The sequence below is a fragment of the Bradyrhizobium sp. NBAIM03 genome, from assembly GCF_020194055.1.
GTDB classification, from domain to species: Bacteria; Pseudomonadota; Alphaproteobacteria; order Rhizobiales; family Xanthobacteraceae; genus Bradyrhizobium; species Bradyrhizobium yuanmingense.
The window spans coordinates 1-56,950 of sequence record NZ_JADYVS010000003.1 but is presented as its reverse complement, the minus strand read 5'-3'; the positions used below and the strand labels follow the sequence as shown (position 1 = coordinate 56,950).

At 62.2% G+C, this 56,950-nt stretch carries 50 protein-coding genes, 1 tRNA gene and 4 pseudogenes (1 of these 55 cut by a window edge); 22 read left to right on the top strand and 33 right to left on the bottom strand.

Annotated features, from left to right (window positions below):
• From I6F21_RS05160 to I6F21_RS05150, 3 genes are all read right to left on the bottom strand, one after another.
• Positions 1–185 carry the 5' end (the start) of a molybdopterin guanine dinucleotide-containing S/N-oxide reductase gene (locus I6F21_RS05160; RefSeq protein ID WP_225182834.1) on the bottom strand. The gene continues 2,137 nt to the left of window position 1, outside the view, so 185 of the gene's 2,322 nt are visible here — the first part of the coding sequence; its start codon is at positions 183–185; the stop codon falls past the left edge of the window.
• 181 nt (positions 186–366) lie between these two features.
• The gene (locus I6F21_RS05155; RefSeq protein WP_225182833.1) at positions 367–540 is read right to left on the bottom strand and encodes a hypothetical protein; all 174 of its coding nucleotides are present in this window, start codon (positions 538–540) and stop codon (positions 367–369) included.
• Between the two features lie 131 nt (positions 541–671).
• Positions 672–866: a hypothetical protein gene (locus tag I6F21_RS05150; RefSeq protein WP_225182832.1), complete on the bottom strand. Its 195-nt coding sequence runs from the start codon at positions 864–866 to the stop codon at positions 672–674.
• Between the two features lie 87 nt (positions 867–953).
• Here I6F21_RS05150 and I6F21_RS05145 point away from each other — a divergent pair, with 87 nt between their 5' ends.
• Positions 954–1,469, top strand: a complete 516-nt coding sequence (locus I6F21_RS05145) for a ferritin-like domain-containing protein (protein WP_225182831.1) — start codon at positions 954–956, stop codon at positions 1,467–1,469.
• 95 nt (positions 1,470–1,564) lie between these two features.
• Here the strand turns inward: I6F21_RS05145 and I6F21_RS05140 are convergent, their stop codons facing one another.
• Positions 1,565–2,422: an SDR family oxidoreductase gene (locus I6F21_RS05140; RefSeq protein ID WP_225182830.1), complete on the bottom strand. Its 858-nt coding sequence runs from the start codon at positions 2,420–2,422 to the stop codon at positions 1,565–1,567.
• A 192-nt stretch (positions 2,423–2,614) separates the two neighbouring features.
• On the opposite strand from I6F21_RS05140, the gene I6F21_RS05135 reads away from it, so the two are divergent.
• Entirely contained in the window at positions 2,615–3,169 is a 555-nt protein-coding gene (locus I6F21_RS05135) for a DMT family transporter (RefSeq protein ID WP_225182829.1), read from the top strand.
• Positions 3,170–3,323: 154 nt separating this feature from the next.
• Here the strand turns inward: I6F21_RS05135 and I6F21_RS05130 are convergent, their stop codons facing one another.
• From I6F21_RS05130 to I6F21_RS05105, 6 genes are read right to left on the bottom strand one after another with little or no spacing between them, the layout of a single operon-like run.
• Positions 3,324–3,959, bottom strand: a complete 636-nt coding sequence (locus I6F21_RS05130) for a pyridoxamine 5'-phosphate oxidase family protein (RefSeq protein WP_036029306.1) — start codon at positions 3,957–3,959, stop codon at positions 3,324–3,326.
• Between the two features lie 40 nt (positions 3,960–3,999).
• Entirely contained in the window at positions 4,000–5,295 is a 1,296-nt protein-coding gene (locus I6F21_RS05125; protein ID WP_109142916.1) for an ArgE/DapE family deacylase, read from the bottom strand.
• On the bottom strand, positions 5,292–6,980 hold the full coding sequence (locus tag I6F21_RS05120; RefSeq protein ID WP_225182828.1) for an ABC transporter ATP-binding protein: 1,689 nt from the start codon (positions 6,978–6,980) through the stop codon (positions 5,292–5,294). Before I6F21_RS05120 ends, I6F21_RS05125 begins: the two co-directional genes overlap by 4 nt.
• Entirely contained in the window at positions 6,977–7,810 is an 834-nt protein-coding gene (locus tag I6F21_RS05115) for an ABC transporter permease (protein WP_036008084.1), read from the bottom strand. The genes I6F21_RS05120 and I6F21_RS05115 overlap by 4 nt, the downstream gene beginning before the upstream one ends.
• On the bottom strand, positions 7,810–8,811 hold the full coding sequence (locus I6F21_RS05110) for an ABC transporter permease (protein ID WP_225114620.1): 1,002 nt from the start codon (positions 8,809–8,811) through the stop codon (positions 7,810–7,812). Before I6F21_RS05110 ends, I6F21_RS05115 begins: the two co-directional genes overlap by 1 nt.
• Positions 8,808–10,385 (bottom strand): ABC transporter substrate-binding protein, encoded by a 1,578-nt coding sequence (locus I6F21_RS05105; RefSeq protein WP_225182827.1) that lies wholly within the window; start codon positions 10,383–10,385, stop codon positions 8,808–8,810. The genes I6F21_RS05110 and I6F21_RS05105 overlap by 4 nt, the downstream gene beginning before the upstream one ends.
• Positions 10,386–10,596: 211 nt before the next feature.
• On the opposite strand from I6F21_RS05105, the gene I6F21_RS05100 reads away from it, so the two are divergent.
• The 3 genes and pseudogenes from I6F21_RS05100 (at position 10,597) to I6F21_RS05090 (ending at position 13,111) form a co-directional block, all read left to right on the top strand.
• Positions 10,597–11,457, top strand: coding sequence for a helix-turn-helix transcriptional regulator (locus tag I6F21_RS05100; protein ID WP_225182826.1), 861 nt, complete (start codon positions 10,597–10,599; stop codon positions 11,455–11,457).
• A 426-nt stretch (positions 11,458–11,883) separates the two neighbouring features.
• Positions 11,884–11,967 (top strand): annotated as a pseudogene (locus I6F21_RS05095) (nitroreductase); the annotation flags it as partial.
• 40 nt (positions 11,968–12,007) lie between these two features.
• The gene (locus I6F21_RS05090; RefSeq protein ID WP_036029291.1) at positions 12,008–13,111 is read left to right on the top strand and encodes a murein L,D-transpeptidase family protein; all 1,104 of its coding nucleotides are present in this window, start codon (positions 12,008–12,010) and stop codon (positions 13,109–13,111) included.
• Positions 13,112–13,125: 14 nt separating this feature from the next.
• On the opposite strand, the pseudogene I6F21_RS05085 reads toward I6F21_RS05090, so the two are convergent.
• A pseudogene (locus I6F21_RS05085) lies at positions 13,126–13,318 on the bottom strand (type III glutamate--ammonia ligase); the annotation flags it as partial.
• 114 nt (positions 13,319–13,432) lie between these two features.
• Positions 13,433–13,588: a hypothetical protein gene (locus I6F21_RS05080; protein WP_157786037.1), complete on the bottom strand. Its 156-nt coding sequence runs from the start codon at positions 13,586–13,588 to the stop codon at positions 13,433–13,435.
• Between the two features lie 532 nt (positions 13,589–14,120).
• Here I6F21_RS05080 and I6F21_RS05075 point away from each other — a divergent pair.
• A complete protein-coding gene (locus tag I6F21_RS05075; RefSeq protein WP_081493015.1) occupies positions 14,121–14,981 on the top strand; it encodes a catalase in 861 nt (286 codons plus the stop codon).
• 27 nt (positions 14,982–15,008) lie between these two features.
• Here I6F21_RS05075 and I6F21_RS05070 read toward each other — a convergent pair whose 3' ends face one another.
• Complete coding sequence (locus tag I6F21_RS05070; RefSeq protein ID WP_225182825.1) at positions 15,009–15,941, bottom strand: AraC family transcriptional regulator; 933 nt, start codon at positions 15,939–15,941, stop codon at positions 15,009–15,011.
• 492 nt (positions 15,942–16,433) lie between these two features.
• On the opposite strand from I6F21_RS05070, the gene I6F21_RS05065 reads away from it, so the two are divergent.
• The 9 genes and pseudogenes from I6F21_RS05065 (at position 16,434) to I6F21_RS05025 (ending at position 27,344) form a co-directional block, all read left to right on the top strand.
• The gene (locus I6F21_RS05065; protein WP_225182988.1) at positions 16,434–17,279 is read left to right on the top strand and encodes an AraC family transcriptional regulator; all 846 of its coding nucleotides are present in this window, start codon (positions 16,434–16,436) and stop codon (positions 17,277–17,279) included.
• Positions 17,280–18,437: 1,158 nt separating this feature from the next.
• Positions 18,438–19,655, top strand: coding sequence for an NAD(P)/FAD-dependent oxidoreductase (locus I6F21_RS05060; protein ID WP_074448228.1), 1,218 nt, complete (start codon positions 18,438–18,440; stop codon positions 19,653–19,655).
• 96 nt (positions 19,656–19,751) lie between these two features.
• Positions 19,752–20,680, top strand: a pseudogene (locus tag I6F21_RS05055) (MBL fold metallo-hydrolase).
• A 317-nt stretch (positions 20,681–20,997) separates the two neighbouring features.
• Positions 20,998–21,645: an NAD(P)-binding oxidoreductase gene (locus tag I6F21_RS05050; RefSeq protein WP_036041924.1), complete on the top strand. Its 648-nt coding sequence runs from the start codon at positions 20,998–21,000 to the stop codon at positions 21,643–21,645.
• A gap of 105 nt (positions 21,646–21,750) precedes the next feature.
• Positions 21,751–22,779 carry an HlyD family secretion protein gene (locus tag I6F21_RS05045; protein WP_141697701.1) on the top strand — a complete coding sequence of 343 codons (1,029 nt, stop codon included), beginning with the start codon at positions 21,751–21,753 and terminating at the stop codon, positions 22,777–22,779.
• Positions 22,776–24,353: pseudogene (locus I6F21_RS05040) on the top strand (DHA2 family efflux MFS transporter permease subunit); the annotation flags it as partial. The gene I6F21_RS05045 and the pseudogene I6F21_RS05040, both read left to right, overlap by 4 nt.
• 30 nt (positions 24,354–24,383) lie before the next feature.
• Positions 24,384–25,040, top strand: coding sequence for a TetR/AcrR family transcriptional regulator C-terminal domain-containing protein (locus I6F21_RS38770; protein ID WP_225182987.1), 657 nt, complete (start codon positions 24,384–24,386; stop codon positions 25,038–25,040).
• A complete protein-coding gene (locus I6F21_RS05030) occupies positions 25,037–26,050 on the top strand; it encodes a TetR/AcrR family transcriptional regulator C-terminal domain-containing protein (RefSeq protein WP_083235141.1) in 1,014 nt (337 codons plus the stop codon). The genes I6F21_RS38770 and I6F21_RS05030 overlap by 4 nt, the downstream gene beginning before the upstream one ends.
• 532 nt (positions 26,051–26,582) lie before the next feature.
• A complete protein-coding gene (locus tag I6F21_RS05025; protein WP_225182824.1) occupies positions 26,583–27,344 on the top strand; it encodes a hypothetical protein in 762 nt (253 codons plus the stop codon).
• 37 nt (positions 27,345–27,381) lie between these two features.
• Here the strand turns inward: I6F21_RS05025 and I6F21_RS05020 are convergent, their stop codons facing one another.
• The 15 genes from I6F21_RS05020 to I6F21_RS04950 form a co-directional block, all read right to left on the bottom strand.
• On the bottom strand, positions 27,382–27,918 hold the full coding sequence (locus I6F21_RS05020; RefSeq protein ID WP_225182823.1) for a tetratricopeptide repeat protein: 537 nt from the start codon (positions 27,916–27,918) through the stop codon (positions 27,382–27,384).
• Between the two features lie 82 nt (positions 27,919–28,000).
• The gene (locus tag I6F21_RS05015; RefSeq protein ID WP_036008116.1) at positions 28,001–28,405 is read right to left on the bottom strand and encodes a hypothetical protein; all 405 of its coding nucleotides are present in this window, start codon (positions 28,403–28,405) and stop codon (positions 28,001–28,003) included.
• A 14-nt stretch (positions 28,406–28,419) separates the two neighbouring features.
• Positions 28,420–30,075 (bottom strand): type II and III secretion system protein family protein, encoded by a 1,656-nt coding sequence (locus I6F21_RS05010; RefSeq protein WP_225127706.1) that lies wholly within the window; start codon positions 30,073–30,075, stop codon positions 28,420–28,422.
• A 453-nt stretch (positions 30,076–30,528) separates the two neighbouring features.
• Positions 30,529–30,945, bottom strand: a complete 417-nt coding sequence (locus I6F21_RS05005; protein WP_225182822.1) for a TadE family protein — start codon at positions 30,943–30,945, stop codon at positions 30,529–30,531.
• Positions 30,945–32,318: a pilus assembly protein TadG-related protein gene (locus I6F21_RS05000; RefSeq protein ID WP_225148547.1), complete on the bottom strand. Its 1,374-nt coding sequence runs from the start codon at positions 32,316–32,318 to the stop codon at positions 30,945–30,947. Before I6F21_RS05000 ends, I6F21_RS05005 begins: the two co-directional genes overlap by 1 nt.
• Positions 32,319–32,326: 8 nt before the next feature.
• Complete coding sequence (locus tag I6F21_RS04995; protein ID WP_225114733.1) at positions 32,327–32,821, bottom strand: hypothetical protein; 495 nt, start codon at positions 32,819–32,821, stop codon at positions 32,327–32,329.
• Between the two features lie 30 nt (positions 32,822–32,851).
• Entirely contained in the window at positions 32,852–33,499 is a 648-nt protein-coding gene (locus I6F21_RS04990) for a methyltransferase (RefSeq protein ID WP_057026672.1), read from the bottom strand.
• Between the two features lie 2 nt (positions 33,500–33,501).
• Positions 33,502–34,410, bottom strand: coding sequence for a type II secretion system F family protein (locus tag I6F21_RS04985; RefSeq protein ID WP_225182821.1), 909 nt, complete (start codon positions 34,408–34,410; stop codon positions 33,502–33,504).
• Positions 34,407–35,339 (bottom strand): type II secretion system F family protein, encoded by a 933-nt coding sequence (locus tag I6F21_RS04980; RefSeq protein WP_192893117.1) that lies wholly within the window; start codon positions 35,337–35,339, stop codon positions 34,407–34,409. Before I6F21_RS04980 ends, I6F21_RS04985 begins: the two co-directional genes overlap by 4 nt.
• Entirely contained in the window at positions 35,336–36,718 is a 1,383-nt protein-coding gene (locus I6F21_RS04975; RefSeq protein WP_036008135.1) for a CpaF family protein, read from the bottom strand. The genes I6F21_RS04980 and I6F21_RS04975 overlap by 4 nt, the downstream gene beginning before the upstream one ends.
• Positions 36,715–37,917 (bottom strand): AAA family ATPase, encoded by a 1,203-nt coding sequence (locus I6F21_RS04970; RefSeq protein ID WP_036008138.1) that lies wholly within the window; start codon positions 37,915–37,917, stop codon positions 36,715–36,717. The genes I6F21_RS04975 and I6F21_RS04970 overlap by 4 nt, the downstream gene beginning before the upstream one ends.
• A complete protein-coding gene (cpaB, locus tag I6F21_RS04965) occupies positions 37,917–38,885 on the bottom strand; it encodes a Flp pilus assembly protein CpaB (protein WP_192893116.1) in 969 nt (322 codons plus the stop codon). The genes I6F21_RS04970 and cpaB overlap by 1 nt, the downstream gene beginning before the upstream one ends.
• Position 38,886: 1 nt before the next feature.
• Positions 38,887–39,393 (bottom strand): prepilin peptidase, encoded by a 507-nt coding sequence (locus tag I6F21_RS04960; protein ID WP_050996277.1) that lies wholly within the window; start codon positions 39,391–39,393, stop codon positions 38,887–38,889.
• A 104-nt stretch (positions 39,394–39,497) separates the two neighbouring features.
• The gene (locus I6F21_RS04955) at positions 39,498–39,707 is read right to left on the bottom strand and encodes a hypothetical protein (protein WP_036008144.1); all 210 of its coding nucleotides are present in this window, start codon (positions 39,705–39,707) and stop codon (positions 39,498–39,500) included.
• Between the two features lie 1,718 nt (positions 39,708–41,425).
• Positions 41,426–42,145, bottom strand: a complete 720-nt coding sequence (locus tag I6F21_RS04950; RefSeq protein WP_225152286.1) for a hypothetical protein — start codon at positions 42,143–42,145, stop codon at positions 41,426–41,428.
• Positions 42,146–42,617: 472 nt separating this feature from the next.
• On the opposite strand from I6F21_RS04950, the gene I6F21_RS04945 reads away from it, so the two are divergent.
• Complete coding sequence (locus tag I6F21_RS04945; protein WP_074448231.1) at positions 42,618–42,959, top strand: H-NS family nucleoid-associated regulatory protein; 342 nt, start codon at positions 42,618–42,620, stop codon at positions 42,957–42,959.
• Positions 42,960–43,942: 983 nt separating this feature from the next.
• Positions 43,943–44,179: a hypothetical protein gene (locus I6F21_RS04940; RefSeq protein WP_225152284.1), complete on the top strand. Its 237-nt coding sequence runs from the start codon at positions 43,943–43,945 to the stop codon at positions 44,177–44,179.
• A gap of 387 nt (positions 44,180–44,566) precedes the next feature.
• Here I6F21_RS04940 and I6F21_RS04935 read toward each other — a convergent pair.
• The 5 genes from I6F21_RS04935 to I6F21_RS04915 all read right to left on the bottom strand — a co-directional run bounded on the left by I6F21_RS04935 (position 44,567) and on the right by I6F21_RS04915 (position 48,961).
• Positions 44,567–44,642, bottom strand: a tRNA-Lys gene (locus I6F21_RS04935).
• A gap of 166 nt (positions 44,643–44,808) precedes the next feature.
• Positions 44,809–45,405 (bottom strand): Spy/CpxP family protein refolding chaperone, encoded by a 597-nt coding sequence (locus I6F21_RS04930; RefSeq protein WP_085968961.1) that lies wholly within the window; start codon positions 45,403–45,405, stop codon positions 44,809–44,811.
• A gap of 197 nt (positions 45,406–45,602) precedes the next feature.
• Positions 45,603–46,607 carry a TRAP transporter substrate-binding protein gene (locus tag I6F21_RS04925; protein ID WP_036006877.1) on the bottom strand — a complete coding sequence of 335 codons (1,005 nt, stop codon included), beginning with the start codon at positions 46,605–46,607 and terminating at the stop codon, positions 45,603–45,605.
• Positions 46,608–46,725: 118 nt separating this feature from the next.
• The gene (locus I6F21_RS04920; protein ID WP_225182820.1) at positions 46,726–48,285 is read right to left on the bottom strand and encodes a 2-isopropylmalate synthase; all 1,560 of its coding nucleotides are present in this window, start codon (positions 48,283–48,285) and stop codon (positions 46,726–46,728) included.
• A gap of 412 nt (positions 48,286–48,697) precedes the next feature.
• A complete protein-coding gene (locus tag I6F21_RS04915; protein ID WP_225182986.1) occupies positions 48,698–48,961 on the bottom strand; it encodes a hypothetical protein in 264 nt (87 codons plus the stop codon).
• Positions 48,962–49,142: 181 nt separating this feature from the next.
• On the opposite strand from I6F21_RS04915, the gene I6F21_RS04910 reads away from it, so the two are divergent.
• The 5 genes from I6F21_RS04910 to I6F21_RS04890 all read left to right on the top strand — a co-directional run bounded on the left by I6F21_RS04910 (position 49,143) and on the right by I6F21_RS04890 (position 56,822).
• Positions 49,143–50,375 (top strand): SMP-30/gluconolactonase/LRE family protein, encoded by a 1,233-nt coding sequence (locus I6F21_RS04910; protein WP_225182819.1) that lies wholly within the window; start codon positions 49,143–49,145, stop codon positions 50,373–50,375.
• 136 nt (positions 50,376–50,511) lie between these two features.
• Positions 50,512–51,633: a D-alanine--D-alanine ligase family protein gene (locus tag I6F21_RS04905; RefSeq protein ID WP_225131849.1), complete on the top strand. Its 1,122-nt coding sequence runs from the start codon at positions 50,512–50,514 to the stop codon at positions 51,631–51,633.
• 58 nt (positions 51,634–51,691) lie between these two features.
• Positions 51,692–52,786, top strand: a complete 1,095-nt coding sequence (locus I6F21_RS04900; protein ID WP_225131850.1) for an FAD-dependent oxidoreductase — start codon at positions 51,692–51,694, stop codon at positions 52,784–52,786.
• Positions 52,787–52,865: 79 nt separating this feature from the next.
• Complete coding sequence (uvrA, locus tag I6F21_RS04895) at positions 52,866–55,373, top strand: excinuclease ABC subunit UvrA (protein WP_225182818.1); 2,508 nt, start codon at positions 52,866–52,868, stop codon at positions 55,371–55,373.
• 138 nt (positions 55,374–55,511) lie between these two features.
• A complete protein-coding gene (locus tag I6F21_RS04890) occupies positions 55,512–56,822 on the top strand; it encodes an ABC transporter substrate-binding protein (protein ID WP_225182817.1) in 1,311 nt (436 codons plus the stop codon).
• Positions 56,823–56,950 lie beyond the last annotated feature (128 nt).

The following is a 56,950-nucleotide window of genomic DNA, read 5'->3' as shown; positions in this document are numbered from 1 at the left end:
TGGTGGCGGAGCGCGCCGGGAAAATTGTCGATGATGCCGTTCGGATCGGGATCGCCCGCATAGGCTCTGACCTCCAGCCCGGCCGCGCCCTGACGCGCGGAGAACACGCCCCAATGCGAGGTGTGCGGCTTGAAGCCATCCGACAGGTCAAGACCGGGGTCGGGGAAGCCAATCGTATCGTCCATCTCTGATCCTTGTTCCGGCGGCGTCGGCATGGGTGGTAATATACCGATCCGCTGCGGACGTCGTCGAGATCAGAGTTGACGGGAACGCTGACCTGCCCCGCGCAAAGCCAGCCTCAGGGCTGTTGACACTCCCGAGCGTCGTCGAGATCGTCATAGCGCTCGTTTTGGCGCCGCCGCTGCATCATCCACGTGCGCAGCAATCGACCAGCAGATTCCAGATCCGCTGCGTCTCTTCTCTCTTATTCGCTTCCGACACCTTCTCGGCGCTCGACTGATCGAACGCGGCGATGGTGTGGTGTGGGCGAGGCACGATCCACCGCTCAGAAATCGGGTCGTACCATTTGCCGATATTCATCTCAGTCACGTCGGTCGACTCACAAATTGACAGGCTCGGGCGATGCGCCCCGCGCGGTCCTCATCGGAGCCCGTGTGGCGCCACCCGATTCACCAATCAGGAGATCGCATGATGGTTCCCGACCCGCTGCGTCAGCCTGGCCGGACCGGATGCAGCGTGCGCGGATGCCGCTCATGCAGCAGTCGCGCCAACTCCTCACGCTCGGTGTCGCGGCCCTTCATCGCGGTCTCGAACAGCGCCTCCTGGATGTCGCGAGGCATGTCGCCCCACACCTCCATCGCCGCACGTCCGAGCAGGCCCGCAAAATGATCCACTCCATCGTTCATTCGGCTCTCCCGATCTGCCTACGAAAATGGAACAGCGGCGGCCGCTCCGCGTTCCACTGCCATCATTGTGAAAAGGAGACGTCTTTTATGGGATTCTTCACCAAGGACATCCAGTCGATGGAAGACCTGCTGCTGCACGGGCTGCAGGACATCTATTACGCGGAACAGCAGATCCTGAAGGCGCTGCCGAAGATGATCGACAAGGCCACCAACAGGGATCTCGTCGCCGGGCTGAAGGCGCATCTGGAAGAGACCAACAAGCAGGTCGAGCGCCTCGACAAGGTCTTCGCCAAGCTCGGCAAGGAGCCGAGCGGCACGCATTGCCCGGCCATCGACGGCCTGATCAAGGAAGCCGACGAGACCGCCGGCGAGATCGAGGACAAGGCCGTGCTGGACGCCGCGATCGTCGCCAACGCACAGGCTGTCGAGCACTATGAAATGTGCCGATACGGCACGCTGATCGCCTGGGCGGAAGAGCTCGGCCACGACGACATCGTGCGCTTCCTCACCACCAATCTGAACGAAGAGAAGGCCGCCAACACCAAGCTGAATACGGTGGCCCTGCGGAAGGGCGTCAACGCCAAGGCGTCCGACGCCGCGTGATTGCCGCAGACTGATCAAGACGATGGCGGCGCCCACGGCGCGCCATCGTCCCTGCATGGCGACGGCTCATCTCCGCCGCGAACAGATCCATCAGGTCAAATGAACGGCTTGCCGCCGGTGACGGGCAACGTCGCCCCCGACGTGTAGCTCGACAGCGGATCGGCCAGCATGACATAGGCCGTCGCGAGCTCGGCCGGTTGGCCGGCGCGCTGCATCGGCACCTGCTTGCCGAAGTTCTTGACCCTGTCCTCCGACATGGTCGAGGGAATCAACGGCGTCCAGATCGGCCCCGGGGCCACCGCATTGACCCGGATGCCCTTCTCGGCCAGCATCTGCGCAAGCCCGCCGGTGAAATTCTGGATGGCGCCCTTGGTCGTGGCGTAGGCCAGCAGGCTCGGGTTCGGCATGTCGGAATTCACCGAGGCCGTGTTGATGATCGCGGAGCCCGGCCGCATGTGGGGGACGGCGGCCTTGGCCAGATAGAACATGGCGTGGATGTTGGTCTCGAACGTCCGCTGCCATTCCTCGTCGCTGATATCGGCGATGTCCTTGAACGTCGCCTGATGGGCGGCGTTGTTGACGAGGATGTCGATGCCGCCGAGCTCCTCGACAGTGCGAAGCACGATGGCGCGGCAATGCTCGGGATTGCTGATATCGCCCGGGATCAGGACGGCCTTGCGTCCCTCCCGCTCGACCAGCGCCTTGACCTCGGCCGCATCCTCGTCCTCGTTCAGATAGGAGATGACGATATCCGCGCCTTCACGCGCATAGGCAATCGCGACCGCGCGGCCGATGCCGCTGTCGCCGCCCGTGATGATGGCCTTCTTTCCGGCAAGACGGCCGGAGCCCTTGTAACTCTCCTCGCCATGATCCGGGCGCGGCCGCATGGCCCGCGTCGAGCCCGGCATCGGCTGCTGCTGCGCAGGATAAGGCGGCTTTGGATAATTGGTCATGGACAACTCCCGGCGTTTGCTGCGCTAACGGAGCGCTGCCGGAAGTGTTCCTCGCGTTGATTTCGTCATCGCACAGCGTGGCCGCACCCCAGAGATCCGATTACAGCGGCTTTGCGGAACTCTCGGCTAGAAAAACTCCCTGGGATCGCTCACCATGGCGTCACCTTTGAGGGCCATCTTGCGGAGAGCATCTTGAAACTCGCGGGTGTTTTAACTGCGCCAAGATATCTCCAGCAATCGGACACGGGCTTGACACCTGTAGCCAAATCGAACGAGCGGATTTTCGGACTCCTGAGCGCAGCCGGCGTGTTCTGCATCTGGTCCGGCTTTCTCGTCTTCTCGAGGGCCGGCATGCAATCCGGCCTGACACCCTTCGATTTGACCGCGCTTCGGTTCCTGGTCACCGGCGCCCTGGTTCTTCCGTTCGCCAAGGCCTGGTGGCCGCGCCACCTGCCGCTGCACGCAATCCTGTCGATGTCAATTTGTGGGCCCGGCGTAGTATACAGCATTTTGATGTACTTTGGATTGAAGGGGGCGTCGGCAGCATACGGGGGAGCGTTCGCCAACGGCTCGCTGCCGATCTTCACCATTCTGCTGGGATTGCTTTTCGCACGGCGCGTGCCGTCCTGGCGGCAACTCATTGCAGTTCTCATCCTGCTCGTCGGGGCGGTGCTCGTTGCCATTCCGGGCATGCGCGCCGGCGGCAACAGCGTGGCATCGGCCATTGGGTTCTTCCTCGCAGCGTGACGATGCCGCTTCCGTTCGGATTCGTCGCGTCTGTGCGCTCAGTGCTGCCGCTCGCTACCTACCTCGCAGACATTTCACGGGCGCCAGGCTGCGAGCATGTAGCGTATCGTCGAAACCTTCTGCAGGGCGGACCGCTAGATCAGATTGGTCATTCTCAGTAGAGCCTCGTACGGTATCCTTCTTCCATCGTCTTCTCGGCCTCTTCGACCGCGATGGCGACAGTCTGCTCGGCGATGATCCGGCCGAGCGTCGGGAAACTGTTGCGCTCGACCTGAGCAGCCGGATTCCAGAGCTTCGAGCGCATCAGCGCCTTGCCACAATGAAAATAGGTCTCCTCGACATGGATCTTCAGCCCGATAATTGGGACCACGTTCTGCACCGCGAGCGGCGTCAACAGCTCGGCATCCTGCGAGATCTCGGCGCGGCCATTGACGCGCAGGGTCTCGTTGATCCCCGGCACCAGGAAGATCAGGCCGATGCCAGGGGAAGCGATGATATTGCCGAAGGTGTCGACGCGGTTGTTGCCACGCCGGTCCGGGATCAGCAGCGTCTTGTCGTCGAGCACGGCGACGAAGCCCGGCGCGTCGCCGCGCGGGCTTGCATCGGCATGACCGTTGCCATCGCTGGTGGCAAGGACGAGGAACGGGGAAAGCGCGATGAAGTCGCGACAGAACCTGTCGAGATGGCTGAGAACCTTCTTCTCGGCGAGCGGGCTGAGCTGCCCGAAATGCGCGCGCAGATCCTCTTGCGTCTTGACCGGCGGCTTGCCGCCTGCACCCTGGCTGCCCATTCGCGAACCTCCCTTTTTGCGGTGAGTTTCCTTCTTTCGGCTAATTGGCCTCGATGCCGCACCAGCTCGCGGTGAACAGCGCAAGCGCCTTGGTGACGCGCTTGACCGAGGCGAGATCGACGCGCTCGTTGAAGCCGTGCGCGCCTTCCATCGTGGCGCCGAAGCAAAACGCAGGCACGCCAAAATCGAGACCATAGAAGCGCGCATCGGTCAGTGCGGTTGACGAGAAGCTGGTCAGCTTGCGGCCGAACACATGCTCGTAGACCGGAGCGAGAACCGCCTCGCTTTCCTGAATCTCCGTCGCCTCGTAGCCCGGCGACAGGAAGCCGGACCAGACGATCTCCGGCGGATTGTTGGCGAGGAATGGATGCGAGCGCGCCGCCTTGGCGACGAAATCCACGATCTCGGCCTGGGCGTCGGCGATCTTCCAGCCGGGCAGCACACCAATGCGGCAATCGACATCGCACCAGGCGGGCACACTGGAGGCCCAGTCACCGCCCTTGATGATTCCAGGATTGAAGTTGAGCGGATGCTCGACCGATTTGAACGAGGGGTGCGTCTTCGCGCGCTCGTTCCATTCGGCCTCGAGACCTTCGAGCTTCTGGATCAGGTGGATTGCAGCCTTGATCGCATTTGAGCCGGTGCCGGCGCGTGCGACATGGACTGGTATCCCGCGCACTTTCAGGCGGAACCAGATCACGCCGACCTGGGCACGCATCAGCTTCTCGTCGGTCGGTTCGGGCAGGATGCAGACATCGGCACGATAGCCGCGCTGAAGTGTGGAGAGCGCGCCGAGTCCGGTGCTCTCCTCCTCGATCACCGATTGCAGGTGGATGCGGCCCTTGGGCCTGTAGCCCGCGGCCTTGATCGCATCGAGCGCGTAGAGCGCCGAGATTGTACCGGACTTCATGTCGCCGGCGCCGCGACCATAGAGCCAACCGTTCTCGACCACCGGCTGAAACGGTGGCCGCTCCCACATGTCGAGCGGACCTGCCGGCACGACGTCGCAATGGCCCTGAAGGATCAGTGAGCGGCCCTCTTCCCTGGCCGGCCGGAAGGTGCCGACAACGGAGCGGGCACGCGAGAAGTCGGTCTCGACCGGCCCGTAGCCCGGCAGCGCCTTCAGATCGTCCTGGTTGATGACCCAATCATCGACCTCGTAGCCGCGATCGCGCAACAGCTTTGCGAACATGTCCTGACAGGGCGCCTCCGCCGCGCGCGTGCTCGGGATCGCCGTGAACGCGATCGTGGTGTCGATCTGCTCGTCGAAGGCGGCATCCACAGCGGCCTCGATGCGCTCGCGCGCGCCGGCTGGAAGGGGACGGCTGTCGGTCATGAACTCATCCTTGCTGTCGCTAGTGTGCCGGTCACGCTGGCAAAGCCCGGCTGGTCGAAGAAATCGCGGCCCGGGATCGCATCGAGCAGCTCGCGTGTGTAGGCGGCTTGAGGGGCCGTGAAAACGTCCGCGGTCGCGCCCTCTTCAACGATGCGCCCTTTCTGGAGCACGATGACGCGGTCGGCGATCTCGGCGGCGATCCGCAGGTCGTGGGTGATGAAGATCATGGCGAGCTTCATCTCCTGCCGGAGCTCGGCAAGCAGCGCCAGCACCTGAGCCTGGACGGAAACGTCAAGCGCCGACACGGCTTCGTCGGCGATGAGCACGCGCGGCTTGAGTGCCAGTGCGCGCGCAATACAGATGCGCTGGCGCTGGCCCCCAGAGAATTCGTGGGGATAACGATCGGCGGCGACGGCGTTGAGGCCAACTCGCACCAGCAGCTTTCTCGCCTGCTCCATCGCTTCCGTGCGCGACGTGCCAAAGGCCATTGGTCCGCGCGCAATGGCATCGCCGACCTTCTGGCGCGGATCGAGGCTCGCAAACGGATCCTGGAACACGATCTGGAGCTGTTTTCGCGCCTGGCGGAGCGCCTCGCCGCGGAGCTGGCGCAGATCCTGGCCGTTGAAGCGGATGGCACCGCCATCCGGCTCGGTCAGACGCACGATCATGCGCCCGAGCGTCGACTTGCCGGACCCGGATTCGCCGACGACGGCGAGCGTCTCGCCCTCGTACAAGGTCAGCGAGATGCCGTCGGCTGCGACGACCTCGCGCGGCGGCTGCAACAGGCCGCGCTTGACCCGGAATGTCTTCTCAAGACCGATGACTTCGAGCAGCGGTGTAGGATGGACCGCGGTGCGGCGGATCTCGTCGAGCCGCGCCTTCGGCACGGCATCGATCAACTCGCGGGTGTAGTCAGCCTTAGGACTGCGCAGGACTTCCTCGACCGTCCCCTGCTCCACCACCTTGCCGTGACGAAGCACCACGACGCGGTCGGCGACATCGGCAACGACGCCAAAATCATGGGTGATCAACAGCACGCCCATGCCGCGGTCGCGCCGGAGATCGTCGATCAGGCGCAGGATCTGACGCTGGGTGGTGACGTCGAGCGCTGTGGTCGGCTCGTCAGCGACCAGGAGCGCCGGACGGTTGGCCATCGCCATCGCGATCATGACGCGCTGGCGCTGGCCGCCGGACAGCTCGAATGGATAGCTCTTCTCAAGCAGCTTTGGATTTGGCAGGCCGACCTGCGTCAGGAGCTGCTGCACGCGTTCGTGCACCTCAATTGCCGACGGCATTGGCTTCTGATGGGTGAGGATCATCTCCTCGATCTGCCTGCCAACCCGCTTGAGCGGGTTCAGCGAGGACAACGGCTCCTGAAAGATCATCGCGGCTTCGCCGCCGCGCAGGCGGCGCAGCGCCTGCCGGTCGAGCTTTGCCGGATCTTGTCCTGCGACAGTCACGGCGCCCGCGGCAATATTGACGCTCTTCGGCAGCAGCGACAGCACCGCATGGGCGATCATCGACTTGCCCGAGCCGGACTCGCCGACGAGACAGACAACCTCGTTGGGCTTGACCTCGAAGGAGACGTTCTCGACCGCGAACGGGCGATCGCCGCCTTCGGGCAGCGCGATCGAGAGCCCCTCTACCGACAGAACGGGTGCCTTGGCTTGCACGGCCTCGCTCATGACCGACGCCTCGATACACGCGGATTGAGCACATCGGAGAGACCTTCGCCGAACAGGTTGATGGCAAGCACGGTGATGAGGATCGCGAGCCCCGGAAACACGCTCATCCACCAGGCATTCCGGATGACGGTGCGGCCGGCTCCGATCATGAAACCCCAGGACATCAGATTGGGATCGCCGAGGCCCATGAAGGACAACGCGCTTTCGAGCAGGATGGCGGTGGCGACCGTCAGGGAGGTCACGACCAGGATCGGCGAAATCGCATTGGGCAGGATATGGCCGAGCACGATCTGCAAGGTGCCCTCGCCCTGGCACAGCGCGGCTTCGACGAATTCACGATTGCGCAGGCGCAGGAACTCGGCGCGGGTGAGGCGCGCCAGCGGCGGCCAGCTCACGGCGCCGATGGTCAGGATGATCGTCAGCAGCGACGGGTTGAAGGTCGCGACCAAGAGGATCGCAAGCACGAAAGCGGGGATGGTCTGGAACAGCTCGGTCACCCGCATCAGCACGAGATCGACCTTGCCGCCGAAATAGCCGGAAATTGCGCCGATCGTAACGCCGATCACCATAGCCGCCATGGCCGAGGCGATGCCGATGACGAGCGACACGCGGGCACCATAGGCGACGCCGGCCGCAACGTCGCGGCCGAGCGTGTCGCCGCCGAGCAGCAGGCCGTCCTCGCCGGGCGGCGTGAACGGCGCGCTGACCATTTCCCAGGGCGAGACCGGAAAGACGGTGGGCGCGATGAGCGCGATGACGACCACGACAAGCAGCACGACGAGGCCGACCATGCCGCTAGGATGACGCAGGAAGGCGCGAACCGCATCCATCACGCAGCTCCTGTCGTCATGCGGGGATCGATCAGCCTGTAGATCAGGTCGGTCAGCAGATTGAGCACGATGACCACGATCGACAGAATGAGAAAAATGCCGAGCAGCACGGGATAATCACGCTGGAGCAGCGCATCGAAGGTCAGCCGGCCGAGGCCCGGCCAGGCGAACACCGTCTCGATGACCACGGCGCCGCCGACCAGCGCGCCGGCCTGCATGCCGGCCACGGTGACGACGGGCACCAGCGCGTTGCGCAGCATGTGGCCGACCACAATGCTGGGCCCGGAGAGGCCCTTGGCGCGCGCGGTCTTGATGAAGTCCTGCTGGGCGACCTCGATGATCGAGGACCGCATCAGCCGGGCATAGATCGCGAGATAGATCGCCGCCAGCGAGGTCACCGGCATGATCATGTGCTTGGCGATGTCGAGCGCATGCTCCAGCGGCGAGAGCTTGACGTTGATGGTCTCGTAACCGAACGGCGGCAGCCAGCCGAGTGTCACGGAGAAGACCAGCACCAGCATCAGCCCCAGCCAGAACACCGGCGTCGCATAAAGCACCAGCGACAGCACGGTGAAGACCGTATCGAGCACGCTGCCCGCCGCCAGCCCCGCGAGCGCGCCAAGGGTCGTGCCGATCAGCAGCGCGAGGCAGAAGGCCGTCACCGTCAACAGCAGCGTCGCCGGCAGCCGTTCCAGGATGAGATCGACCACCGCGCGGCGCTGGCGGTAGGAATAGCCGAGGTCGAGCCTGACGACGCGGCCGAGATAGCTTGCGAGCTGCACGGCGTAGGGCTTGTCGAGCCCATATTCCTTGCGCAGATCTTCCAGCAACTTCGGATCGGACGCGCCGGATTGGCCGGCCATGACCTGGGCGGGATCGCCAGGGGCGGCCCGCACCAGCACGAAGTTGAAAGTGGCGATGACGAGGATGACGGCGACGAGCTGGGCAATCCGGCTCAGTGCCATCAGCCCGATCGTCGCCGCGCTGCCGAGACGGATCACGATTTGTAGACCGACCCGAAGGTTTCGTGCGAGCCGATGCCGGTCGACACGATGTTCTTGAACGCCTTGTCGTAGATGATGGGATATTCGAGCTCCAGCGTCCAGGCGACCGGCACGTCCTCGATCAGGATCTGCTGCACCTTGGAATAAAGCTCCTGTCGCTTGGCCTCGTCGAGCGTGACGGCGGCCTCGTCGAACAGTCTGTCGACCTCAGGGTTGGAATAGCCTTCGGTATTCGAGAACAGGATGCCTTTCTTGATGTTCGACGACACGTAAGTGCGGGAGACGCCGAGCGCGGGATCGCCGAGCTGGTAGAGCAGGTTTTGGGTCATCTCATAGTCCCAGTTGCCGACCTTCTCGGCCCAGCCGGCCATGTCGGTGCCGACGAGGACGAGATCGATGCCGACGCGGGCAAAACTCTGGCGGAAGAACTCGCCGGCGCGCTGATAGGATTCGCCGTAAGGCGGCACGATGTATTTGATCTCAGCGCGCTTGCCGTTGGTGTCGGGCTTCAGCCCCATCTCGTCGAGCAGCGCCTTGGCCTTGTCGATCGAATAGTCGTAGCGCTTGACCTTGCCGTCGTAGAATTTCGTCTTGGACGAGATCGGGCCGGTCGCGACCTTGGCGCTGCCGAAATAGACCCGCTTGGCGAGCGCATCGCGGTCGATCAGGTGCATCACCGCCTGCCGGAAGCGCTTGTCGTTCATCGGCGCGATACGGTTGTTCATCTCGAGCCACTGGTGCGGCGCGAAATACTCATAGCCCTTGGTGGTGACTTCGAGGTTTTTCTGCGCCTTGAAGCGCTGCACGTCGAAGAACTCGACGTCGGTCCATTGCGCGAGTTGCACCGTGCCGTTCTCCAGCGCCAGCGCGCGCGATGCCGAATCCGGGATGATGCGGTAGATGATCTCATCCAGGTGCGGCTGGTCCTTCAGATAGTATCCTTCATGGCGCACCAGATGGACATGCGAGCCGCGCACCCATTCCTTCAGCTTGAATGGGCCGGTGCCGATCGCCTTGTCGTTCAGCGGGTTCTTGCGGTAGTCGGTGCCTTCATAGATGTGCTTTGGCACGATCGGCGCCGAGGTGCAGTCAAAGCAGCCGAGGAACGGCGCGAAGGGCTGCTTCAGCTTGAACACGACGGTGAGCGGATCTGGCGCCTCGGCCGAAGCGACGCGCGCAAAGTTCTGCCGCGCGCGCGGATGCGTCTCGGTCAACACCTTCATGCAGCTGAACACGACGTCCTCGGACGTCATCGGCTTGCCGTCGTGGAAGGTGATGTTGGGAAACAGCTTGAACGTATAGGTCAGCCCGTCCGGCGAAATCTCCCAGGACTGCGCCATCCCCGGCATCGGCTTGAGGTCAGCGCCATATTTGAGAAGGCTCTCGTAGATCTTGCCGCCGAGCGTCAGCGTCGGCTGCTGCTGGTTGAAGGCGGTGACCAGCAGCGGCGGCTCGGGCTGGATGATGGTGTTGAGCGTTCCACCGCGGGTCTGGCCGGCCGCGCGCGTGATGCCGAAGGGGATAGCGGCGCCGGCGGCCAGCATGGCCTGGGTGAATTCGCGTCTGTTCATCGAGCTCTCCGTGTCGCATATCGGCGTGAGAAGGACCTTGCCAGACGCCGTATTCGGGTTTGACGAATCTGACTGGCGCGAGCATTGTTGCCAAACGCCCTGTCCCGCGCTACCTGATCGGGGACAAGAACCATCGCGATCGGGCCATATCTGGCCCGGAAGATGCATAAGAGCCTTGCAGAAAAGGACTTGGATCGGGAGTTCACGACACGTGAAAGTCGTTACGCGGCGAGATGTGACTGGCGAATTGCGCACCTGCAGCAAACAGGAGGGCCCCGCAGCGGCCGCCCACTATGCCGGACAACTTCAGACGATCGCGCGGCCGGTCGCCGCGATGACCGCAACTTATCCGAACGAGAGCACCAGCACGCGGCACGCGCATCGGCGCGACCAGTTCATCCTGCAGATCACCGGCGTCACGGCGATGATGACCGAGCGCGGTCATTTCGTGGTTCCACCCGGGCATGGATTATGGATTCCGGCTGGCGTTGTACATCAGTCGCGCGCCTGGGGTGAAGTCGAGGCCCAGACGATCTATGTCACGCCTGATCGCGGACGAGGAACGTCGGAGACGTGCCGCCTGATTCGTGCATCCTCGCTCGTCGAAGCCCTGATGGACGAGGCGGTGCGGATGCCGCAGACCTACGACCAGGACGGACGCGACGGCAAGCTTCTCGAACTCCTGCTCGCCGAGATCTCACACATGCCGGAGGTGACGCTTCACGTGCAGGTGCCACCGGACCCCCGCCTTGCAACGATCTGCAAGGCAGTGCTTGGCGACCCCTCCTCGGACCTCACGCTCGACGACTGGGCAGACAAATGCAGCCTCAGCCGGCGAACGCTGACGAGGCTGTTCCGCCGCGAGACCGGTCAGAGCTTTTCAGTGTGGCGACAACGCGTGCGGCTCCTGGAAGCTTTGGCACGCCTGGGCGCAGGCGAACCCGTCACATGCGTAGCGCTGGACGTGGGCTATGACAGCCCGAGCGCATTCGCCGCCATGTTTAAGCGCGAGCTAGGCGCTGCACCGCGGCATTATCTTCGCTGGACAGATCAAGAAGTCGTGCTGCGCTAGTCGCTAGCGACGACGCCGGTTCGTCGAGATGAAAACCGCGCTGAGACAGCCATCTTGTAGTAATGGTGGTCGCGCCAGCGCGTGCCTTCGCCCGGAGCGGGGACCATCTTGCAGCAGAACCATGATGTGTCATCGCGCGCTGAAGCGTACAGGCGCCGTGATGGATCGCCTGGCGCCTGCCGGAGGTACCGGCGAGGCACGGTGCACCAGCGCGATCACCTCTCGTCGAGTTCAGCCGAGCCTGCCGAACCGGCGAGGCTTGCGGAGAGCACATTGCCTCGAGGTCGTTCACTCCGTAGACGATGTCGTCCGATTGATCCATAGTCTTGCAATCGAACGACTTGTGTTGCGCCTTCGCGTGCTTGCCGGCGCGGCGTCGAACTGCTGAAGCAGCGTCCGGTGGTTCGGCGACATCGGGGGTAGAATGACGAGACTTTTCCGGCGAATGCGATGGTGTCAGAGCGGAAGTCGGTCGAGGAGGCTACGATGTTCGTCGGATTTGAGAAATAGCGGCGCGCGACGGGCTGGAGGTACAGCAGTGATATGCGCCATGGTCCGACACGCAATTGTGCTGGCGGCGGCTTTTGCCGCTGCCTTAGCACCTGCCACATGCTTTGGCGAAAGCAGCAAGCCGTTGCCCGCCAAGGCGACGCAGGAATTGCCGGCCGAGCTGCTCGCGCTGCTCGAACAGAAGAAGATGCCGAAATATTCCCCTATCCTTGTGCGTCTTTTCAAGGACGAGGCAGAGCTCGAAGTCTGGAAGCAGGACACGGCCGGCCGTTTCCAATTGCTGAAGACCTATCCGATCTGCCGGTGGTCGGGCGATCTCGGGCCGAAATTGTACGAGGGCGACCGACAGGCTCCGGAAGGGTTTTATACAGTTACGCCTGAGTTGATGAACCCCAACTCCAATTTCTATCTCTCGATCAACCTCGGCTATCCGAACAGCTTCGACAGGGCAAACAAGCGAAACGGCAGCTTCCTCATGATCCACGGCGACTGCTGGTCGAGCGGTTGCTATGCCATGACGGACGAACAGATCAGCGAGATCTATTCGCTGGCGCGTGACTCATTCCGCGGCGGCCGAACATCGTTCCAGGTCCAAGCCTATCCGTTCCGCCTGACACCGGTGAATCTGGCGCGCCATCGAAACAATCCCAACCTGCCCTTCTGGGAAATGCTCAAGGTCGGCAACGATCATTTCGAGACGACACAGCTCGAACCCAAAGTGGATGTGTGTAACCGCCGCTATGTGTTCGATGCGCAACCTTCCCCGAATTCGCCGCACCCTCTCGTGTTCAATCCGATCGAGAAATGCCCTCCCTTTGTCGTCAATCCGGAAATCGCGCGAAGGGCGCTGGAAAAGCGGCGCGCCGACGAGCGCGCGTACGCGCAATTGCTTGAAGACAACGTGCCAGTTGCCCCGATCTACAGCGGATTCGACGGCGGAATGAACAAGGCTTTTCTCGCACGGTACCCGGGCAGGGTGACGCTTGCGAAAGTGATGCCATATGCATCCTACCTGCCGCAATTGCCACCGATCCCCTGGACCGACAATGATGGTTCGTTGACGAGCAAATGGTTTGGTACCTGGTCCTCCAGATCGTCTGTGTGTGATACGGCGCGTGCCGGCTTCCCATCGCGCCAGTGCTGAACACCTGTTGCAACTCAACAGTCCAGAGTGTTGTCTCGCTCCCATTGGGTCAGATGGCGTGCGTAGTCGTTCCACTCCTCATGCTTCAGCTTGAGATAGGCGGGTACGAACTCCCCGAGATGATCCCGCAGCACGCTTGAAATGTTCGAGCGCTCGCAAGGCATCGAGCAGATTCATCGGGAGCCGCTTGGCCGAGGTCACGGTGTGCCTGAAGGTCTCGCGGAACCTGCGGAGGCACGACCGATTGGCCGGGCGCATGAATTAGCAGCAATCGCTCTGTAGGTACGGCAATCGCTCTGGCGCAGCAGCAGACCTGATCCGCTAAATCATCGGGCGACATCCAAGCGGATGGAGAGAAACGATGATCTGGAAAAACATTGTCAGTCCTCGTGTGATCGCACCGGCTTCTGCGCGCTGGTCCGCAAAGTCTGTTTTTTTCTCGAAGGCGGCTGTGACCGTGTCCGACATCGCCAGCATTCTTCAGAACCTGTTTTTGGACCTACGCGATAGCTACCGGCCCGAGCTGCACTACATGCGTGGTCCTGGCCCGAAATGGCGGGCCAAGCATCAGCCTCGGCCAAAATTCGCTTCTGAAGGTGTATTGGCGGTGGTGCAGCACCGGACTGGGCAGCCCCAACGCAGTGGTCGAGCTGACGCCCTAGGTGAGAGTGGCCGATCGTCTTTTGAAGGTTCTCTGTCCAGAGAGAGCTCCGCGATTGCTAAGCGTCAGAACGTAAGCGGCTGCTCGTCCGCTCCCCTCAAGGCGGGCTTCGCCAGCTGCAGCGTTCGCGTCAGCTCCGGACCAGAAGCGAACTGAGGTCCTGCGAACGGTACGCATCAGGGATGCTGCCGTCGGCAAGCTTTGTCGCAGAAACAGACAAGGCGGGAAGGATTCGGGAAAGACGCCCAAGTTGTCCTGCCCAAGAACTTTACCAACTCTAGATCACGAGGTCCCGTCCTGCCCAAGTTCCCCCGCGGCCTTGCCGGCTCCGCATCCATAGTCGCCGCCATGAAGACGGTTGCCGGCCTTCCGCCAAAGTCACGTGCGAGCTTTGCCAATGGCCGATGCGTTCGCGGCACCTATACCCCATCGGACCAGGCGAAGGAGATCACGAAATCCTGTAGCTTCACCAAGCCTTCGCGCCTCCTGGCGCGCTTCTCGGTGGCGGAAGGCCCAGACACCAACTACCTGTTATTGCGCGGATTCAGCTTCCGGCTTGGCAGCGATGGCGAGCGCTCGGATATTTTAACCCAGAGTGCCCCGGTTCATTTCGCGAGGACCCCCGACCAGATGCTGGCTTTCCTTCGAGCACGTATTCCAGGACCCGACGGCAAGCCGGATCTGGAAATGGTCGAGACATTTTCAGTTGCCAATCCCGAGACGCTGCATCAGGCGAGCTACATCGCCGCGCATCCGCCTGCCGTAAGCTTTGCCTCAACAACCTATTGGGGCGTGCACGCGTTTCCCGCGACCAATTCAAGAGGCGAGACAAGGTTCATCAAGTTCAAGGTCACGCCAGTCGGCGAACAGGCGGCGAGGCGCAGGGCCGCAGCCAACGCAAAACCCACCGAGCTGCTGCACGACCTCGAATCCCGGATCGCGGCTCGCGATATGAGGTTCAGTGTGATGGCGCTGCTGGACCGTCCGGGCGACCCGGTCATGGACGTGACCGTCCGATGGCCCGATGAGGACGGACGCGAAGCGGTACGGCTGGGAACGATCGTGATCACTGGTGTCGAAGAAAATGATGCCTGCGACGAACCCATGTTCAATCCGGCAACTCTGGCCGAAGGAATCGGTCATCCGTTGGACGAGACGTTTGCGGTGCGTCGCGCCGCTTACGCTATCTCGCAGGCAACGCGTCGCTGAGCGAAAAGGCTTCTGCCGGGGCTCCGATCACTTCTTGCTTTCCAGTGCACCCCGCGCCTCGCGGCGCCACGTTCCCGGGCTGACGCCGACCACAGACGAAAACACCCTCGTGAAGTGGCTTTGATTGGCGAACCCGGCCGATATTGCAATTTCCGACAGCGACAGGTCGCGAACCGTCATCAGTTGCTTGGCCGCCTTCACACGCTGGCGCAGCAGCCACTGGTGCGGCGGCAGGCCGGTGGAGATACGAAACGCGCGCGAAAAGTGGCTGATCGAAAGATCGAACTCGGCCGCGATTTCCTGCAACGAAAGCTTTCCGCCGAGATCGGATTCCAGCCTTTCGCAGACGCGCTTGACCTGCCACGGCGCAAGACCGCCGCGGTTCGGTTCAGTGCAGGGACGTAGCCCGCCGTAGGCCTGGGCGACGTGTGCGGTGAGCGCGAGCATCATGTGATCGATGAAAAGCTGGTTCGTCTCGTCTGGCCGACGCAGCGCTTGTTGCAATGACGCGCCGATATGACGGACGACCGTGTCGTCATGGCCTACGCCGAGTTCACAGGCAAGCTGACCGACGCGCGGCATGCGGGGCTGCTCAGTGAGAGCGTCGAGCGCCGAGCGCGGCAAATAGAAAAACAGGGAGTGGAACGGCTTGTCGATCACGTAGCGCGGATCGCGCTTGAGATCGTACAGATAGGTCGCTCCCGCGGGAACATCCGCTTTCATCACGCACTTGCCATTTTCCCAGAGTTCGCAGTCGGGATAATCGTGAAGTTTGAGGCTGACGACGAAAGCATCCTCCGCGGTAAAGGAACCGGAAAGACCCGGCACTGGATTGTCATCCCGGGTTTCGGTGACCGCGAGCTCCACCCCGCGCAGCGAACTCGTTATCAGCGAGGGCGGCGCATCCTTCAGGTGCAAAAACCGCCCGAGCTTCCGGCCGAAGGCGCTCGCCTGGGTCATAGGATAACTCTCTCAGCGAAGTTGGACTGACAAGCGCCCGCACGTGATTTCGTGAACCATTATCTGACGCTAGCGCACGGTCGTCCAGTTTCGTCGTGGCAGTTTCGTGACACAAAGCTCGATGTCTGCTCGAGAACGTCAGCGATTTTGTCCATTCGCTGCCGCTTACGACGGCTCCCGGCGTCGATTGCCTATTTCGACAGCAGTTAACCGCCACCGTCCGCCGCGCTGATTGCGACTTTAATCGCGGCGCGGGCGCCTAGCATCAGCTTACAGCAGGATCAGGCAAAGCACGGGAGTTTTGAGAAAGACGCTGGGCCTGTACCCGCTTAGAACGCGCGCCGAACGCTCAACGATGCTCCTCGAAGCTAGGACAGGTTCATGAGCCAGCCAATCTTGCGCGATCATTCGCACCAACAAAACCAGTCAGACGCTTCCGGCGCGCAGCAGCGTTATTTGCAGGTTTCCGACCGCCGTCCTGCCGATGTTGAGATGGCACGCGTGCTTCACACCAAACCACTCAGCATGGCTTTGGACCCCTCTGGGAGCGCGATCGCTCACTGGAAACATGAGCCATTGCACGACGTCGTCGAGCCTATGAGCCATCACGTCATCATGGCTTACAACGGCTCGATGCAGCGCATGGAGCGTCGGACAGGCAGATCGGTTGCGATCGGAACGTTTCGGCCTGGTGTATTGATAATCATTCCGGAAGGATCAAGCTCACGATGGGATATTCCGAAACCTGTTGATGTCGTTCAGCTCTATCTTCCTCACGCAGTGCTCAAGCGCGTCGCTGACGAAGCCAACACCGCCACACCGATCGACCTCGTGGAGCGAACGGCGCATCACGACCCCATTACGTCCCGATTGATCTTGAGCGCGACGGATGTCCTGCAGAGCAATGAGGCGCTGGATACGCTGTTCAGGCACCAATTAATAGACCTCCTGGCCACGCGTCTTCTGGCTGCGCACACCGGCTCGCCAACGACGATCCAGCCAACAATGGGCGGGCTTTCGCCGAAGGTCCTGCTCCGTGCCACCGACCGCTTGCGCTCGGACAGCGATTCGGACGTCTCGCTCGCGGCGCTGGCTTCGGATGCCGGTCTATCGCGCTTTCATTTCTGCCGTGCCTTCAAGGAAAGCACCGGGCTTTCGCCTCATGCCTGGCTGCGCCAGTACCGGCTTGAGCAGGCCATGAGCATGCTGCGCGATAGCGATGAATCCGTCGTCTCGATCGCGGCGGCCCTCGGCTACTCCTCCCAGACCGCCTTCGCCGCGGCATTCAAGAAACTGACCGGCGAAACGCCAAGCGACTGGAGACGTCACAAGCGTTGACGGCATTCGTTCTACCGTAACAAGCTTTTCCCCACAGCGGGAAATGTCCACGACGCAGTCGCACTTATGGCCGACAGCGTCCATGGCTCTCCCCCACGGCATCACTGCGGTTCTAGCGGTGAGTGGGATATCGGCGGTGTTTGGAGCGGCGCGTTCTCGCACGATGACACTCATCGACCGGGCTCAACCTCGCGATGGGTATTCCCGGGTTCTTGAAACATGATGCTGTAATCCGCAGACAACAGTCGAGCGCGTTGTGCGGCACGGCATCCCTGCGATCTCTTGGACCGCGATCCAGCCGGTCATTGACGCGTTGTCGCCGATGGCAATGCCGCCGCACCGGCGAACACTTGCGCGGACATCGATACCGATGTCTCACTCGCGAGGCGGGCCTGTCGAGCTTCCACTTCTGCCGAGCCTTCGAGGAAAGCACCGGGATCTCGCCGCCCGTTCGGCTGCGCCACAGTACCGCTCGATCACCATGAACATGCTGCAAGTCGCCGACGCATGGTTTTTTGTCGATGGCGGCGGAGCTCGGCTACGCGGTCTCGTACGCCCTCGCCGTGGCGTTCAGCGATCGCCTGGGCGAAAGCCCTAGCGCAACGCCGCGTGCGTTAGCAGCAATTGCTCTGCAGGTACAGCAATCGCTCTGGCGCAGTCGCATCTTCGGTCCGCTAGATCATGAGGGTGCCCCACGCCCCAGCAGACGGAGACAACATGCTCAGGAAGAACTTGGTCGACCGGCTTGCAATCACTTCACGCCGAAAAGGCTTCGTGACCGCACTCGTGTACGGACTTTCTTTGGGAGTTCGCTTCACTTCAGCAGCGGGGGAGGAGGTGGAAATTCCAGCGCAGGCCGTGCAACGGACCAGTCCCGTGATTTCCATCATGTCCAAAGTAGGCGCCCAGCTCCCCTACCAGAACTGGGGCCCGAGCCCAGCTTTGCCCGTGACCCTTAACCGTGGCTGGGCATCCCCTTTCGGAGGCTGCCGCGCGGCTTGTGAAAACCCCATGCCGATGTCTTCGGAACCGAACTGCCTACCATAGGTCCGCCGGTCTTCTGTCCGCCTGTTCGCGTCGACGTCGATCGGAGGATGCTTGCCGCCAAAGAGAAGCGGCGGTGCACTACCGAGAAAATCAAGCCAAGGAGTAGATCACATGCGACTTGTTATCATAGGAGCCGGCTTCGCTGGCATGTACGCCGCACTTTCCGCAGCCCGCCTGCGCGATATCCAGGGCGTTTCGCCCGAGGAGCTCGAGATCGCGCTGGTCGCGCCAGAGCCAACGCTGGTGGTCCGGCCGCGGCTGTACGAACCGAAGCCCGAGACCCTGACGGCGCCGCTGCTGGATGTGCTCAAGGCCGTCGATGTTACTTACGTGCAAGGCAGCGCCGAAACCATCGACGCCAAATCCCGCACGGTGGGCATCGTCGCCACCAAGGGTGCGAAGAAGACCCTTTCCTACGACCGGCTGGTGGTGGCGACCGGCAGCCGGCTATTCCGTCCGAACATTCCGGGCCTCAGCGAGCACGGATTTAGCGTCGACTCGCTCGATGATGCAATTGCCCTCGACAAGCATTTGCACGGCCTGGCGAAACGGCCGGCGGCGAACGGGCGTGACACGGTTGTCGTTGCCGGCGGCGGTTTCACCGGCATCGAGGCGGCCACCGAGATGCCCTCGCGACTGCGCGGAATCCTCGGCAAGGACGCCAAGACGCGCGTCATCATCGTCGACCGCAACAAGGCGATCGCGCCTGATATGGGCGAAGGCCCCCGTCCTGTCATCGAAGAGGCCCTGCGCAAGCTCGGCGTGGAGACCCGGCTTGGCGCCGGCATTACATCGCTGGACGAATCCGGCGTCACGCTTTCCGACGGCGAGCACATCGAGGCCGAGACCGTGATCTGGGCGGCAGGTATTCGCGCGGCACCGTTGACCCAGCAGATCCCGGCCGAGCGCGACAATTTCGGCCGCCTACTGGTCGACCGGGATTTGCGCGTGCCATCAGTGCCAGGTGTCTTCGCTACCGGCGATGCCGCCAGGGCCGCAAGCGACGATATCGGCAATTACGCGCTGATGTCGTGTCAGCACGCCACGCGAATGGGCGCTTTTGCCGGCAACAACGCCGCCGCCGAACTGCTGGGCGTTCCGACCAAGCCCTATCACCAGAAGGGCTATGTCACCTGCCTCGACCTCGGCGAAGCCGGTGCGCTGTTCACCGTTGGCTGGGAACGCAAGGTGGCGATGGTCGGCGAGGTCGCCAAGAAGACCAAGCAGGAGATCAACACCGTCTGGATCTCTCCGCCGCAGCCCGAGCGTGCCGCCGCGCTGGCCGCTGCCGATCCGGAGCGTGTGACTGACGTGAGTGGCTTCTTCTAGATGCTTCACGCGAAACGGGGCCGCGCTTCTCGCTGGCTGCGCGGCCAACTCAACCGAGATCAGCCAGTACCTTGAACATGAAACAGGAGATCGAGCATGGACGTCGACACGAGCTTAGCCAACACCTCACACCGCAGTGGACCGGGGTCCAACGAATTGGTTCCGTCGCGCTACGCGGTGCAGGTCGGCGACATTGACGTGCTGGTCGTCAGCGACGGCGTGCTACCGCTCCCAACCGCAATGTTGGCACACAACATCGACCCGGCCGTCCGGGCGACCTGGCTGAAAGACATGTTCCTGCCGCCCGACGCCTACGATTGGGCGCTGAATGTGGTCGTGGTGCGTAGCGGCGACCGGACCATACTCGTCGATGCTGGGCTTGGGCTCGACCCGGACTTGCACTTGCCGCGCGCCGGGCAATTGATCAAGCGACTGGAGGCCGCCGGCATCGATCTTGCGTCCGTGACCGACGTGGTGCTGACCCACATGCACATGGACCACATCGGTGGGCTGCTCGTCGAAGGGGTCAAGGAACAGCTACGTCCGGACCTGCGGATCCACGTGGCGGCCGCCGAGGTCAAGTTCTGGGAGGCGCCCGATTTCTCCCACGTCGCCATGCCGCCGGGTTTCCCGGACGCGCTTCGATCGACCGCCAAGCGGTTCGTGAAAGAGTACCGCAGCCAGCTACGGCCGTTCGAGGAGCAGTACGAGGTGGCACCGGGATGATCGTCACTCGCACCGGCGGCCACACCCCCGGGCACAGCGTGGTCCGCGTGGCGTCCGGCGGCGACCGGCTGACGTTCGCCGGCGACCTCGTGTTCGCGGTCGGGTTCGAGCACCCCGACTGGTACAACGGCTTCGAACACGATCCCGAGGAGTCGGCCCGCGTTCGTATCAGTCTGTTGCGGGAACTGGCTGAGACCGGTGGACTGCTGGTGGCCACTCACCTGCCGTTCCCGTCCGTCGGACATGTGGCAGTCGACGGCGACGCCTTTCGCTGGGTGCCGGTCTTCTGGGACTACTGATCGTACAGTTCGATCGAGAGACGCCTCGTAAGCGCTTCATTCGATACGGGCCGCGCTACCAGCGCCGGAGCGCGGCCCGCTCACTCAAAATCCTTTTGGAGCTCGACCTCGATGAAACGCGAGACCGTGCGTGCTTCGCAGCTCAACGGCTGCGCCTTCTGCATGAACATGCATGTCGAGGAAGTCCCACACCACAGTGAGTGCGCGCTCCCGTTGATGACCCTGGCGCAACCTGAGTGTCCGCGCAAAGATGCTGCTGGCTTCACGGACCCTCCGCACGGCGATCGCGCCTCGCAGCCGCGCGATGGGAGAGTGTGATGAACGTCGTTGTCTTTGGTTCAACGGGGTCGACAGGACGGCTCGTCGTTGAGTCCGCCTTGTCCGCGGGTCACGTCGTCACCGCCTTTGTCCGTGACCCAAAGCGCATGCCCTTGACGCATCCGAATCTCAGAATCGTCAAGGGCGATGCAATGGATGCAGCCTCGGTGGCATCTGCGGTCCAAGGTGCGGATGCGGTGATCTGCACGTTGGGGATGGTACCTCAGGCGAAGGAGGATCTGGGTCGACGCCAGCCCGGTGTCCCGGTTTGCTCGGTGGGAACCAAGAACATTCTGGCCGCCATGCCTCCAGGCCAGGGCCGACTCATCGTTGAGAGCTCGGTGAGTGTCGGTGAGAGCTACCGCACCGGGAGTTTTGGCGCAGGCTTCATGGTCAAGCTCGCACTCAAGGAGGTGATGGCAGACAAGGAGGCGCAGGAGGCAGCTGTCCGGGAGAGTGACTGCGATTGGACGATCGTTCGACCGGCGACGCTGACATTCAAGCGTGCTCGCGGAAACCTGAAGGCCGGGACCGATCTGCGCTGGAATATCACCTCAACAGCCACCCGCGCGGACGTGGCCGAGTATTTGGTCAAGATCCTCGATGATCCCGCGACATACAAGAAGGCCATAACGGTGCGCAACTAGGTTTGGCGACGAATTGCGGTGAAACCGCGATCTCCGCCGGTGGCGGCCGGAAAGCGAGTGAATTGGCAGAGCTGTCAGCGACAACAACCGTTGCAGGAGGGTATCGTGGTGCATGTTAACAAGAAGGCGGTCGGCTTGGTGCTGTGCCTCGGCGCTGTCGTGCTTGTGGCTGGTGGCTGGGCGTATGCCCATTCGAACGAGACATTCACCGACAACGCCTATATTCGCGGCGAAATGACCTCGCTCGCGCCGAAGGCTGCAGGCTACGTCACGGCCGTGGAGGTTCAGGATAACCAGACCGTTCGTGCAGGCGACGTCCTATTCCGGATCGACGATCGCGACTACCGCGCACGCCTGGCGCAAGCCGAGGCCAATGTCGAAGCCGCCCAAGCCCGCCTCACCAATGTCGATGCGGAGATCCAACTCCAGCATGCCCTGATACGGCAGGCCGAAGCTCAAAGACTTGCGAGCGTGGCCGAGATGAATCTGGCGCGCAAGGCCTCCGATCGCCGCCGCGAACTGATCCGCACCAACGCGATCAGCCAGGCGCAGGTCGATGAAAGCGATGCGGCGTTATCGAGAACCGAGGCGGGCGTGTCGGCGGCGGCGGCAACGGTGGAGGCCCAGCGGGCACGCATCGCCGTCCTTGCCAGCCAGCGCGAAGCTGCACTTGCTGCAGTGGCGCAAGCGCACGCCGCACGCGATCTCGCCCAGATCGATCTCGACCACACCGTGGTGCATGCGCCGGTCGACGGCGTCGTCGGCAACCGCCAGGTTCGCGTCGGCCGGCTTGTCACGCCGGGCACCTCCTTGCTCGATATCGTTCCGGTCAAGAACGTGTGGGTGGTGGCGAACTTCAAGGAAAGCCAGATCGAACATATCCGGCCCGGTCAGCGCGCCCGCATCAAGGTGGACGGCTATCCGAACCAGACGATTGAAGGTGTGGTGGACAGCTTTGCGCCCGGCAGCGGTTCTGCGTTCACCCTGCTCCCCGCTGACAATGCGACGGGGAACTTCATTCGTGTCGTTCAACGGGTGCCTGTGAAAATCCGCTTCGACAGAAATCCATTGCCCGGCCGCGTCGTGCCTGGCCTGTCGGCGCGTGTTGAAATAGATCGAGGAAGCGGCACATGACCGCGATCGCCGACGCCACGCCAGGCTACGACAGGCGCGCGGCAGGAAGCATTCTTGTCGCAGGCATCGTGCTCGCCACTCTGACGGAGGCGATCGCAAGCACCGTCCTGTCGCTCGGACGCAACGACATCATTGGCGACACCCATGCGACTCCCGACGAGTTCGCCTGGCTGGACATCGGATACACCGCAACAAAGCTAGTCGGGTTCATGGCCGCCTCCTGGCTCATGACACGCACCAGTCCGCGCCGCCTGATGATCGGTTCGACGCTGGTCATGGGCACGGCCTGCGGAATCGCCGCCATCACGTATCGGTTAGATCTGCTGGTCGCACTCCGCATCATACAGGGCTTCTCCGGCGGCACCTTGCTTGTCGCGGGACAGTCGATCATTTTCCTCGCCTATCCGCGATCCTACCAGCCGATCCTTCAGGCTCTGTTTGCGATGGGGTCCGTGGTCGCTCCTGCGACCATCGCTCCGGCGCTCCAGGGATGGTTGATCGACAGCCAGTCGTGGGCATGGATCTTCTTCGGCGTTATTCCGGTAGCCCTCGCCGCTATCGGACTTCTGCTGATCGCAGACGGCCCCAGGCCCGTTGCGGCTGCGCGCCTTCCGTTCGACTGGGTCGGCTTCTTGCTGATCTCAGTCACATTCTTCTGCTTCACCTATGTTATCAACCAAGGCAGCCGATGGCGCTGGTTCGAGGAGCCTCGCATCGCGTGGCTGACCGTGATCGGCGCAGCCGCCTTGCTGGCGTTTCTCGGCCAACAGGCGATGGCCAAAAGCCAAGGCCTGTTCGATTTCACCTTGTTCCGGTCGAACGATTTTTCCTTCGCCTTTATCGTCAGTTTCGTCGCCGGTGCCGCCTTGTTCGGCAGCGCGTATCTGATCCCATCGTTTGCCGTGTCCGTTCTCGCGTTCACGCCAAGTGAGGCCGGCCAGCTCCTATTGCCGAGCGGCGCGCTTTTCGTCGGCGCGCTCCTCATTGCTGCCTTTCTCATGCAGGTCAGGGGCGCTCCCCCTATCGCCACGGTGCCGTTCGGAATCCTGATGATCATGGCCGCGATGTGGATGCTGTCCGGCTCGACCAGCGAAAGTGGCGCCGACGACATGATGGCCGCCATCCTGCTTCGCGGCTTTGGACTTGGCTTCCTCTTCCTGTCGATCACCCTTATCGCTTTCAGCGACCTCAACAACCGCAATCGAGCGTCCGGCATCGGTCTTTTCAACGCCGGGCGCCAGCTCGGTGGCCTCATGGGGGTAGCCGGGCTCCAGACCATGATCGACCACAATGTCACCACCAATGCCACGGTGCTTGGCGCGAGTGTCACCGCAGGCCTTTCCGCGGTCAGCGAGCGGCTGGGAACGACGAGTGCCATGCTCGCAGCACGAGGAATGGACAGCGTGGCCGCCGGCCGGACTGCGATGGGTCTGTTGGGTCGAGCCCTCACCGGTCAATCCACGGTGATCGCTTTCGACACCGCGTTCGCTGCCATCGCTCTTCTTTTCGTCATCGCTGCGCCGGTTCTGGTCACCATCAAGATCGCGTTTGCCCTGCACGCGAAGAAGCGCGCGGCGCAGTTAGCCCGAACCGAGGAGCCGTACATGACATACCCCGCGTCGAAACCCTCCCGCCAAGCCAATGCCGTGTCGAGGCCAGACCCTCGCGCCGAGATCGTGCTGGCGGTCAGCGAGGCCCTCGCCCATCCGAGCGGCGCGCCCGCTGACCTCGACAATATCTTGGATCGAAGCGGATACTCGACGGAAGACATTCTATCGGCATTCGAGAGCGTCGACGATCTCATTGTCGCGATCGCCGAACACAAAGCCTCCCTCATATCGCAGCCATTGGTGAGGAGAGCGCGCCCCGGCACCGTAGATGATGCACGCGAAACACTCATCGCGTTCGGACGCGTTGCCTGGAAGGAATACTCGACCACCCTGGTCGGATTCGTTCGGATGATGATGACCGAGGGTGCACGCAATCCTGCGCTGAAGAAGCGGGTGCACGAGGCGGGACAAGCGATTGTCACACTCAAGCTACGGGAGTTTCTGTCCGCAGCAAATGAGCGGGGGATCCTGTCGATATCGGACGCTCAGCTATACGCCGAGCAATTGCTGGGACTACTGAGAGAACCGCTCTACCAGGCGCTGATGCTGACTCCGGCAATCAGCCTCGAAGCCCCAGCCGCCGACCGCGTCAGAGCCAGTATCGAAAGCTTCATTCATGGATGTGGGAGCACGAGGAGCATGAAGCGATGAGCGCAGCCAATGATATTGGCCGGTCAAGATGGTCTGGCCCGAGCGAGAGCCCTTCAAGACTGAAGGTCGTCGGCGACGTCCCGGCGGACCTGGCGAACAGCATCGACGATAATGGGTCCCTGGTGACAGTCGACCCCGCCGACTGGATCGTCTGTTTCGTGCCCGGCCTTCGACGGCAATGGTGGCATCGCTTCGTCCATCACAGGCATAAGCATGTCTTTGCCATGCGGCCCACGAGCACGGGGAGTTGGCTGCTCGTTGAGCCGTGGTGGACGCGCATGATGGTGACGATCCTGCCACCGGCCGATGCCGTCAGATTTCTTCGGTGGGGTGCGACGGGCGATATCCTGCGGGTCCGCGAAGCGGTCCCGGGCAAGGCGAGCCAGCTTCGCGGTTGGTCGAACTGCGCGGTTCTCTCGGCGTTCTTGCTCGGCCGACCGAGCTGGACATGGACACCGCACGGTCTCTACCGGCAGCTACTGCGCGAAAGGTCAACGCGGCGCGAGAACGTGCAGCAACTTCTCGTCGACCAGTTCACCAAAGTCGTCAGCCATTACTCGTCCAACGCGCTGAGCGTCAGTGCCGACCAGCTTTCCTTGCCACTCAGGGAACTACTCATCATCATTGGGCGCAATCTCCTCGAAACGATGATGACGCCGTCGTTGCTGGAGGTCTGTTATACAGCCATACTTGAAGCGGACCGCTACCCCGATGCGACACGGGCCTACGCGCAACACGGACCTACGCCGGCCATCGCGGTCCTTACGAAAATTCTGGCAAAAGCGAAGCAGGCCGGAGAAATCGATCTAGCACATTGCGAAGCCGGCGCCCGTCAGTTTCTTGGGATGCTCCATGGAAACGTCCATCTGGAGGCCGTGCTTCAGCTCGGCGACGTACCAACGCTTTCCGACATCGATTTGCGCGCTCGCACCGCGGTGAAAGTCTTTCTCGACGGCGCCGAGCCTGACGAGAGGACAGGAATCGTTGCGCGAGCGGCATTGACGGCATGACTGGTGCCACTCGCAGCGACAATCCTACTGTGAGGTGGGGTTGCCATGGCCAGGACGCCTCCGCCTCGGCGGGTAAAGTAGATCACAATGCCGAGAATGGCCCCGCCGATTGGTCGCCAAAATCACCGTTTGAAAAACCGTTTCAGTTCGGTCGTCTCAAACGGTTCGCGAGGGCAAGTCCTTGAAGAACTTGGTGGGCGCACCAGGGCTCGAACCTGGGACCCGCTGATTAAGAGTCAGCCTTGGGTTGATGACTTGCTGGTCGCACGACCGGGCTTATCCGACTGAAAGTGGGCGTTCGTCGCACGATCAAAGTGCTGCATTTCACCGGCTAACATCCGCGCGGTCGGAGCATCCGCGGGGTAGACTATGGCATCTGGTTGGCGCCGTGTCTCTTGCAAGCTACCGTTAGAGCGGCTCACGCGGTGGATTGGAGCCTTTTCCGTTCCGATTGATCGAATCCTCGGGTACCCTCATTCTGCCGCGTCGGCGGAACTAGCGAGTTTGATAGATAGCTGCATGGAGAGCGGAGATGGGCCGGCTCGATAAGCAGATGGATCCGTTCCACCCTGCCGCGCATCTGACGACGGCGGATCGCGTCCCCGACAATCTTGGGCTTGAGCAAGTCGACACGTCGTCGTCCGTTGAACCGGCCCGAGAGAAAGCCGCCTCGTCACCCGCGCATTTTGGGTCGGGCCGGGCGGAAACGGGCCCTACCTATTGGATCGACCGAGCACGTCGCATCTGGCGGCGCCATCTCCAGCGCGATCAACTCCCCCGAACGACCGGGGGGTCTACGGGAAATTTCGAGCGCTGGTTGATCGCACTGCTGAGCGTCGGCTTGTTCGTGGGTTGCGTTTGCGCGATCATTGTCTTCATGCAGGTCAACGCGCGCAAATTGGAGATCGCAACACTGCAACGTGATATCATCGCACTCAAGCTACGCGTAGCCAGGCTCGATCAGATCGCAAGCACGAACGAGATGCGCGAAAAGGCAAGCAGTGGAATACCCAAACCGCCGTCGGAGATCCAACCCGACCAGGCTCCGCTCATCCTGTCACGTGAAGAGATTCAGCTTGTCCGAGACTATATCAAGCCTGCACCAGTTGCTGGCCCCGCGACTGAGACGACAAAGGTCGGCGATCCCGTCGTGGGAGAAACCGTTCCCTTTTCCTCTCCGATCACGGACAAGGTGCGGAAGCTGCTCGGCGCGAGATTTACCGTTCGCAATGGCGTTGTTGTCATCGTCCGCAGCGGCAGCCGTCACGCTGATGCTGTAATTGGGCCCAATTGACGAGAACTGGCCGCGATCGCAGTAGTCGATCGCCCTCTTAAGGCTGGTTGTTCGGTGTTCTTTCAATGAACCGCCGGCTGCCATTGAGAAGTTCGAGGTTATTGGCGATAACCGGGTTGCCTGGATCGAGCGAATAGGCCTTCTCGAACTTTCGGCGCGCCGCACTCAGATTGCCGCGCAGCATGTACGAATATCCCTGGTCATTCAGGACCTGCACGGTTTCGCCGCCCAGCCGGATCGCTTGGGCATAGGCCTGATCGGCGAGATCAAAGCGACGTATCCGATCATAGCTCGCCGCGAGTCCAACCCAGGCCGTCACGTCCTTCGGCGATTTCTCGACCGCATCCCTGAAATAGCGATTGGCTAACCCGTAGCTGCCGCGGTTGAAATGCTCCAAGCCCAGCCGTACCGGCTCGTCCGAGGGATAATATTTGACGTCCGTCGGCTCCTGCACGGGGTCCCCCCCAGGCGGCTCGACGGGAGCGACGACGGCAGCCTGCCTCAGCGTATGATCACACCCCGCAAGGCCGATCCCCAACCAGCAACAGGTCAGCATGAAGATGATACGTCGCATAACCCCTTGGTCCCCCGCACGTCGCAGCAACTTCACTGCGCCGTTCGCAAACAAAATCGCCAAAACCACGCACTAAAAATCGTTACCTGCCGCCTACGCCTACTCCACCAACCGGCACTGATACTCCAGCAGTCGATCCAGCCCCCAATCCTTCTATGTTGACGTTCTGGGTTGGGGCAGTCCGCACGCCCATTTGTTTCGTCGCATCGCCGATGTCGGGAAGCTGATCCACCGGCTGTTTCGTGTTGCCATAGCGAGTCACGGCGGCGCCCACGCGCCGCGCGTCGTACGTGATCCTGCGATCACCGACGTTTCGCGGCCATGGATGGATTGTGTGGGTGACCGCGTTGACCTCCTTGGCATTGCCGGCACTCATCGTGATGGTGTCTGAACGCTGGAAATAGCGGTCCACCTCGTCATGACCGGCCACCCCGTAACATCCCCCGAGCAGCAGCGGTGCGAACAGAGCCAGATACCTGATGGTCATCTCCCGCTTCCTTCTCAGTTGAGCGTCTTTACGACCGGCTGGTTCGCAACGGCCGGTGCCGGAATGGTCGCAGTGAGCTCGGGAGCGATGATGTGACCATAGGGTCCTTTAACGTCGCCGCCGGAGTTGACGTAGTCATTGTAACGCTTGCGCACTTCCATCTGGCCATTGAGGAAGAAATCGACGTCGTTGGCCGGAAGGCGGGAGTCGAGCGGCGACGCCAATTGCTGACCGGGTGCGGCCGGCGCGACCAGGCGCGGCGTCACGATGATGACGAGATCGGTTTCCTCCTGCTGGTACGACTTGCTGCTGAACAAGGCTCCAAGCACGGGCACCGAACCGATCCAGGGCAATTGCGAAACGTCCTGACGGTTGCGGGTTTGCAGCAAGCCGGCGATCGCAAAGCTCTGGCCGTCCCGCAGCTCCACCGTGGTCCGTGCATCGCGGCGGGTCAACGCCGGAACTGTCGTCCCCTGAATCGTCACTGCATTGGCGAAATCAAGCTCGCTGACCGACGGCTCCACCCGAAGGTTGATGACCCCCCGCGAGAGCACGGTGGGGACAAAGGCCAGTTCGACACCGAACTTCTTGTAGTCGATGGTGATGGTCGGAAAGCCGGCTGCGGTCGTGTTCGGAATCGGCACTGGAAACTCACCACCGGCCAGGAAGCGCGCTGCATCTCCGGAAAGCGTGGTCAAGTTCGGCTCGGCCAACCTGCGAGCCAATCCTTTGGTTTCCAGCGCAGAGATCAACAAGTCCACCGAACCGCCATTGCTGGTTCGGACGATGCTGGTCAACAAGCTTCCGAACGGGATCGGAGCTATGCCGCCCGCTGTGCCAAGAAGCGTACCAGCTGTTCCGAGTAACGGCAGGCTGCCGGTTGGGGGGGCACCGACAGCGCCGCCGCCAACGCCCAGGGGGCTATTGGCGGTGTTGATACCACCAATCGGTCGCCGGCCCGCCGTAGTGCTCAAATTGCCACGTCCCGTATTCGCGACGTTGGTCCCGTTGGCATTCGCTGCGTACAGGTTCACACCGAGGTCGCGGCCGGCATCCCGGGTGACCTCGAGAAAACGCACCTCCAGCATCACCTGCTGCGGCGCCGCGACACTCATCGCGTTGACGACAGTGCCCCCCTTCGCGACTGTGCTGGTGGCGATCGCCATGGCCCGCTCGGCCGTAACCGCATCGGCGGCCGTTCCGCTGAGCACCACCTGGCCCTCGGAAGCCGAGACGCGGATCCCGTGCCCGCCAGTGCTGCTGCGGATGTTCTGCTGGAGATTGCCGGTATCGATCACGACCTCGACGTCGAGGATGCCGATCTGCTTCATCGAGGAGTCGAGCAGGATGACGTTGGTGGTGCCGGTCTGCTTGCCCTGGACGTAGATCAGGTGATCGCTGAGCGACTTCACGTCCACAATGTCGGGCGAGCCGGCCACGATAGTTGCGAAAGCCGTATCGACCTTGAAGGTGCGTGACTTGTTGACCACCACCTTGACCCGTTGGACGTCGTTCATTTCGCTGACGAAGACGCCGCCGCCGGAGGAGCCCCGCCGGTCTGCCGCCATCGCGCGGTCAGCGGACGCAAAGGAGGCGAGCGCCGCGCCAAGACCCATCACGCTGAAGGCGAGAAGCTCCCTTATCTTACCTGAAATGCGATCGCCACCCATTCGAGTCCCCCAACTGCGATCCGCGGCTCCCCCGCAAATCTACGTGCTCGACATCCCCAACAGTTCCCCTCTGCGCACCACGCCGCAGAGCTTACAAGATGTCCGACTACAATTCGTTACTTCGCGTTTCCAAGATCATCGTCCTTGATGCTGCCTGCTTGCAAGAAGAGACGCTTCCCGCACAGCCTCAAGTGGCAAAGAAAACTTTCCAATGTTGCGGGCGCGCATCATGTCTCTCTGCAGCTCCGTTCAGAACTGCTGCAGCACGACCACGTTTGCGCGAGATTCCGTCGTGGCTCACGATCGAACGGCGTCGGCTCGTCGTCTCCAAACGGCACGTGGCCAGGCTCAGATTGCTTTGGCGCAGTTCGATTCCGAGGGGGTTTGTCCAGCTCGAGCGCCGACCCGAGGCGATGTCGGCCAAGATGGGTAAGGCACGTTGCCATATTTTGCCTAGAAGGGAATTTGCGTTGACGCGCTCGGTGCATTGAGCGTCGTACCCCATATCGGCATCAGCATGGTGAAGCCGGCTTGAGAAGCGGTCACTGTCAAATTGGTGCCGCTGGATGCCACGCTCAGCGTCGGCGTGAGACCGCCGCGATACAGGAACGGCGCGGCAGTCTGCTTTGCGGTTGTGGACATGGGATCGCCCCCGCAGATTGACGGCGACTGAGGCGGGCTTTGAAGCAAGGCGGGCGTGTAGCAGCTGATCATGACCGCTCGGGCCCCGGCGCTCGCGAGCGTCCGCAAGGACTGCATCGTGATCGCATAGCGTCCGAGATCGAAGATGGCGAAGATCAACATAAAAAGGGACACAAAGGCGAGGATGAACTCGAACGATGCGATGCCCCGCTGATCGAGCTTTCTCATCACTGCACCAAGCGGACAACTTGGGTGTAAGGGACGGTGACCGGATTACATCCATCCGTGCTCAGGAAGCCGCCACCGCCCATGGTGAGTGTCTGGGCGATCACTTGTGAACAGGTCGTATTGGTACTTTGTGTCGCTCCGTTCCAGGTCACGTCGACATGCGGGAAATACATCGCACCACCCAGCCTTACCGTACCGCCGGTGATGTTGACTTTATTACTGCTCTTGCTCGGCGCCTGATCATCAATCAGAACGCCGTTCAGATCGGAAGAGAAGGTGTTGGTGTAGGGAGCGGACAGCTCAACGCTGGCGCCGCCAGAGATGGAAATGCTCGAATCCCCGAGTAATACCAGAGTGACGCCTTCGCCCGTGCCTGCCGGTGGCCAGGGCCTACAGGCACTGCAAGTGATGGTTCCGCCATTGAATCTTATCGTGCCATTGTAGAAGAAGTACGTGCCCGGACTAAAATCTACCGCGTCCCCGGTCGTGCACGCTAGGTTGCGGTACAGGTTAGTGCTGCTCGGCGGGGTATTGGGCACCAACGTACCGCTGCATGCCAAGTCGTTTGGCCTCCCGCTCGAGGTCAAGCTGTTGAACGATTGGCTGTCCAATTTGCTGAGCGGATTGTTGGCGTACGGCATAAAGTAGTTGTACGTGACGCCGGGATTGGCGCAGGTGCTGGCTGGACTACAGCCGGTTACACCCAAGACGGCCCATCCCGAACCGGTGAAAGAGGCAGTGCTGGCAAACTGAACACTGGCATCCGACATTATCGGGCAACCCATGCCGTTGTTGCTGACGTTACCGGCAATCTTAAGCGCCCCTCCGCCGCCGTTCGGATCAGGTCCGAGCGCCAAGGCGCACACCTTGCTCGGCAGTTCGACCAGAGCGATGGCTTGGGCGGGGATGTTGACGGTCGTCAAACCCAGCACTGCCGACAAGTAGGCCGGCTGCTGCTGGCTGACCATGGCGCGAACGGCGTTACCGCCGCCTCCTGCGGGCGGCGTTGTGAACGCACCCGCACTGTAGCTGCCGATATCGATCTGCACGGCCCGCGAGATTCCTGCTGGAAGGCTTGTCGCACAGTTGGTGCCCGGATAGGCCGTGTCACCGGAGTTGCAGAACCCGTTCTGTGCCGCGAATTCCTTTGCTTGATAATCCACTGATGTATCGCAGAGCACACCAGCATTGTCGCATGCAAGTCGCAGGGCGCCCGAGTAGGCCGCTGCATCGGCGGCATTCTGCGCGTGCTGCCTGGTGACGTACCACGATCCCGCCTCGGCCCCGAGTGCGACCACGCCGATGAGCGGAATCAGCACGATGACTGTTGCGAATGCGGCCGAGCCTCGTCTGGAACGGAGCAGACTGCGCATGAGAACACCTACTGGAAACGTTCGGAGTAAGGCAGCGTGTACGTGCAACTGCTGGGGCACAGCACCGACGTCAACACAATCGGGGCCAAAGTGACGGTCGTCGAAAACGTAAAGTACTTGGGAGTCAAACCAAGGTTGCCGGAGTTGCAGGCTGTGCTTCCGCACATGACCTGGATGTTGCCGATGGTATGCCCGGCGACCGTTGTCTGCAGCGTCGACACCCAGGTCCCCGGGTTCGCCGGGTCGGGCGGACTCTTGTATTGAATGTATTGTCCGAATGAGCGCAAGGCCGACCACGCAGAGATAAACCGGAAGCCCGCGGCAGCGACGTCGGCAAGCGGCATCAGCAGGAACGACACCATGAAAATGTAAACGATGACTGTCTCAAACGCGACGGCGCCGCGCTGATCGGCGACGAAGGACCCTTTACGATACGCGCGCCTGCCTCCACGGGGACTTGCCACGTGCGATCGCGTCACCCGAGCCGCAGCGATCTGAACCATGTCCACCACAATCCGGCCACGCATAGCCGCTCACCAAACGTAAGGAATCACTCGCCAACGTGATGCTTCGTAACTCGAATACTCGGGGCAATTGCGCCGAAGCAGGTCTTCTTCGTAAAGGATTCGGCAGACCTGAATGCCTATATGCAGAACCAGGACCATCACCGTGACCGGTGTCAGGTATTGCAGCACGACGCCCAGCACCACGATTTCTTCGGCGACATAGAGCGGGTGCTTGATCCATCGATAGGGTCCGGTCTGGACCACCGAGCGCGCCTGCGGCACCAGGCTGAACGACCGACCCAGATGTCGGATGGTGACGAGCATCATGATCGTGCCGACCAGCACGCAAGCCGTCGATGCCAGGTTGGGCAGCGTGTCGTCGGTTTTGCCGAGGAAGCTGATCGACCACGGCAGATAGCTGCCGACGAAGGCAGCTATTCTTGGAAGCAGGCCATCGGCATGCGCCTTTGCCGGTGAGCGCGTCATGATCAACAGCGCCAGGAGCATGTAGAAGATGCCGAGGCAAAAGCTCGACAAGAGCGAGGGCCACGGATCGTGCAGCGACGCCCCAATCCTGACGGCGACGCAAAGAGCCAGCAACAAGAACCACAAGCTGCCAAGCAGCCGCATGATCCGGTCGTAAGATCCGCTCTTGGAGAGGGCAATTGTGCTCATGGCTACTTTCCGAAGCTGGCGAACGAACGCACGAGGTGAAGAACGGGACTTCCCCCCATGATGACGAACATGGCTGGGAGCAGGAACAGCACCATCGGAATGGTCAGCTTGGCGCCCAACTTGTGCGCCCTTTCTTCCAGCTTGGTGATGCGTTCCCGCCGCAGGTCGAGCGCGATACTGCGCAGCGCCTGGCCCAACGGCGTTCCGTACTGCAAGCTCTGGCTGATCATCGTGCCGAACCGGCGAAGACCATCCGAAGTGACCGCCAAATTCTCGAATGCTTCGACGCGGCTTGGCAGTATCCGGAGATCATCAAGGAGTCGGTGCAGCACCCAGGCCATGGCAGGATTGGTCGACTTCATTTCTTCGGCGACACGCCCCAGCCCGCTTTCCAGGCCCATTCCCGCCTCGCTGCACACGATCAGCAAATCGATCATATCCGGCGTGCCCAGCCGAATGGCAGCATCAAAGCGCCGCTTCATCACCGACAGAGCCAATCGCGGACCCAAGATTCCGATCACCACACCCATCAGCGTGAAGACCAGCACGTCGGCAGGTCTCCTTCCCGAAAGTTGCGCCAGAAGCAGCGCAATGACCGGCAGCGCGAACATGCTGACGATCTTGATGCCGATCCAGATCGGCAAGGTTCTATGATGATTGAATCCAGATGAGTGGAGGACCGTTCGTAGCTCCTCCAGATTCTCCTCGGCGTAGAAGCGCCGATAGCGCATGCCCAGCCACGAGAACCAACCGGTCAGGTCTTTGAAGGGGGCTGTACGGTAAGGGATACCCATCACGGCGTTTGAGACCCGCGTGTCCAATGCACGGACGTGTAGTTCGCGGATGATCAACATGAAGGCCGCCGTTCCAGCTACGACTGCGAGGGCCGCCAGCCCGAGACCAAAAGTCATAGTTCTGTTTCCCGCCTGACCATCCAACTTATCACCAGATGCCCGATGAGCACCGAGACTACCGCGTAAGCCAGAAGCTTGTTTCCGGTCGGGTCAGTGAACAGCAGATCGACGTTCTGCGGATTGGCCGCGTATAGCAATGCTCCGGCAATCAGGGGCGAGATCGTGAGTGCTCGCGAGGAAAAGATCACTTCTCCCGCCAGCGCCTTGGCGCGAGCAGCGAGCGCAACACGCTGACTCACCGTGTCGCCCAGCGTCTGCAAGGTCTCGGCCAAGCTGCCGCCGGACTTCAATTGAACCGCAAGTGTCACCGCAAACATCGCATACTCTGCCACTTGCGTTCGCCGATAGACGCCTTCGACGGCTTCCTCCGGAGGTCTTCCCAGATTCATTTCGCTGCACACGATTGCAAATTGTCCAGACGTCGGTTGCGGCATTTCGCGCGCGATGGTGCGAAATGCTTCGTGCACAGGCAGACCCGATCGAACCGTACTCGTCACCAGCTGAATGGCGTCAGGCAGCTGCCGGAAAAGTTGACTGGCGAACCGACGTTGCTGCCAGCCAAACAGACCTCGCACGACTACCACGGCGGCAACCGCAGCCGCGACAGACACGTAGAAAACGGAAAATCCCAGCAGGCGATTAGCGTAGAAGATCGCTGCTACGGCGATAGCGGCAGCAAGCAGCACATACGCCGGATGCCAGGCGTGAACCATCTCGGGCCTGTAATTGGCCAAACGGTGGAGAAGCAGATATCGGGAGCCGGTCTCCGCCCGGCGAATGGATGGCAGGCTGGCCGGATGGGAGGCCGGTAGAGCGACCGCCAGCCGGCGGTCCATGCGCCGCTCCCGGCCGTCGAGCCATAACGAGCCGACGGCTGCGCACATCGCGAGCACCAGAACAGCGACGATCACGGCCTCAGGTATCATATCTGCCTCACTGCCTCGGCCCAGGCGCGATCGAGCCCGAAATAGACGAGACGGCTCTTGAATTTCGGGACTGCAAGGGTGGCCCGGTAAGTGCCCGAGATCCGCCCATTGTCGTCCTCCTCCTGGTATTCGAATGTTGCGATGTCATTGGTGGTGATCACATCCGATTCCAGCCCCATCACCTCGCTGATCTGGATAATGCGACGTTGCCCATCGCGCATGCGTTCGACTTGCACGATGAGATCCAGTGCAGCGACGATCTGAGTTCGAATGGCTCGCGACGGCAGATTCACCTGCCCCATCTGCACCATGTTCTCGATGCGGGTCAGGGCGTCGCGAGCACTATTGGCATGGACCGTGGAGATCGAACCATCATGGCCGGTGTTCATCGCCTGCAGCATGTCAAACGCTTCGGCGCCGCGCACCTCGCCCACGACGATCCGGTCAGGACGCATGCGCAGCGCATTCCACAACAGATCGCGCTGTGTCACCTGCCCCGTGCCTTCAAGGCTGGGAGGCCGGGTCTCCAGGCTGATCACGTGCGGCTGCTGGAGCTGCAACTCCGCCGCATCCTCGATGGTGACGACGCGTTCGCTGTGATCGATGAACTGGCTCATGGCGTTGAGCAGCGTCGTCTTGCCGGACCCGGTGCCGCCGGAGACCAGGACATTGAGCCGACACCGGGCGGCAATCTCCAGCAATTGTCCGACGGCTGCGGTCATCGAGCCGTTTTCGATCAGTGCGGCGATATCCAGGCGGCGGCTCGGAAACTTTCTAATCGAGATGCAGGGGCTGTGGATCGCCAGCGGCGGGAAGATGATGTTGACGCGGCTGCCGTCGGACAAGCGGCAATCCACCATCGGACTGGATTCGTCGATGCGCCGTCCAACTTGCGCGGCAATTTTCTGGGCCACCGATGCGATGTGATCATTGTCGCGGAAGCGCACCGCGATCCGCTCCAGCTTGCCGGCTCGTTCGACATAAACGTTGCTCGGCCCGTTGATCATGATGTCGTTGATCGATTGATCGAGCAGAAGCGGACGCAGCGGCCCATAGCCGGTCATGTCGTCGGCAATCTCGTCCGCCAGTTGAAGCTGCTCGCGACCCGACAGTTCGAGCCGTTCCTCATTGGCGATGCCATGGATGATTTCCTCGATCTGGCGCCGAAGGACGTCACGCGAAACAGTTGCGGCCACCGATGGCTCAATCTGCTCGATGACGCGTTCGCGCAGTGAAGCTGGCATCACCGGCCGGTCAATCGAAGCCTCGTCGCGCCTTGAGGTTGATGCAGGCACGCTTGGCGTCGTTGCAGCCAAGCTCGGCGTCGATGCAGGCAAGCGAACCGGCGTTTCCTCGTCGCGCCTACCAAACTTTCTCATAGCCCCAGCAGCCTCCGCAGCCGTCCCTTCTGCTCGGCGCCAAGCCCCGTGATCTCCCGTACGATCGGCGCGAGATGGCGTCGCAGTGCAGATACGTGCTTCAGCGCGGGAATTCCGAGATTGACCGCCTGGGTCATGCCCTTCCCGAGATCGGGTACGACCATGTCAGGCTCTGTCCCCAACGCCTTGACCACCGCGGCCCTGGGAAGGCCCCCCGGGCGATTGGCACGGTTCAGCAAGGTGAAGACCCGATCCCTGCCGGCAATGTTGGTGACGGCGGCCCGCAGTGCGTGGGCATTGCGAAGTCCGGTCACCTCCGCCTCCAGCAGCACCAGCACGTGCCGGGAAAGAGAAATCACCGGATGGATGGATGACGGAAACGGGACCGGGACATCGACAACGATGTAGTTGAATCGTTGGCGGAGCAGACCAAGGACGTGCCTCACGCCCGCTTCGGTGATGTCGAGCTGAGCGTCCAGTTCCTCATCGGCGGAAATCAGGCTGACTCGCTCGTTGACTGCGATTGCGGCGCGCTCGAGGAACAACGTGTCCGCCCGCATCGGGTTCTCCAGGGCGATGCGCAGGCCTGGTCCGGGCTGAACACCCAGCATCACGGCTGTTTCGCCGCCTTGAAGATGAAGATCGAGCAGCGCGACCTTGGCCTTGGTGGTCTCCGCCAGTTGCAGCGCGAGATTGATGGCGATGCTCGTTGCGCCGGCACCGCCCTGCGCGCCGCAGATCGAGATCACATGCCCGCCTCGGTCGGTCGGCGCCGGCGCACGATCGCCAAGCAGCTTTGGGCGCAGTTGGTCCAGCACCATGTCCCGCGTGATCGGCCTCGGCAGGTACTCGGTCAGGCCGAGCTCCATGAGCGCGCGATAGAAGGTGATCTCCCTGCTTTCACCGATCAGAGCCACCCGGACATCGGGCGGACAGACGCCGGCCAGCCGCTCCAGTTCGGCAAATGGATCATCGATTCCACTGATGTCCGTCACCAGGGCGAATAGTTCGGTGTCCGTTTCGAGCATCCGTATGGCATTGCGGATCGTGCCCCGCTTGATCGAAATGTTGCTGCCTTCAAGGCCCTTGCGCAGAGCCGCGGCACTCAGTTCGTCATTGACGAAGCAGACGATGCGATTGCGGGCGACAACAGACGTCGCTTCTTCGGGCGTACTGATGGCCGCTATGTTAACGCTCATCAACGTTTCTCCAGCAACTTGCCTGCCTGAACCACCATCGTCGCCCCGCGGCGGGACACTTCCGACCCGTCGCAGTTGATCGGAACGTCGCCATCGGCAGATTCCTGTTTCCTGACCGAGTATTGCTTTATCTGACCACCGGAATGAACAACGACCGCTGCAGTCCGGCCAGCAATCGCATTTTGGCGGGCGATTTCCGGCGACACATCGCAGCTGGACATGGCGCCAGTGTCCGCCGTATCCCACTGCTCGACTGCGGCCCGCACCGCCAGGGAAAGCGTTCCGAGCTGCCTTGCGACCGTGATCTTCTTGACCTGGTCCGGGGCAAGCTCCAACGACACAGTCTGCGCTTGCTTGCCGGCCACCGAGCCGGCTACCGAGCTTACGGTTCGGCCACCCTGCATGATTTCCTGGTCAATCGCGATGACTCGAACGTTTCCTAGAACGGTCTCGCTCAGGGCCCGGCGCGCGGGATCTGCCTTCTCGAACACCTGGGTCAACAAGACATCAACATGATCACCCGGCCTGATCAGCCCCGACACGCCAGACTCCTCGTCCACCTTGATGCTGATCGCACGGCTATCCGGTGCCAGGACGCTGGCCAGGAAGCCACGATCCCGAGGTCGCAATACGTCCTGCAAGGTGATGGGACTGCCAGCGTCGACGAATTTGCGGACCAGAGAGCCGGGAAGTCCGGCCTTCGAGTCCGGTGTTTCCAGGATCGCCCCTGCGGGAAGGCGTTCAGGCGACACCGAGCGCACGGCGAAATCTTCTTCGCGGGCCAATGTACCTTTCGACAGCGGACGTGCCGCGACAAAATACCCGACAGTCGAAGGAGGCGCCGGCCCTTGCGCCGTAACCGTTACCGGAACCTGTTTCGGCAGGTTCATGTTGTAGGCGATCAGCCCGAATGCGGTGGTTGCGAGCAAGAGCACCAGGATGATCGAGAGGCGCAACGTGGATGACATGTCAAAATCCTCTGCTCGAGATGGTCCAGATGCCACCGCACGCTATGGCCACCCCGTAAGGCAGGGGCGCGTGTCGCACGTGGCGCCAGCGCTCGATCGCGTAGACGCGCCGTGCGAGCGACGAACCGACCGGCGCCAATTTCGGATATGGCAGGACGCGCATCACCAGATGCACCAGGGCAAGAACGCCCCCGGCCAGCGCGGTTACCGCCAGCAACTCAATCAAGCCCGTCGGCGGCAGGCCAATGGCCAAAGCTACCAGTAACTTGACGTCGCCTCCGCCAATCCCGCCACGCTGGTAGAGCGCGAGCAGCAGCAGGAACAGGAGCGTCGCGGCGATGAGGGATTCGGCAAGTTGCATTGGGCTGGCAAGCTGACGGGCGATCCCGAGCAGCGCCAGCAAGAGACAGACGTCATTTCGGATCGTGCGGGTCGCGACGTCGAGCGTTGCGACATACAGCAACAACGAGATTTCCAGTATCGAGACGATGGAAGAAACCCAGCTCATGCATGCCTCAGGGTGGTGGGAAGGCACAGCAACAATAAGAATGGAGAGAAATAACATTCGGAGGGGGACACATTCCGATGCCCCCCTCTGGCCGGACGGCCGTATCAGACTGCCGCAGTAAAAGCGGTGGTGATCGCGGTGATCCCGCCTGTCAGCGCGGTTCCGATCGCACCGCCGGCCCCAACGCCGAACACAGCTGACACTGCGCCGATGATGCAAACCGCGACGATGATGTACTCGAATGACACCACGCCGTCCTGGTCCGTCCGCAGACGCTTCAACGCTTCCTTGGTCTCGATGAAATGATGCAACATAGAGGAATCCCTTCTTTCAAGATGGATTTTTCAGACACCTTGGCAACTTCAGCGGCTGCGGATTTATCTCCGGCCCCGCCAGCGACAAACTATTCATTAAATACTTATTAGCGTCAACATTTAATATATAATTCCGATTTTAAATCGACGCACTGCGAAGCGAGCCGTCACAACAATCTCAGAATCGACAAAAGCGCCGTAAATCAAATAAGATAGCCGAACCAACAATCGGATCCTGGGCAGAGCGCTGGCTGGAGTCGGTAAGCAATCACCGGATTATTACGGATGAGCAGCGCTATAATAAGATTAATAGGTAATCATGTGAGGGCGACATAATCGACCGGATGCTGCGCCCCTGGCCCGCGCACATGGAGCAAATTCGCGACGTGCGAAGGCGCGACGCAGCACATCTGTCACGACGGGTGAGGTGATCCGTTCGGAAGATTCCGATCGCACTGATCGCTGCCTTGCAGCCGCATGATTCCCGTCAGTTGCACCGGTGTGCCGCAATCATAGAGGCTCCTGGACCCCACCTTGCGAGGCGGACCATCGCGGGATGGTGGTACGCTCTAGAGCGTAGCGCGCAGCCAGGACCCGTCATCATTGTTACGGGCTCGGTAGCCGGCGCATCTGCCCTGGGTGCGGAGAAAAGCAAAACAACCGATTATTTTATTAGTGTATATAATCATGATGACTCCATCACAAAATTAAAAAATATGTTGGGGAAAAGAAAACATGGGAGGTTGGAATGGAAGCTGCCCGCCGCTTTCGCGCAATGGCCTTGCTTTGCCGTCAGACTGCTGTACTCCAACCTGCGCGAAGCTGGAAATTGCTTGCAGAGGCAGAGTACTGGGAGCATCTGGCCGCCGCGGCCTTAGCTCATTGAGCTTCAGTCGGGCGTTCTTTGTCTTCCGTTTTCGTCGACTTCCTAGTTAAGTCCTTTTCTGAAGCATGTGATGAGTATGCGTCAAATTTCTTCTAGTGCTGTTCTGAGCGAACGGCACCAGGCGCTTCTGGAGGAGCTCAGAGAGGTGGAGAACCTTCGATGTAAGCTCCGACATCTAGAAACAAAACCAATCGGCAGAAGGCGGCGCACCAAAGCGAGCGGCAGAGCTAGAGCCGTTTAGAGACCCGCCGGATCCGAAGGATGACCCGGCTCACTCGCGCGGTCGATGCACGGATTGCCCGCGTTCCTCGCGTCCACCTCTACCTTGAAAGAGGACTGGGCGGCTTCATCTGCGCCTAGCGAGCCTCGGCGATGACGTCGCTACGACGCGTCGCCAACCAGCCAGGCCGGGATGCCTCATAACACTTGAACGAACTCGGCGGCGAGACCGGCCGCCCATTCAGGGTCGGGCGTTAGCTCCGACTTTCATTCGACGTTGCACTTCGGAACACCGCAACGAGCCGATCGCCTTCCCAAAGCTCAACGTCGTGCCCGTCATGCATTTGCTCGGCTCGGCGTCTCGCCGCCTGCTCGTCAATACAGTCGAGCTTTGCAGTGCAGATCACTTGCCGGCTGCCGTCCACCACGAAAACCTTATACCGCATGATGCCGTCCGATCCAAAAAGGTGACGATCATCGTACCCGAATGTCCGGTTAAGGCAGCGCCAAACTAAGTGCGATGCAACGGAACCATTGTACGTGTGGCAGTTCGGCGATACCTGCTCGTTCAATCCGTCGGTCGCGCGGCGGCAGTACCTCGTATGTCGCCACCTCAGTGGCGTAGTCTCACTGCGTGCCGAAGCGTGTGGCTCGAGCTTAAGAGCGAGAGGCCACCAAGCGTCATCAGCAGCCCACCGAGCCAGCCCGTCCAGCTGCGCGCTTCGTCGTGCCCCTCTGCAGTGCGCGGGCCCAGCGGCATATCTTGAGGTGGGTCGGCAGGCGCGGCGGCGAGAAACTGCCCAACGTTGACTTGATCCGGCACGGAGTGTTCGCGCTTGAGCTGGTTGCGGGGAATATCTCCGACGGGAGCCGCCGACATCAGGGTAGCACCCGTGCCGAGATCGGAAGTGGCATCTGCTACCTGCATTTCCGTTACAGGCGTCTGGGATTGCTCGGGCGGTGCAGAGCGCAGCAACTCCGCGCGCGCATCAACGATCACGCTCCGCGTGGTCTGCGTGGTTCGGTTCTCGTCGAAACTGGCGCTACGGTCTTTGGCCGCGGGAGCCCGAATGGGCTTCTTCACCGTCGCGATGCCCTCGGCCAGGAACCAGCATCTGCGACGACCGTCCGTTCGGTAGACCCAATGCTGTCCGCCACTGGTCGAGGTACCGGGACGCGGCGCGCATTCGGCTTGCGGCGGAGGGGTGGTTACCGTGGGTTGGGACGTAGCAGTATTGAAGAAGTCGGTTAGAGGATTGGAAGACGCAGGCGTCGCCGAGAAACCTCCGACAAGGAGCAAACTGGCGAAGTACAATCGCAAATGTCCGGACATCGGAAACTCCCGGGTGCGCCCCGCTTGAGCCTTAGCGGCGACAACGGCCCCCATGCGGCTTAAATCGGGCAACGCGATGAATTAATGGTATTCTTGGCCACCTAATTTATATGCCGGTCCAGCACTCCAGGGATGCCTGCAACAAGGATAGGCCGATGGATTCATCGGTCATCTGAGTTGCGCCGGGCCTCGATCCGCGGCGTAGCCGCCCGGTCGATTGCGATAGTTGCGCCCGTTCCCGAACACCAAAGCAAAACTTGCCGAGGGATGAGTTCGTGGATGTCGCGATACGTGGACACCCCCGCTACGAATTAAATACTCCATCGCGATATTGCCATCGTCGCGCCTTTCTCCCTGCCACCTAGCGGATTTAAATGTGGATTGTGCGATCAATATTTAACTGGCGGCTTGCCTGCTCCCTGATTCCCGACTTGTGTGCCCGGGCCTTCTGCCCAAGATTCGGATTGGAGCCATGAACACCGCGCATTTTAATTCGCTCTCCGTTGACGAGCTCTGGACCCTTCACCAAGAGGTCGCCGCCAAACTCACTCAGAAAATGTTGGTGCAAAAAGCACGTTTGGAGGAAAGGCTGCGCAGCATTAGACTGGCCAGCGAGGTCACACGGCTCAATTACAAGCGCCGTCGTCCATATCCGCCCGTCCGTCCCAAATATCGCAATCCGAAGAACCCAGCGGAGACATGGTCGGGTCGTGGCAGGCAGCCGCGATGGCTGCGGCCGCAGCTTCGAAGCGGCCGAGACTTGGACGATTTCCTGATCGATCAGGCTTCAGCTCAAAAGCGGCAGACAAATTGAGCGCCGATTGCGGCATTTTGGGTTGGGAATGCTGGCGCCGGCTGTTTCCCGATCTGAGATTTTCACATTATCGTTTTAACGCGGGTCATGACTATGGTTGGAGCCATTGGCCGTAGCGACCGCACTTGCGATCCGGCTGACGGTCTCGCTGAATCGCTCGGGGGGCCCGCGGCGCAGTGAAGACATCGACGAGAACTCAAGCGCACGATGGCCCGACTCTAGTCGTGATGCTCTCTGAAGTGCCGCCTAACCGCATTCCACGCTCGAAGGGCTGGAAGGAGGAGGACGACGAAAAGAACTCTGATTGCAACTGGAGTCATCCCGCGCTGCAGGAGTGGTGGTTCGCGACCATCCGAGCGACCGGCCGTCGTGTTGATCGTCGCCGGAGATGGAATTGCTGCGTGCCGAGTAGGTGCCGGTCTGCGCGAGGGCAGGACAGCTACAACGAACAGAACGTTCACCAGCAGCCATATTCCCACTATGAGAAGGACACTACGCACGAGAACGACCATCGTTGATCTAATCTGCCGAGCTTATTCCTGCCTCATGCCTGGCACGCAGCCGGCAACACTGCGTTCGCGGACGGAACCGCCTCGCTGCAGCCGGCACATTCGGCATCCGCCGATGCCATCGGGCCCTGAGCGCTTCGCGAACGCCCAGGATCGCTCGCAGCCTAGTCGGGGCCAACACTCGCGTCTGTGCGCTTTCGAACATTCATGCCCCTTCAGGTATGCCCGTTCTGTGCATCATCGGGCGAGAGCCGGACAGAGATAGCTCATCAGCCAGGACGGCCGACCTCAGCCCGCAGTCCCTGAACAGGGGCCGGGTCATGGAGCATGGCCAAATATCGCAGCACGATGAGCGACGAATTTGGCGGTCCGCATCGAACCAGTATCGAGTTTCGGCAGTTGACTCCCGGTGAATCCGAACAAGCAAACTGATTGTTCGGGCCGAGGATAATATTAAAAGCTACGCCGGCACACATGAAGGACCTCCGACGACGTTTGGAAAAGGTCCGCGCTGACGCCAGAGAATTTACGCTGATGAGTCAGCGGGCGACGGACATAGAGAAGCGCGAGCTGTTCAAGCGCTTGGCGGATGACCTCGCCTTCGAGGCTCTCGAGCTCGAGCTGATCGTGAAGAAAAATCAGCCACCTGATCCGTGCGACAAGCACGAGGTCGTGGAATTTACGTTACCCTCTCAGCGAAAGCGCGGCTGACGCGAAAGAGGTTAAGCCGGCTAGTTCGTGCGTGCATAACGGATCTTTGCGCATGACTCCGCCAGCGATCGCTGCGCCGCATCGAACTGCGCATTGCGCTTCGGGGGCCCAGATCCGGAACCTTCTGCTTCTGGTTCTGCAGCAAGCGGTATCTTGCTGCGACGGACAGAACACACCGTCCGTTCTGCCCGCTCCAATTTCCTAATCTACGACAAGCACGTGACCGACTTGTCCCATCGGATCTGCGCGCTGTATCGAATGGGTGAAGATATAGAAACTAGGGAAACACCGAATAGCAAACCGGCCGTGTCCACTCCAACAAAAACGTCGCACCAGACGCGCTTTGCTCTATCGAAGAATTTAAAAAAGCCCCTGCGGGCTTAAAGGTGGTGGGCGCACCAGGGCTCGAACCTGGGACCCGCTGATTAAGAGTCAGCTGCTCTACCAACTGAGCTATGCGCCCGAAAGGCGGTCAAGGCCTTGCGAGGCCGGTCGTTTAGCAAAGCGTTCCGGGTCTGGCAAGCGATCGGACGCAAGTTTTCCAAGGTCTCGTCCGCAGCCCCGGAAATGCGAAAAGCCGCTGGATTCCAGCGGCTTCGCCAGGGCTCACGGCGCCAGAACCGGTCCTTTCAGAGCCGGCCCTCCCGGTCCCGGTCGGGACCCCGGTCACGGTCGAAGCGGTCGTGGTGGAAGTGGTCCATGCCCCGTTCCATCATGCGGTCCATGCGCTCCATGAAGTGGTGGTGGCGCGGGCCGTCCCCGCCGCCGCCGAACGGGCCGCGGTGCCGGGTCAGCACGGCGAGACGCCGTTTCTGGCCCTCGTCGAGGGTCTTGTAGAGCGGATCGGCGGCATCGGCGATCTTCTTCAAGGCGGCGGAGCTGGCGCCCATGTCCTCGGCGCGCTGGCGCAGGCGGGCGATCGGATCGTCCGGTCTGTCGGCATCGCCCGGCCCGGCATTCATTCGCGCATTGGCGCGGTCCATGCGCAGCTTGGCGAACTCCCGCACCGCCGCCTCGACCGGCGGCCACAGCTTCTCCTGATCTGCGTTCAGCTTCAGCCCGGCATGGACGGCGGCGATCCGCGCATCGACGAAGGCGGCCCGGTCCTCGGGGTTCATGCGCATGTGGCGGACGTGCTCCATCCACGGGCGATGATATTGGGCGTAGACCGCGCCCGAGCCGGCGATGCTGAGCACGGCGATGGCTGCGATGGTGAATTTCTTCATCCTGACCTCCTCTGGAAAGGTGCCCGTAAGGATGAGCGCGAGGGGGCTGACGCGCAACTTACAACTTGGACAGGAAGCGCGTCCTTGCAGAGATGTAACTGCCGTGAATGTCCGTTCAGATGCGAACAAAAATAATTCCAACAAAAAGGGCTTCCGTGCGCTGCGCGGAAGCCCTTCGTTGGGGTAGCCCGTCGAGGTCAGTTCGTCGGGCTCTTGGCTTCCTTCAGGAACTCGTCGATCAGCGCCTGGCCGATGCGGCCCGCGGCCTCCTTGTAGACCGGCTCCATCGCCTTGCGCATCGCCTCGTCCTGATCGGCCGTCAGCTTGATGATCTCGCTCTTGCCGCTCTTCTTGATCTCGGCCAGCGCGTCATCGTTCTCCTTCTGCGACTGCGCGTTGCTGAACTCGGTCGCCTCTTTCATCGCCTTTGACAATGGGTCACGGATGTCGGCCGGCAGATCGTCCCAGAATTTCTTGTTCACGATCACGACGTAGCCGATGTAGCCGTGATTGGTTTCGGTGATGTACTTCTGAACCTCGTGCATCTTCTGGGTGTAGATGTTCGACCAGGTGTTCTCCTGGCCGTCGACCACGCCGGTCTGGAGTGCCTGGTAGACTTCCGAGAACGCCATCACCTGCGGCAGCGAGCCGAGCGACTTGAACTGGGCCTGGATCACGCGCGAGGATTGGATGCGGAATTTCACGCCCTGATAGTCGGCCGGCGTGATCAGCTTCTTGTTCGCGCTCATCTGCTTGAAGCCATTGTCCCAATAGGCAAGGCCGGTGATGCCCTTGGCATCCAGCAGCTTCAGCAGCTTGGTGCCGAGCGGCCCTTCCGTCACCTTCCGCAGCGTCTTGATGTCGGGCAGGATGTAGGGCAGGTCGAACACCTCGAACTCGCGAATGCCGAGCGGCCCAAACTTGGAGTTGGACGGCGCCAGCATCTGCACGCTGCCGAGCTGGAGCGCCTCGAGCTCTTCCTTGTCCTTGTAGAGCGTCGAGTTCGGATAGACTTCGACCTTGACCTTGCCGCCGGTGTACTTCTCGGCGAGCTCCTTGAACTTCTCCGCGCCCTTGCCTTTCGGCGTGTCGGTGGCGACAACGTGGCTGAATTTGATGATGATCGGTGATTGGGCCGATGCCGACCCGCTCAAGCCAAGTGCCAGAACCGCGATGGAGGCGGCGATCGCCGAGGTGCGCATGGTCTCTCCCTGTCGTTTGTTTGAGCCGCCCGGCGGCGCCGGGTGGCCAGTCTTATGCCGGCTGCATCAATAGCGGCTCGCTTACACAGCCGCTATTGTCCCTTAGCAGGGCAGCCATTCAGCTCGCCGCCGCCGTCACATTGTCGCGCTGGCGCTTCATGACGATCTTGTTGAGCGCGCCGAGATAGGCCTTGGCCGAAGCCACCAGGGTATCCGGGTCCGCCGCACGTGCGGTCATCGAGCGGCCGTCCTGCGCCAGCCGCACCGACACTTCCGCCTGCGCGTCGGTGCCCTCGGTGACTGCGTGCACCTGGTACAGCTCGAGCTTGGCCTCGTGCGGCACCAGGCGCTTGATGCAGTTGAAGACGGCGTCGACCGGGCCATTGCCCTCGGCTTCCTCAATCTTAATCTGGCCGTCGACGTCGAGCTTCATGGTCGCGCGCTGCGGACCGTGGGTGCCGGCGATCACCGTCAGCGAGGTCAGCTTGATGCGGTCGTGCGAGGCCGCCATCTCCTCGTCGACCAGCGCCTCGATGTCCTCGTCGTAGATGTCCTTCTTGCGGTCGGCCAGCGCCTTCATCCGCGTGAACGCATCTTCCAACTGGTTCGGACCGAGCTTGTAGCCCATCTCCTCCAGCTTGTGCACGAAGGCGTGGCGACCGGAATGCTTGCCCAGCACCAGCGACGACTGCTTCAGGCCCACCATCTCGGGGCGCATGATCTCGTAAGTCGAAGCGTCCTTCAGCACGCCGTCCTGGTGGATGCCGCTCTCATGCGCGAAGGCGTTCCGGCCGACGATCGCCTTGTTGTATTGCACCGGGAACGAGGTCGCCGCCGACACCAGCTTCGAGGCGCGGGTCAGCTGCGTCGTGTCGATCTTGTTCCAGTAGGGGAATTTGTCGTTGCGCACGTTGATCGCCATCACGATCTCTTCGAGCGCGGCGTTGCCGGCGCGCTCGCCGATGCCGTTGATGGTGCATTCGACCTGGCGCGCGCCGCCGGTGATGCCGGCCAGCGAGTTGGCGACCGCCATGCCGAGATCGTTATGGCAGTGCACGGAGAACACCGCCTTGTCCGAGTTCGGCACGCGCTCGATCAGCGTCCTCATGAAGTGGGTGTATTCCTCCGGCACCGTATAGCCGACGGTGTCGGGGATGTTCACCGTGGTGGCGCCGGCCTTGATGACCGCTTCGACGATGCGGCACAAGAAGTCCATCTCGCTGCGGGTGCCGTCCTCGGCCGACCATTCGACGTCGTCGATCTGGTTGCGGGCGCGCGCGACCATGGCGACCGAGGTCTCGATCACCTGTTCCGGGGTCTTGTTCAGCTTCACCCGCATGTGCAGCGGCGAGGTCGCGATCACGGTGTGGACGCGGCCGCGCTTGGCGAACTTCACGGCCTCGGCACAGCGGTCGATGTCGGCGGGATGGGCGCGCGAAAGACCGGCGATGACGGCGTTCTTGGAGCGGCGGGCGATCTCGCTAACCGCCTGGAAGTCGCCTTCGGAGGTGATCGGGAAGCCGGCCTCGATGACGTCGACGCCCATATCATCCAAGAGCTCGGCGACCTCGAGCTTCTCCTCGAAGGTCATGGTGGCGCCGGGGCACTGCTCGCCGTCGCGCAGCGTGGTGTCGAAAATGATGACGCGGTCCTTCTCGGACTTGTTCGCGGTGGCCATTCCTAGATTTCCTTTTGAGCGTTGGCGCCGTTCAGAGCCGTTTCAGTCCCTTGGCGCTTGAGGTGTCCGTTGATCTCGACCAACCCCTGAGCGCCCAGGCGCGTGGCGCCCAGCCGGCCCTCAGGGGCAAGTAAGAAGAAGGCCGCCAATAAGGAGGGTGGGCAGCAGTGCAGCCGGGATCGCGGCGGCGGCCAGAGCCACCTCCCCCGAAATCCCCTCGATTTGGCCGCGAATCAGCATTGCCGGACCCTGTTGAGCCTCAAATCCTCGGTCAAAACCATTGACGGTTGGTTTCCGGGAGAGGCCCGATGTGGCCGTTTCTAGACGAGAAATGGCCGCAACTGCAATGCCAAAAGATGGTCAACATGTGTGACCTATAGCTTCCGCTCCAGCCTAGATTTGGGGGACACACCTATCCCGTGCCGGTGCGGCGCGCGCGCGCCCTGTTCTCCCAACGGTTCAGCATTTGGCCGAGCTCGCCGGTGGGCGCAGCGGTGACGCCTTTCGCGATCTCGTTGGTGTTCGCCGGCGTATTGGCCGAGATCCAGTCCGGCTGCGTGTACTCGCGCCAGCGGCGCGCCTCCGCGCGCCTTTTTCGGGAAACGTAATCCCGCGTGAAATAGCCAGCCGCAAAGGCAAACGAGAGAAGGATGACCAGGATGACGACCTGCACAATGAGCTCCGGCTTTGTCCCCACGAGCGCCCTGCAATCCAAGCGCACCCGAAGGTGACGAAATTGCGGCCCACGATCACGCCGCGGTTTCAAGTCTGCCCCTCGCAACCGGACGCAGACCGGACTAACCTTCGCCTCGCTCGGCCGGATCAACCGGCCAGCCGAAGATGACCGGGAGGACACGATGACACGCCAGGAGGCTTCTGAGCAGGAGCAGCGTGCGCAGGATGCTGCGCTTTCACGACGAACACTGGTCCGGGGGCTGGCGCTCGGCGCCGCGGCCACGATGGCGGGCCCCGCGCTCGCCCAGACCGGGCCTGCCGCACCGCCGACGACGATCACGACGCCGCCGCGCGATTTCGGTCCGGGCGGCGCGCCGACGACCTATTTCTGGGACCCCGACATCATCGCGGTCGATCCGTCCTTCAACGATCTCGCGCAGCCCAACACCGCGATCAAGCGTCTCTACACCGGGCTGCTCTGGGCCGAAGGCCCGGCGTGGAGCGCGCAGGGCCGCTATCTCCTGTGGAGCGACATTCCCAACAACCGGCAGATGCGCTGGACCGAGGATGACGGCCGCGTCAGCGTGTTCCGCTCACCCTCCAACAATTCCAACGGCAACTCCTTCGACTTCCAGGGCCGCCAGCTCTCCTGCGAGCACCTGACGCGGCGGGTGACGCGCTACGAGCATGACGGCACCGCCACCGTGCTCGCCGAGTCCTATCAGGGCAAGAAGCTGAACTCGCCGAACGACATCGCCGCGCATCCCGACGGCAGCTATTGGTTCACCGATCCGCCCTATGGCGGCCAGCTCTACGAAGGCGAGCCCGACGTCGCGGGCGGCCCGAGCAATGCCGGCGGCAAGCTCAATCCGCGGATCGGACAGCCGGCCGGCTTCGTGCCGGGCAAGCGCGAGCTGCCGACCAATTGCTATCGCATCGATCCCTCCGGCCGCATCGACCTCGTCGTCACGGAAGACCAGGTGCCCGACCCGAACGGGCTGTGTTTCTCGCCCGACTACAAGAAGCTCTACATCGCCTCGACCGGCAAGGGACCGGGCGACACCGGCCCCGGCGGCAAGGGCGAGATCTTCGTGTTCGACGTCGGCAGCGATAACAAGCTGTCGAACCTGAAGAGGTTCACCGATTGCGTGATCGACGGCGTGAAGTGCGGACCGGATGGTCTGCGTTGCGACGTCAACGGCAATCTCTGGGCCTCCAGCAATGCCGGACGCGCGGTCGGCTACAGCGGCGTCACGGTGTGGTCGCCGGAGGGCAAGCTGCTCGGCCGCATCCGTCTGCCGGAAGTGTGTGGCAACGTCTGCTTCGGCGGCCCCAAGCGCAACCGCCTGTTCATGGCCGCGAGCCAATCGCTCTACGCGGTATATACGGCGACGCAGGGCGCAGGGCCGGGCTGAAACGCAGCGAGCCTTGCTACGACATGGCGCCGGCGGCCCTCGCCGGCGCCGAACTTTTTTGATCGAAGCACCAACCTGCCAACAGAGGTGACTTTCGGACAGAGCACGTCATAAATGAGCCATGGCAAACAAAATATTGGCAGACAAAATTCGCGTCGTTGTTCTCTATGGCGGCAGGTCCGGCGAGCATGAGGTCTCGCTGAAATCGGCGGCCTCCGCATTCAGGCATCTCGACCGCACCCGCTTCGAGGTGATCCCGGTCTCCATCGACAAGGAGGGCCGCTGGCAATGGAACGATCTTGGTGCGCTCGATCTGGCGCAGACGACGTCCTTGCCGATCCTGCCCAATGCGCCCGAGATACGGCTCGCCAGAGAACCTGACGGACGGGTGGCTCTCATGCCTGTAACCGCAGGGACGATGGATCCGCTCGAGATCGACGTCGTCTTTCCGGTCATCCATGGCCCGCTTTGCGAGGACGGCACCGTGCAGGGCCTGCTTGAATTGGCCGACGTCGCCTATGTCGGATCCGGCGTTCTCGCCTCTGCCGTCAGCATGGACAAGGACGTCGCCAAGCGGCTCGCCGAATTCGCCGGCATTCCGGTCGCGCCCTATCGCGTGCTCACAAGCAAGGCCTTCGCGCAGGACCGTAGCTCGTCGCTTGCGAAGGCGGCCGGGGGCCTGAGCCTCCCGGTGTTCGTCAAGCCGTGCAATATGGGCTCCAGTGTCGGCATTCACAAGGTCAAGACCTTGGATGCGCTCGGAGCGGCGCTCGACGATGCCTTTCGTTACGACATCAAGGTGCTGGTCGAACAGGGCATCGACGCACGCGAGATCGAGGTCGCGGTGCTCGAGGGCGAGACGCTGTTCGCCAGCGTTGCCAGCGAGCTCAATCCGAACGCCCATCACGAGTTCTATTCCTACGAAGCGAAATATATCGATCCTGACGGCGCCCGGGTCGATCTTCCCGCGAGGTTGGACGCGGCGCAGATGGAGCGCGTGCGCGCGCTGGCGACGCAGGTGTTCGCGGCGCTCGAATGCAGCGGCTTCGCGCGCGTCGACTTCTTCCTCGACCGGCAAACCGGAAACTTCTATTTCAATGAGATCAACACCCTGCCCGGCTTCACCTCGATCAGCATGTATCCGAAGATGATGGAGGCCTCGGGCGTGCCTTATGGCGAGCTGCTGACGCGCCTCGTCGACCTGGCGCTAGAGCGGCACCGGCAGCGGCAATCGCTGGAACGGGGTTACGCGAGCTAGGTTGTTTCCGCTCGGGAGCAAAGCGCCGCACAAATTGACGCGAGCCAGGGAGCCCATCATGCGCGTTGTGGTCTGCGGCGGCGGCGTCATCGGGGCCTGCGCGGCTTATTTCCTGCGCCGCCGCGGCATCGACGTGACTGTCGTGGAGCGAACCGAGGTCGCCGCCGCCGCGTCCGGCAAGGCCGGCGGCTTCCTGGCCCAGGACTGGTGTGTCGGCACGCCGCTCGATGCGCTCGCGCGGCGCAGCTTCGCGCTTCATGCGCAACTGCCGGAGGAGATCGCCGGCGATTGGGGCCACCGGGCGATGACCGCCTATAGCGGCTTCGTCGCGCCCGACGGCGACGCGCGCCGGGATGCACCATCCGCGCTTGGCTGGCTCAGCGACGGCGTCGTCATCACACAGCGCATCGGCACGGCGAGGACGACTGCGATCGTGCATCCGCGCAAGTTCACGTCGGCCATGATGGACGCAGCGCTTGCGCTCGGCGCTGAGTTTCGTTCCGGCCGCGTAGCCGGCATCGTGCGCGACGGCGATCGTGCGATGGGCGTCGAGGTCGAAGGTAGCATCGTCGCGGCTGATGCCGTCGTGATCGCGATGGGGCCTTGGTCGCTGCTCGCCGCGCAATGGATGAGCCTGCCTGCCGTCTACGGCCAGCGCAGCCCGAGCATCGTCTACGACATCGCCGCAGACGTGCCGGCCGAGGCCTTATTCCTGGAGTATGAGGAAGGCGGCAGTGCGGTCTCGATCGAGGTCTTTCCACGCGCAGACGGCAGCACGCATATCACGGCCCTCTCCGACATCGCGCCGCTTCCGCTCGATCCCGCTTCCGTGACGCCAGACCAAGAGGCGATCGCGCGTCTGCAAGCGATGAGCGAGCGGCTGTCGCCGCTGTTCACCTCTGCGAACATCATCGCGCATCAGGCCTGTTTCCGCCCGGTGACGCAGGATGGCCTGCCGCTGATCGGCAAGGTGCCGCGGAGCAATGGCCTCTACGTCGCGACCGGCCACAATGTCTGGGGCATCCTCAACGCACCCGCGACCGGCGAAGCGTTGGCGCAGCTGATTGCCGATGGCAGCGCGCAGGTCGACCTCTCGCCATTCGATCCTGCCCGGCTCAGTCCGCTCGATCCGTCGTTGCTGCACACGCGCTAAACCGGTGCGGCCCGCTGGCATCCTGGGACCTATCCTGCGATCCTGCCGTTACCCTCCCATGGAAGGCTGGAAGAGCCAGATGGACGATCGACCCAGACAACCCGACCTGATGCAGGACGACGGCTTCGTCAAGGTGCGCGGCGCGCGCGAGCACAATCTCGGCAACGTCGACGTCCGCATTCCTCGCAACGCCCTCGTCGTGTTCACGGGCGTGTCGGGTTCGGGCAAATCCTCGCTCGCCTTTGGAACCATCTACGCCGAGGCGCAGCGGCGCTATCTGGAATCGGTGTCGCCCTACGCGCGGCGCCTGTTTCACCAGATGCAGATCCCCGAGGTCGACGACATCGAGGGCCTGCCGCCGGCCGTGGCGCTCCAGCAGCAGCGCGGGGCGCCGACGACGCGTTCGTCGGTTGGCAGCGTCACCACCATCTCGAACCTGATGAGGATGCTCTATTCCCGCGCCGGCGACTATCCGCGCGGGCAGCCGATGCTCTATGCGGAGTCGTTCTCGCCGAACACGCCGGAGGGCGCCTGCCCGGCCTGCCACGGCATCGGCCGGATGCTCGACGTCACCGAGAAGTCGATGGTGCCCGACGACACCAAGACGATCCGCGAGCGTGCCGTCGCGGCCTGGCCGAGTGCCTGGCAGGGCCAGAACCTCCGGGACATCCTGACGACACTCGGCTACGACGTCGACAAGCCCTGGCGCGAGTTGCCGAAGAAGGACCGTGACTGGATCCTGTTCACCGAGGAGCAGCCGACCGTTCCTGTCTATGCCGGCTACGACGCAGCCGAGGTCAAGCGGGCGCTACGCCGCAAGGAGGAGCCGAGCTACCAGGGCACGTTCACCGGCGCCAAGCGCTACGTGATGCAGACCTACGCCAAGTCCGAGAGCGCGATGATGAAGCGTCGCGTCGCGCAGTTCATGATCACGCGGGACTGCCCGACCTGCCACGGCACAAGGCTGAAGCCCGAGGCGCTCAAGGTCAGGTTCGCCGGCCTGAATATCGCAGAGATGTCGCACCTGCCGCTCAAGCAGTTGCACGACGTGATCAAGCCGTTCGCAAAAGCTTCATCGGACAAATCCGAGAAGACCGCCGTCGCGAGGCGCATCTGCGAGGATCTGTCGGAGCGCCTCGCCGTCCTGCTCGATCTCGGCCTCGGTTACCTCGCCTGCGAGCGCAGCACGCCGACGCTGTCGCCGGGCGAGTTGCAACGGCTACGCCTCGCGACGCAGGTCCGCTCGAATCTGTTCGGCGTCGTCTACGTGCTCGACGAGCCGTCCGCGGGCCTGCATCCCGCCGACACCGAGGCGCTGCTGCGCGCGCTGGACCGGCTGAAGCACGCGGGCAACTCGATCTTCGTGGTCGAGCACGAGATTGAGGTGATCAGGCATGCGGACTGGCTGGTGGATGTCGGGCCCGAGGCCGGCGAAAACGGCGGACGCATCCTGTATAGCGGACCGCCGACAGGGCTCGGCCAGGTCGAGCAATCGCGCACCGCCACCTATCTCTCACATCCCCGGCGGACGCTGCCGACGATCCGTCGTGAGGCGAAGGCGCATCTCAAGGTCAGAGGTGTGACCCGCAACAATCTCCGCGGCCTCGACGTTGACATCCCGCTCGGCGTGATTGCCAGCGTGACCGGCGTGTCGGGTTCGGGCAAATCGAGCCTCATCAGCCAGTTCGTGGTCGACACCGTGGCTGCGCATCTCGGCCACACGCTTGCCGCCGATTCCGACGACGACAATCTGGCTCCCACGGTCGAGACATTGGGCGGCAAGATCGTTGCCGGCCTCGACCTCGTCGATCGTCTGGTCGTTGTCGATCAAAAGCCGATCGGCCGCACCCCGCGCTCCAACCTTGCGACCTATACCGGCCTGTTCGATCATGTACGGAAGCTGTTCGCGGCGACGCCGCAGGCAAAATCCCGTCGCTACGATGCCGGGCGCTTCTCGTTCAATGTCGCGAAGGGGCGCTGTGCGACCTGCGAGGGCGAAGGCTTCGTCTGCGTCGAGCTTCTGTTCCTGCCCAGCGTCTATGCGCCCTGCCCGACCTGCAAGGGCGCGCGCTACAACGACAAGACGCTCGAGGTGAAGATCCGCGGCAAATCCATCGCAGACGTGCTGGCAATGCGGGTCGACGAGGCCTTCGACTTTTTCCAAGACGATTCGACGCTGCACCGGTCGCTGTCGGTCGTCCGCGAGGTCGGGCTCGGCTATATCCGCCTTGGCCAGTCCGCGACCGAACTATCCGGCGGCGAAGCCCAGCGCATCAAGCTCGCGACCGAGCTGATGCGTCCGCAGCGTGGCCACACGCTCTATGTCCTCGACGAACCGACCACCGGGCTGCATCCCAGGGATGTCGAGCGGTTGATCGCCCAGCTCGAGCGGATCGTGGACGCCGGCAACAGCGTGATCGTGATCGAACACGACATGGACGTCGTCTCGCACAGCGACTGGATCATCGATCTCGGCCCTGGCGCCGGCGACGAAGGCGGCCGCATCGTCGCAGCGGGTGCGCCGGACCAGATCACCAGAACCGGCGGCAAGACGGCGCATTATCTGGCCCGTCGCTTAGCGCAGTGAAAGGTTGCGTCGCCCCTTATCTCGCAATTGCGTACTCCGGACCACCCCGCGACTTTCGCGATGTTGACTTTCCGCCGCCCCCCTCTCCATACTTCGCGACAACAACAAGATCGAACGACGGTTTTGAGGGAGGATAGGATGCCGACTTCACGCAGGCAGCTGCTGAAGACCTCGGCGGCTGCTGCCGCCGCGCTCAGCCTCGATTGGACACGCGCCCAGGCACAAGCCGAGAATATACGCATCGGCCTGATTTACGACCTCACCGGCCCCTTCGCCGCCGGCGGCTCGGTCGCATCGTCGATCGGCGCGCAGATCGCCATCGATCTCGTCAACGAGAAGGGCGGTGTCGGCGGCAAATACAAGGTTGCTCCGGTCGCCGCGGATTCGCAGAGCAAGCCCGACGTTGCGATCAACGAGGCCGAACGCCTGATCAACCAAGAGAAGATCGACATCCTCAACGGCGTCTATGCGAGCTCGCATGCGGTGCCGCTCGCGGCCAAGGTCGAGCAGCAGAAGAAGATCCTCTGGATCACGACTGCGGTCTCAACCGCCGTGTTCAAGGACAAGAACCTGCAATACGTGTTCCGCGCGCAAATCCATTCAGACCAGTATGGCCAGGCCTTTGCAAGCTTCCTCACCGAGCATGCCAAAGCCAAGCTCGGCATGGACCCGAAGGAGGTCAAGGTCGCGTTGATCCACGAGGACGGCCCCTATGGCGTCGGCGTCGCCTCGGCCGACGAGGCCTACGCCAAGGAGGCCGGCATTCCGGTGGTGCTGCGCGAAGGCTATTCGGCCTCGGCGCCCGACCTGTCGGTGCTGGTGACCAAGATCAAGCGCGCCAAGGCCGACGTGATCTCGCATGCGGGCTACAACCCTGACATCACCTTGTTCCTGCGCCAGGCCCGCGAGAGCGGATTGCGCTTCAAGATGCTGTTCGGCGCGGGCGCCGGCTACAGCCAGCTCGACAAGCTGCGCGCCACTTTCGGCGCCGACATCGACCATTTCTGCAACATCGACCCGGTGCCGGCGCAGCTGCTCGATCCCGCCAAGCTCGCGCCCGGCATGGGCGATCTGATCAAGACCATGGTCAGTCGCTACCAGGCCAAGACCGGCGCCACCGACGTGCCGCCGCACTGCTCGATGGGCTTCAACCAGACCTGGGTGCTGCTCAACAACGTTCTGCCGGTCGCCAAGGAGAAGTACGGCAGCTTCGAGCCCGAGGCGATCCGGAAAGCGGCGCTCGACGTCGACATCCCCGCGGGCGGCACGATCCAGGGCTATGGCGTGAAATTCTTCCCGCCGGGCACGCCGCTCTCCGGCCAGAACGAACGCTCGACACCGGTCGTGATGCAAAACGCCGGCGCGCACATCTCCGTGGTGTGGCCGACCAATATCCGCACGCAGGACCCGGTCTTCCCGCTGCCGAAGGGTTCGACCTACGGGGCGTGAATGCGCGGCGCACTCCGACCCTCCCCTGGAGGGGGAGGGTCGCTTCACGTCGAGCGAAGCGAGAGGTGAAGCGGGGTGGGGTGATCTCTCCTCACGGGCACCGCCCGATTGGAGAGATCACCCCACCC

What these genes read in the sequence shown, in the direction of transcription:
- I6F21_RS05140 (WP_225182830.1), bottom strand. Translation starts at nt 2,422, where the DNA reads ATGACCAATTATCCAAAGCCGCCTTATCCTGCGCAGCAGCAGCCGATG.
- I6F21_RS05020 (WP_225182823.1), bottom strand. Translation starts at nt 27,918, where the DNA reads ATGCGACGTATCATCTTCATGCTGACCTGTTGCTGGTTGGGGATCGGC.
- I6F21_RS04900 (WP_225131850.1), top strand. Translation starts at nt 51,692, where the DNA reads ATGCGCGTTGTGGTCTGCGGCGGCGGCGTCATCGGGGCCTGCGCGGCT.
- I6F21_RS05060 (WP_074448228.1), top strand. Translation starts at nt 18,438, where the DNA reads ATGCGACTTGTTATCATAGGAGCCGGCTTCGCTGGCATGTACGCCGCA.
- I6F21_RS04940 (WP_225152284.1), top strand. Translation starts at nt 43,943, where the DNA reads ATGAAGGACCTCCGACGACGTTTGGAAAAGGTCCGCGCTGACGCCAGA.
- I6F21_RS05125 (WP_109142916.1), bottom strand. Translation starts at nt 5,295, where the DNA reads ATGACCGACAGCCGTCCCCTTCCAGCCGGCGCGCGCGAGCGCATCGAG.
- I6F21_RS04930 (WP_085968961.1), bottom strand. Translation starts at nt 45,405, where the DNA reads ATGAAGAAATTCACCATCGCAGCCATCGCCGTGCTCAGCATCGCCGGC.
- I6F21_RS05105 (WP_225182827.1), bottom strand. Translation starts at nt 10,385, where the DNA reads ATGAACAGACGCGAATTCACCCAGGCCATGCTGGCCGCCGGCGCCGCT.
- I6F21_RS04890 (WP_225182817.1), top strand. Translation starts at nt 55,512, where the DNA reads ATGCCGACTTCACGCAGGCAGCTGCTGAAGACCTCGGCGGCTGCTGCC.
- cpaB (WP_192893116.1), bottom strand. Translation starts at nt 38,885, where the DNA reads ATGTCATCCACGTTGCGCCTCTCGATCATCCTGGTGCTCTTGCTCGCA.
- I6F21_RS38770 (WP_225182987.1), top strand. Translation starts at nt 24,384, where the DNA reads ATGACATACCCCGCGTCGAAACCCTCCCGCCAAGCCAATGCCGTGTCG.
- I6F21_RS05050 (WP_036041924.1), top strand. Translation starts at nt 20,998, where the DNA reads ATGAACGTCGTTGTCTTTGGTTCAACGGGGTCGACAGGACGGCTCGTC.
- I6F21_RS04945 (WP_074448231.1), top strand. Translation starts at nt 42,618, where the DNA reads ATGAACACCGCGCATTTTAATTCGCTCTCCGTTGACGAGCTCTGGACC.
- I6F21_RS05010 (WP_225127706.1), bottom strand. Translation starts at nt 30,075, where the DNA reads ATGGGTGGCGATCGCATTTCAGGTAAGATAAGGGAGCTTCTCGCCTTC.
- I6F21_RS05070 (WP_225182825.1), bottom strand. Translation starts at nt 15,941, where the DNA reads ATGACCCAGGCGAGCGCCTTCGGCCGGAAGCTCGGGCGGTTTTTGCAC.
- I6F21_RS04920 (WP_225182820.1), bottom strand. Translation starts at nt 48,285, where the DNA reads ATGGCCACCGCGAACAAGTCCGAGAAGGACCGCGTCATCATTTTCGAC.
- I6F21_RS04960 (WP_050996277.1), bottom strand. Translation starts at nt 39,393, where the DNA reads ATGAGCTGGGTTTCTTCCATCGTCTCGATACTGGAAATCTCGTTGTTG.
- I6F21_RS04995 (WP_225114733.1), bottom strand. Translation starts at nt 32,821, where the DNA reads ATGGTTCAGATCGCTGCGGCTCGGGTGACGCGATCGCACGTGGCAAGT.
- I6F21_RS05090 (WP_036029291.1), top strand. Translation starts at nt 12,008, where the DNA reads ATGGTCCGACACGCAATTGTGCTGGCGGCGGCTTTTGCCGCTGCCTTA.
- uvrA (WP_225182818.1), top strand. Translation starts at nt 52,866, where the DNA reads ATGGACGATCGACCCAGACAACCCGACCTGATGCAGGACGACGGCTTC.
- I6F21_RS04955 (WP_036008144.1), bottom strand. Translation starts at nt 39,707, where the DNA reads ATGTTGCATCATTTCATCGAGACCAAGGAAGCGTTGAAGCGTCTGCGG.
- I6F21_RS04980 (WP_192893117.1), bottom strand. Translation starts at nt 35,339, where the DNA reads ATGATACCTGAGGCCGTGATCGTCGCTGTTCTGGTGCTCGCGATGTGC.
- I6F21_RS04990 (WP_057026672.1), bottom strand. Translation starts at nt 33,499, where the DNA reads ATGAGCACAATTGCCCTCTCCAAGAGCGGATCTTACGACCGGATCATG.
- I6F21_RS04975 (WP_036008135.1), bottom strand. Translation starts at nt 36,718, where the DNA reads ATGAGAAAGTTTGGTAGGCGCGACGAGGAAACGCCGGTTCGCTTGCCT.
- I6F21_RS04925 (WP_036006877.1), bottom strand. Translation starts at nt 46,607, where the DNA reads ATGCGCACCTCGGCGATCGCCGCCTCCATCGCGGTTCTGGCACTTGGC.
- I6F21_RS04970 (WP_036008138.1), bottom strand. Translation starts at nt 37,917, where the DNA reads ATGAGCGTTAACATAGCGGCCATCAGTACGCCCGAAGAAGCGACGTCT.
- I6F21_RS05130 (WP_036029306.1), bottom strand. Translation starts at nt 3,959, where the DNA reads ATGGGCAGCCAGGGTGCAGGCGGCAAGCCGCCGGTCAAGACGCAAGAG.
- I6F21_RS05005 (WP_225182822.1), bottom strand. Translation starts at nt 30,945, where the DNA reads ATGAGAAAGCTCGATCAGCGGGGCATCGCATCGTTCGAGTTCATCCTC.
- I6F21_RS05015 (WP_036008116.1), bottom strand. Translation starts at nt 28,405, where the DNA reads ATGACCATCAGGTATCTGGCTCTGTTCGCACCGCTGCTGCTCGGGGGA.
- I6F21_RS05080 (WP_157786037.1), bottom strand. Translation starts at nt 13,588, where the DNA reads ATGCTGGCGATGTCGGACACGGTCACAGCCGCCTTCGAGAAAAAAACA.
- I6F21_RS05150 (WP_225182832.1), bottom strand. Translation starts at nt 866, where the DNA reads ATGAACGATGGAGTGGATCATTTTGCGGGCCTGCTCGGACGTGCGGCG.
- I6F21_RS05025 (WP_225182824.1), top strand. Translation starts at nt 26,583, where the DNA reads ATGGGCCGGCTCGATAAGCAGATGGATCCGTTCCACCCTGCCGCGCAT.
- I6F21_RS05155 (WP_225182833.1), bottom strand. Translation starts at nt 540, where the DNA reads ATGAATATCGGCAAATGGTACGACCCGATTTCTGAGCGGTGGATCGTG.
- I6F21_RS05000 (WP_225148547.1), bottom strand. Translation starts at nt 32,318, where the DNA reads ATGCGCAGTCTGCTCCGTTCCAGACGAGGCTCGGCCGCATTCGCAACA.
- I6F21_RS05115 (WP_036008084.1), bottom strand. Translation starts at nt 7,810, where the DNA reads ATGGATGCGGTTCGCGCCTTCCTGCGTCATCCTAGCGGCATGGTCGGC.
- I6F21_RS05075 (WP_081493015.1), top strand. Translation starts at nt 14,121, where the DNA reads ATGAAGACGGTTGCCGGCCTTCCGCCAAAGTCACGTGCGAGCTTTGCC.
- I6F21_RS04985 (WP_225182821.1), bottom strand. Translation starts at nt 34,410, where the DNA reads ATGACTTTTGGTCTCGGGCTGGCGGCCCTCGCAGTCGTAGCTGGAACG.
- I6F21_RS05120 (WP_225182828.1), bottom strand. Translation starts at nt 6,980, where the DNA reads ATGAGCGAGGCCGTGCAAGCCAAGGCACCCGTTCTGTCGGTAGAGGGG.
- I6F21_RS04910 (WP_225182819.1), top strand. Translation starts at nt 49,143, where the DNA reads ATGACACGCCAGGAGGCTTCTGAGCAGGAGCAGCGTGCGCAGGATGCT.
- I6F21_RS04950 (WP_225152286.1), bottom strand. Translation starts at nt 42,145, where the DNA reads ATGTCCGGACATTTGCGATTGTACTTCGCCAGTTTGCTCCTTGTCGGA.
- I6F21_RS05145 (WP_225182831.1), top strand. Translation starts at nt 954, where the DNA reads ATGGGATTCTTCACCAAGGACATCCAGTCGATGGAAGACCTGCTGCTG.
- I6F21_RS05030 (WP_083235141.1), top strand. Translation starts at nt 25,037, where the DNA reads ATGAGCGCAGCCAATGATATTGGCCGGTCAAGATGGTCTGGCCCGAGC.
- I6F21_RS05065 (WP_225182988.1), top strand. Translation starts at nt 16,434, where the DNA reads ATGGCACGCGTGCTTCACACCAAACCACTCAGCATGGCTTTGGACCCC.